Origin of the sequence: Sphingobacterium populi (assembly GCF_001586775.1) — a bacterium.
Taxonomy (GTDB): Bacteria; Bacteroidota; Bacteroidia; order Sphingobacteriales; family Sphingobacteriaceae; genus Sphingobacterium; species Sphingobacterium populi.
This window is the reverse complement of sequence record NZ_LQXS01000002.1, coordinates 519,042-576,712: the sequence shown is the minus strand read 5'-3', so window position 1 is coordinate 576,712 and position 57,671 is coordinate 519,042. Positions and strand designations below refer to the sequence as shown.

52 protein-coding genes, 2 tRNA genes, 1 pseudogene and 1 riboswitch (2 of these 56 cut by a window edge) are annotated in these 57,671 nt (G+C 41.8%); of the genes and pseudogenes, 32 read left to right on the top strand and 23 right to left on the bottom strand.

The annotated features are described in order from the left end of the window. From A0125_RS06830 to rlmB, 3 genes and pseudogenes are all read right to left on the bottom strand, one after another. Positions 1 to 11: the start of a TlpA family protein disulfide reductase gene (locus A0125_RS06830; RefSeq protein WP_082784935.1), read on the bottom strand. Its footprint begins 517 nt before the window's first position; only the first 11 of its 528 coding nucleotides appear in the window; its start codon is at positions 9 to 11; its stop codon lies off the left edge, out of view. Positions 12 to 68: 57 nt separating this feature from the next. Beyond that, positions 69 to 955: pseudogene (locus A0125_RS06825) on the bottom strand (isoaspartyl peptidase/L-asparaginase family protein). Between the two features lie 160 nt (positions 956 to 1,115). Beyond that, positions 1,116 to 1,892 (bottom strand): 23S rRNA (guanosine(2251)-2'-O)-methyltransferase RlmB, encoded by a 777-nt coding sequence (rlmB, locus tag A0125_RS06820; RefSeq protein ID WP_066753894.1) that lies wholly within the window; start codon positions 1,890 to 1,892, stop codon positions 1,116 to 1,118. Positions 1,893 to 2,079: 187 nt separating this feature from the next. On the opposite strand from rlmB, the gene A0125_RS06815 reads away from it, so the two are divergent. The 7 genes from A0125_RS06815 to metQ all read left to right on the top strand — a co-directional run bounded on the left by A0125_RS06815 (position 2,080) and on the right by metQ (position 9,779). After that, the gene (locus A0125_RS06815; RefSeq protein ID WP_231863152.1) at positions 2,080 to 3,441 is read left to right on the top strand and encodes a helicase HerA-like domain-containing protein; all 1,362 of its coding nucleotides are present in this window, start codon (positions 2,080 to 2,082) and stop codon (positions 3,439 to 3,441) included. A gap of 217 nt (positions 3,442 to 3,658) precedes the next feature. Next, positions 3,659 to 5,188 carry an NAD(P)H-hydrate dehydratase gene (locus tag A0125_RS06810; RefSeq protein ID WP_066753888.1) on the top strand — a complete coding sequence of 510 codons (1,530 nt, stop codon included), beginning with the start codon at positions 3,659 to 3,661 and terminating at the stop codon, positions 5,186 to 5,188. Positions 5,189 to 5,332: 144 nt separating this feature from the next. Next, the gene (locus A0125_RS06805) at positions 5,333 to 7,195 is read left to right on the top strand and encodes a gamma-glutamyltransferase family protein (protein ID WP_066753886.1); all 1,863 of its coding nucleotides are present in this window, start codon (positions 5,333 to 5,335) and stop codon (positions 7,193 to 7,195) included. Between the two features lie 80 nt (positions 7,196 to 7,275). Further along, entirely contained in the window at positions 7,276 to 8,313 is a 1,038-nt protein-coding gene (locus A0125_RS06800) for a methionine ABC transporter ATP-binding protein (RefSeq protein ID WP_066753884.1), read from the top strand. Further along, entirely contained in the window at positions 8,294 to 8,764 is a 471-nt protein-coding gene (locus A0125_RS06795) for a methionine ABC transporter permease (protein WP_231863177.1), read from the top strand. The genes A0125_RS06800 and A0125_RS06795 overlap by 20 nt, the downstream gene beginning before the upstream one ends. Further along, positions 8,668 to 8,946 (top strand): ABC transporter permease subunit, encoded by a 279-nt coding sequence (locus A0125_RS16085; protein ID WP_231863151.1) that lies wholly within the window; start codon positions 8,668 to 8,670, stop codon positions 8,944 to 8,946. Before A0125_RS06795 ends, A0125_RS16085 begins: the two co-directional genes overlap by 97 nt. Before the next feature lie 26 nt (positions 8,947 to 8,972). Beyond that, positions 8,973 to 9,779 carry a methionine ABC transporter substrate-binding lipoprotein MetQ gene (gene metQ, locus A0125_RS06790; RefSeq protein ID WP_066753883.1) on the top strand — a complete coding sequence of 269 codons (807 nt, stop codon included), beginning with the start codon at positions 8,973 to 8,975 and terminating at the stop codon, positions 9,777 to 9,779. Between the two features lie 7 nt (positions 9,780 to 9,786). Here the strand turns inward: metQ and A0125_RS06785 are convergent, their stop codons facing one another. The 3 genes from A0125_RS06785 to A0125_RS06775 all read right to left on the bottom strand — a co-directional run bounded on the left by A0125_RS06785 (position 9,787) and on the right by A0125_RS06775 (position 14,844). Continuing rightward, positions 9,787 to 10,560, bottom strand: coding sequence for a TIGR03915 family putative DNA repair protein (locus tag A0125_RS06785; protein WP_066754281.1), 774 nt, complete (start codon positions 10,558 to 10,560; stop codon positions 9,787 to 9,789). Between the two features lie 8 nt (positions 10,561 to 10,568). Continuing rightward, complete coding sequence (locus A0125_RS06780; RefSeq protein WP_066754278.1) at positions 10,569 to 11,825, bottom strand: putative DNA modification/repair radical SAM protein; 1,257 nt, start codon at positions 11,823 to 11,825, stop codon at positions 10,569 to 10,571. Between the two features lie 424 nt (positions 11,826 to 12,249). Continuing rightward, the gene (locus A0125_RS06775; RefSeq protein ID WP_231863150.1) at positions 12,250 to 14,844 is read right to left on the bottom strand and encodes an alpha-L-rhamnosidase; all 2,595 of its coding nucleotides are present in this window, start codon (positions 14,842 to 14,844) and stop codon (positions 12,250 to 12,252) included. Between the two features lie 328 nt (positions 14,845 to 15,172). On the opposite strand from A0125_RS06775, the gene A0125_RS06770 reads away from it, so the two are divergent. The 7 genes from A0125_RS06770 to A0125_RS06740 all read left to right on the top strand — a co-directional run bounded on the left by A0125_RS06770 (position 15,173) and on the right by A0125_RS06740 (position 22,505). Next, positions 15,173 to 16,831 (top strand): FAD-binding dehydrogenase, encoded by a 1,659-nt coding sequence (locus tag A0125_RS06770; protein WP_066753881.1) that lies wholly within the window; start codon positions 15,173 to 15,175, stop codon positions 16,829 to 16,831. 63 nt (positions 16,832 to 16,894) lie between these two features. After that, positions 16,895 to 17,698 (top strand): SDR family oxidoreductase, encoded by an 804-nt coding sequence (locus tag A0125_RS06765; RefSeq protein WP_066753880.1) that lies wholly within the window; start codon positions 16,895 to 16,897, stop codon positions 17,696 to 17,698. A 134-nt stretch (positions 17,699 to 17,832) separates the two neighbouring features. After that, positions 17,833 to 19,884: a hypothetical protein gene (locus A0125_RS06760; RefSeq protein ID WP_156472448.1), complete on the top strand. Its 2,052-nt coding sequence runs from the start codon at positions 17,833 to 17,835 to the stop codon at positions 19,882 to 19,884. Between the two features lie 2 nt (positions 19,885 to 19,886). After that, positions 19,887 to 20,708, top strand: coding sequence for a DUF2490 domain-containing protein (locus A0125_RS06755; RefSeq protein WP_066753877.1), 822 nt, complete (start codon positions 19,887 to 19,889; stop codon positions 20,706 to 20,708). Between the two features lie 51 nt (positions 20,709 to 20,759). Further along, on the top strand, positions 20,760 to 21,632 hold the full coding sequence (locus A0125_RS06750) for a PLD nuclease N-terminal domain-containing protein (RefSeq protein ID WP_066753875.1): 873 nt from the start codon (positions 20,760 to 20,762) through the stop codon (positions 21,630 to 21,632). A 115-nt stretch (positions 21,633 to 21,747) separates the two neighbouring features. Then, positions 21,748 to 22,221, top strand: coding sequence for a hypothetical protein (locus A0125_RS06745; protein ID WP_066753873.1), 474 nt, complete (start codon positions 21,748 to 21,750; stop codon positions 22,219 to 22,221). Between the two features lie 32 nt (positions 22,222 to 22,253). Next, on the top strand, positions 22,254 to 22,505 hold the full coding sequence (locus tag A0125_RS06740; protein WP_066753871.1) for a PLDc N-terminal domain-containing protein: 252 nt from the start codon (positions 22,254 to 22,256) through the stop codon (positions 22,503 to 22,505). 184 nt (positions 22,506 to 22,689) lie between these two features. Here the strand turns inward: A0125_RS06740 and A0125_RS06735 are convergent, their stop codons facing one another. Next, positions 22,690 to 23,883 carry a glycoside hydrolase family 76 protein gene (locus A0125_RS06735; protein ID WP_066753869.1) on the bottom strand — a complete coding sequence of 398 codons (1,194 nt, stop codon included), beginning with the start codon at positions 23,881 to 23,883 and terminating at the stop codon, positions 22,690 to 22,692. Positions 23,884 to 24,140: 257 nt separating this feature from the next. Continuing rightward, on the bottom strand, positions 24,141 to 24,320 hold the full coding sequence (locus tag A0125_RS06730; RefSeq protein ID WP_066753866.1) for a hypothetical protein: 180 nt from the start codon (positions 24,318 to 24,320) through the stop codon (positions 24,141 to 24,143). Between the two features lie 483 nt (positions 24,321 to 24,803). On the opposite strand from A0125_RS06730, the gene A0125_RS06725 reads away from it, so the two are divergent. After that, entirely contained in the window at positions 24,804 to 25,268 is a 465-nt protein-coding gene (locus tag A0125_RS06725; RefSeq protein ID WP_066753865.1) for a DUF1572 family protein, read from the top strand. Positions 25,269 to 25,514: 246 nt separating this feature from the next. On the opposite strand, the gene A0125_RS06720 is transcribed toward A0125_RS06725, so the two are convergent. From A0125_RS06720 to A0125_RS06705, 4 genes are all read right to left on the bottom strand, one after another. Further along, positions 25,515 to 25,658, bottom strand: coding sequence for a hypothetical protein (locus A0125_RS06720; RefSeq protein ID WP_156472447.1), 144 nt, complete (start codon positions 25,656 to 25,658; stop codon positions 25,515 to 25,517). Positions 25,659 to 25,858: 200 nt separating this feature from the next. After that, a complete protein-coding gene (locus A0125_RS06715; RefSeq protein ID WP_082784933.1) occupies positions 25,859 to 26,056 on the bottom strand; it encodes a transposase in 198 nt (65 codons plus the stop codon). Between the two features lie 335 nt (positions 26,057 to 26,391). Continuing rightward, positions 26,392 to 26,478, bottom strand: a tRNA-Ser gene (locus tag A0125_RS06710). Positions 26,479 to 26,570: 92 nt separating this feature from the next. Next, on the bottom strand, positions 26,571 to 28,703 hold the full coding sequence (locus A0125_RS06705; RefSeq protein ID WP_066753862.1) for an HD family phosphohydrolase: 2,133 nt from the start codon (positions 28,701 to 28,703) through the stop codon (positions 26,571 to 26,573). Between the two features lie 113 nt (positions 28,704 to 28,816). After that, a riboswitch (TPP riboswitch) is annotated at positions 28,817 to 28,915 on the top strand. A gap of 64 nt (positions 28,916 to 28,979) precedes the next feature. Here A0125_RS06705 and thiS point away from each other — a divergent pair. Genes thiS through A0125_RS06670 form a run of 7 tightly spaced genes read left to right on the top strand, consistent with a single transcriptional unit; the run spans position 28,980 to position 34,892 of the window. Then, positions 28,980 to 29,186, top strand: coding sequence for a sulfur carrier protein ThiS (gene thiS / locus A0125_RS06700; protein ID WP_066753860.1), 207 nt, complete (start codon positions 28,980 to 28,982; stop codon positions 29,184 to 29,186). Between the two features lie 32 nt (positions 29,187 to 29,218). After that, positions 29,219 to 31,033 carry a phosphomethylpyrimidine synthase ThiC gene (thiC, locus tag A0125_RS06695; protein ID WP_066753858.1) on the top strand — a complete coding sequence of 605 codons (1,815 nt, stop codon included), beginning with the start codon at positions 29,219 to 29,221 and terminating at the stop codon, positions 31,031 to 31,033. Then, positions 31,030 to 31,638, top strand: a complete 609-nt coding sequence (locus A0125_RS06690) for a thiamine phosphate synthase (RefSeq protein WP_066753857.1) — start codon at positions 31,030 to 31,032, stop codon at positions 31,636 to 31,638. Before thiC ends, A0125_RS06690 begins: the two co-directional genes overlap by 4 nt. Next, entirely contained in the window at positions 31,635 to 32,267 is a 633-nt protein-coding gene (locus tag A0125_RS06685; protein ID WP_066753855.1) for a thiamine phosphate synthase, read from the top strand. Before A0125_RS06690 ends, A0125_RS06685 begins: the two co-directional genes overlap by 4 nt. Beyond that, complete coding sequence (locus A0125_RS06680; protein ID WP_066753853.1) at positions 32,264 to 33,034, top strand: thiazole synthase; 771 nt, start codon at positions 32,264 to 32,266, stop codon at positions 33,032 to 33,034. The genes A0125_RS06685 and A0125_RS06680 overlap by 4 nt, the downstream gene beginning before the upstream one ends. A 13-nt stretch (positions 33,035 to 33,047) precedes the next feature. Beyond that, positions 33,048 to 34,175 (top strand): 2-iminoacetate synthase ThiH, encoded by a 1,128-nt coding sequence (gene thiH, locus A0125_RS06675; protein WP_066753851.1) that lies wholly within the window; start codon positions 33,048 to 33,050, stop codon positions 34,173 to 34,175. 3 nt (positions 34,176 to 34,178) lie between these two features. Then, positions 34,179 to 34,892, top strand: coding sequence for a HesA/MoeB/ThiF family protein (locus A0125_RS06670; protein ID WP_066753850.1), 714 nt, complete (start codon positions 34,179 to 34,181; stop codon positions 34,890 to 34,892). 78 nt (positions 34,893 to 34,970) lie between these two features. Here A0125_RS06670 and A0125_RS06665 read toward each other — a convergent pair whose 3' ends face one another. Beyond that, a complete protein-coding gene (locus A0125_RS06665) occupies positions 34,971 to 36,464 on the bottom strand; it encodes an acyl-CoA dehydrogenase family protein (RefSeq protein WP_066753848.1) in 1,494 nt (497 codons plus the stop codon). 178 nt (positions 36,465 to 36,642) lie between these two features. Then, positions 36,643 to 37,299 carry a response regulator gene (locus A0125_RS06660; protein WP_066753846.1) on the bottom strand — a complete coding sequence of 219 codons (657 nt, stop codon included), beginning with the start codon at positions 37,297 to 37,299 and terminating at the stop codon, positions 36,643 to 36,645. A gap of 275 nt (positions 37,300 to 37,574) precedes the next feature. Between A0125_RS06660 and A0125_RS06655 the strand changes: the two genes are divergently transcribed. Further along, the gene (locus A0125_RS06655) at positions 37,575 to 39,278 is read left to right on the top strand and encodes a GAF domain-containing protein (RefSeq protein ID WP_066753844.1); all 1,704 of its coding nucleotides are present in this window, start codon (positions 37,575 to 37,577) and stop codon (positions 39,276 to 39,278) included. Then, positions 39,229 to 39,675, top strand: a complete 447-nt coding sequence (locus A0125_RS06650) for an ATP-binding protein (RefSeq protein WP_197464807.1) — start codon at positions 39,229 to 39,231, stop codon at positions 39,673 to 39,675. Before A0125_RS06655 ends, A0125_RS06650 begins: the two co-directional genes overlap by 50 nt. Positions 39,676 to 39,791: 116 nt before the next feature. On the opposite strand, the gene A0125_RS06645 is transcribed toward A0125_RS06650, so the two are convergent. Both A0125_RS06645 and A0125_RS06640 read right to left on the bottom strand, forming a co-directional pair. Beyond that, positions 39,792 to 39,977: a hypothetical protein gene (locus A0125_RS06645; RefSeq protein WP_156472446.1), complete on the bottom strand. Its 186-nt coding sequence runs from the start codon at positions 39,975 to 39,977 to the stop codon at positions 39,792 to 39,794. 164 nt (positions 39,978 to 40,141) lie between these two features. Next, a complete protein-coding gene (locus tag A0125_RS06640; protein ID WP_066753835.1) occupies positions 40,142 to 40,699 on the bottom strand; it encodes a hypothetical protein in 558 nt (185 codons plus the stop codon). 376 nt (positions 40,700 to 41,075) lie between these two features. On the opposite strand from A0125_RS06640, the gene A0125_RS06635 reads away from it, so the two are divergent. Together A0125_RS06635 and A0125_RS06630 are read left to right on the top strand one after the other, a co-directional pair. Beyond that, the gene (locus A0125_RS06635) at positions 41,076 to 42,197 is read left to right on the top strand and encodes a baeRF3 domain-containing protein (RefSeq protein ID WP_066753832.1); all 1,122 of its coding nucleotides are present in this window, start codon (positions 41,076 to 41,078) and stop codon (positions 42,195 to 42,197) included. 688 nt (positions 42,198 to 42,885) lie between these two features. Next, entirely contained in the window at positions 42,886 to 44,136 is a 1,251-nt protein-coding gene (locus tag A0125_RS06630) for a BamA/TamA family outer membrane protein (RefSeq protein WP_156472445.1), read from the top strand. 172 nt (positions 44,137 to 44,308) lie between these two features. Here A0125_RS06630 and gap read toward each other — a convergent pair whose 3' ends face one another. The 3 genes from gap to pfkA form a co-directional block, all read right to left on the bottom strand. Next, positions 44,309 to 45,304: a type I glyceraldehyde-3-phosphate dehydrogenase gene (gene gap, locus A0125_RS06625; protein WP_066753827.1), complete on the bottom strand. Its 996-nt coding sequence runs from the start codon at positions 45,302 to 45,304 to the stop codon at positions 44,309 to 44,311. A 74-nt stretch (positions 45,305 to 45,378) separates the two neighbouring features. Next, complete coding sequence (locus A0125_RS06620; RefSeq protein ID WP_066753824.1) at positions 45,379 to 46,227, bottom strand: hypothetical protein; 849 nt, start codon at positions 46,225 to 46,227, stop codon at positions 45,379 to 45,381. 43 nt (positions 46,228 to 46,270) lie between these two features. Beyond that, complete coding sequence (gene pfkA / locus A0125_RS06615) at positions 46,271 to 47,254, bottom strand: 6-phosphofructokinase (protein WP_066753822.1); 984 nt, start codon at positions 47,252 to 47,254, stop codon at positions 46,271 to 46,273. Between the two features lie 154 nt (positions 47,255 to 47,408). Here pfkA and A0125_RS06610 point away from each other — a divergent pair, with 154 nt between their 5' ends. From A0125_RS06610 to A0125_RS06585, 6 genes are all read left to right on the top strand, one after another. Continuing rightward, positions 47,409 to 48,071, top strand: coding sequence for an NUDIX hydrolase (locus A0125_RS06610; RefSeq protein ID WP_082784931.1), 663 nt, complete (start codon positions 47,409 to 47,411; stop codon positions 48,069 to 48,071). A 160-nt stretch (positions 48,072 to 48,231) separates the two neighbouring features. Beyond that, complete coding sequence (locus tag A0125_RS06605) at positions 48,232 to 48,837, top strand: TetR/AcrR family transcriptional regulator (RefSeq protein ID WP_066753818.1); 606 nt, start codon at positions 48,232 to 48,234, stop codon at positions 48,835 to 48,837. Positions 48,838 to 48,842: 5 nt separating this feature from the next. After that, on the top strand, positions 48,843 to 50,234 hold the full coding sequence (locus A0125_RS06600; protein WP_066753816.1) for a TolC family protein: 1,392 nt from the start codon (positions 48,843 to 48,845) through the stop codon (positions 50,232 to 50,234). A gap of 20 nt (positions 50,235 to 50,254) precedes the next feature. After that, positions 50,255 to 51,313 (top strand): efflux RND transporter periplasmic adaptor subunit, encoded by a 1,059-nt coding sequence (locus tag A0125_RS06595; protein WP_066753814.1) that lies wholly within the window; start codon positions 50,255 to 50,257, stop codon positions 51,311 to 51,313. Between the two features lie 22 nt (positions 51,314 to 51,335). Continuing rightward, complete coding sequence (locus tag A0125_RS06590) at positions 51,336 to 54,512, top strand: efflux RND transporter permease subunit (RefSeq protein WP_066753812.1); 3,177 nt, start codon at positions 51,336 to 51,338, stop codon at positions 54,510 to 54,512. A gap of 210 nt (positions 54,513 to 54,722) precedes the next feature. Further along, positions 54,723 to 54,796: transfer RNA gene (locus A0125_RS06585), tRNA-His, on the top strand. A 50-nt stretch (positions 54,797 to 54,846) separates the two neighbouring features. Here A0125_RS06585 and A0125_RS06580 read toward each other — a convergent pair. The 4 genes from A0125_RS06580 to A0125_RS06565 form a co-directional block, all read right to left on the bottom strand. Beyond that, the gene (locus tag A0125_RS06580) at positions 54,847 to 55,083 is read right to left on the bottom strand and encodes a hypothetical protein (RefSeq protein ID WP_066753810.1); all 237 of its coding nucleotides are present in this window, start codon (positions 55,081 to 55,083) and stop codon (positions 54,847 to 54,849) included. Positions 55,084 to 55,133: 50 nt separating this feature from the next. Continuing rightward, positions 55,134 to 55,403 (bottom strand): hypothetical protein, encoded by a 270-nt coding sequence (locus A0125_RS06575; RefSeq protein ID WP_066753808.1) that lies wholly within the window; start codon positions 55,401 to 55,403, stop codon positions 55,134 to 55,136. Between the two features lie 160 nt (positions 55,404 to 55,563). Then, entirely contained in the window at positions 55,564 to 56,814 is a 1,251-nt protein-coding gene (locus A0125_RS06570) for a DEAD/DEAH box helicase (RefSeq protein WP_066753806.1), read from the bottom strand. Between the two features lie 118 nt (positions 56,815 to 56,932). Then, positions 56,933 to 57,671, bottom strand: partial view of an amino acid permease gene (locus tag A0125_RS06565; protein WP_066753804.1) — the final stretch only. Its footprint extends 752 nt past the window's final position; only the last 739 of its 1,491 coding nucleotides appear in the window; the start codon falls outside the window, past its right edge; the stop codon is at positions 56,933 to 56,935.

Below are 57,671 nucleotides of genomic sequence, written 5' to 3'. Positions count from 1 at the left end.
AATAATTTCATGTTTACTAGGATTTGATATCACTGCCGTACATCAGAATGATGATCATGCAGTTAGTGTTATTTATAAATCTGAATATCAACTGTACCATCAGCTTTGATTGTACCTCGGTACATACCAGCCGTGTTGAATGGCATCGCAACTTCACCTTGCTGATTGATCGCGATCAAACCGCCATCTCCACCCAAATCTTCGACCTTTTTAATGGTTGCTTCAGCAGCTTCTTTTAATGTCGCTCCGCCATACTGAATCCGAGCAGCCACATCGTAGGCGGCTACCGCACGAATAAAAAACTCACCCCAGCCAGTACAAGAAACAGCAACTGTCTTATTATCTGCATAATTACCAGCACCCGTAATCGGCGCATCGCCCACTCGACCATATCGTTTGTTGGTCATGCCCCCAGTCGATGTTGCTGCGGCCAGATTTCCAGCGCGATCAACTGCTACAGCGCCCACCGTACCATATTTGTAATCTTTATATACTTCGGGAATACTTGATTGCTCATCATGATCCAATTGGGTAGCTAAAGAATCTAATGCTCTAGCTTTCTGCAATCCTTGCCAGCGTTCTTTGGTGTAGAAATAGCTTGGATCTACGATGTCCAAACCTTGTTCTTTTGCAAATTGCTCTGCCCCATCACCTACCATCATCACGTGTGGAGAATGTTGCATCACGCGCGCGCCAGTTGGATCGGACTTTTTACATTAGTAACTCCCGCTACAGCGCCAGCACTCAAGGTCTTACCGTCCATAATAGCAGCATCCAACTCATTTTTGCCGTCGCTGGTAAACACAGCGCCTTTTCCAGCATTGAACAATGGATTTTCTTCCAAAACCTTTACGGCAGCTTCTACAGCATCCAAGCTAGTACCATCTTCCTGCTGCAATACGCGATAACCAGCTAACAACGCCTGCTTCAAGCCATCTTTATATGCAGTTTCCATCGAGTCGGTCAGGTTTTTCTTCAAAATTGTACCTGCACCACCGTGAATAGCCATTACGTACGTATCTTGCTGCGCCACGGCAAACTGCAGCGCGAAGCACATGGATAAAGTGGTGAGCATCAGGAATTTTCGGATCATCTTAAAAGAATTTGTATTTGCCTTATTGAGCGCGTTGTCTAATAGCTTCATAAATCACCACGCCAGCCGATACCGACACATTCAGGGATTTGATTTCTCCGAACATTGGGATGCGCGCTAGTTTGTCCGATATTCGAATCAAATCGTCCGAAACGCCCACATCTTCAGCCCCCATCACGATACAGGTCGGCACGGTATAATCTACATCATGAATTGAATCTTCGGTTTTCTCCGTACTCACCACCATCTGTACGCCTGAATCGATCAAGAAACGTCCTACTTTTCCCAAAGAATCTTGGCGACAAACAGGAATTTTATACAAAGCACCGGCTGAGGTCTTAATCGCATCTGGATTGATTTCTGCCGATCCTTTTTTCGGTACAATGATGGCGTGCACTCCAGCACATTCGGCCGTACGTGCAATGGCACCCATATTACGCACATCCGTCACGCCGTCGAGCATTAATAATAGCGGAGTTTCTCCTTTCTCATAAATGGTGGGCAACAAATCTTCAATCTGTTGGTACGTAATCGGTGAAATCACCGCAATCACCCCTTGATGATTTTTGCGAGTAATGCGGTTCAGCTTTTCAATAGGCACTTGTTGGGAAGGTAAATTGTGCTCTTTGAGTAAGGCCTTCAATTCCATCAACAATCCACCACTTAGCCCTCGCTGAATAAAAAGGGATTCAATCTCTTTCCCACTATCTATGGCTTCCATCACGGCACGAATACCAAATACCATCTGATTAGACTCTCTTTTTTCACCACGAGGTTCTCTACGCTGAAATTGCTGCATAATTTGTTACTATTAAAAGCTCAAAAGTAATCATTAAAATCGACGTAAGACGGGATACCCTAGGAAAAGATCGTTTGCCAACTGAGCGTAAATAATTTATCATTTTCAATAGGCAAAATTCTCTTCCATCTGATACTTTCACTTAATGAGGATTAATTTGTTATTTTTAATTCGCAAAACCTGAGCTATGAAACAGCAATTTATTGAAAAAGTGTCCGCATCGTACAAACCAAAAGGTGCTTTTATACAATTAGGATCTGGTATTTTGGACGGTGAAGTGGTAACTGACGCAAAAGTAAACTTAGCGCTTCGCATGATGAACCGACACGGCCTGATTGCTGGTGCAACGGGAACGGGCAAAACACGTACTTTGCAACTCATAGCCGAACAACTTTCGGATGCGGGCGTGCCGGTATTTATGTTGGACGTAAAAGGTGATTTATCGGGCCTGGCCGAACCTGGAAAAACCAATGACGCATTACTAGAAAGAGGCCAAGCGGTTGGAATCCCTTTCGAACCTTCTTCATTTCCAGTCGAGCTATTTTCATTAAGCGGCAAGTTAGGCGCTCCTATGCGTCTAACCGTAGGCGATTTTGGCCCTGTGTTGCTATCTCGCATTCTTGACCTTAATGATACGCAGTCAGGTGTGTTGAGCGCCATATTTAAATATGCACAAGACACCGATCTGCCCCTCGTAGATCTGGACGACTTAAAGAAGTTGCTTTCCTATTTATCAGAAGGCGCTGGCGCAGCCGAAATCAAAGACGATTATGGACGCATCAGCAGTGCCAGTTCTGGCGCCATACTCAGAAAGATTGTAGCTATCGAACAGCAAGGTGTTGCTCACCTATTTGGCGAAAAAGAATTCGATATCCAAGATCTTTTTGGCAAGGTAGATGGCAAAGGAGTTATTACGCTGTTAAATATCGCGGATGTTCAGGATCAGCCACAGCTATTTTCCACTTTTTTATTGAGTTTGCTCGCCCAATTATTCAAAAAATTGCCCGAGGTAGGCGATCTGGATCAACCCAAATTGGTTTTCTTTTTTGATGAAGCGCATTTATTATTCAATGGTGCATCAAAAGCTTTTCTTGGGCAAATCGAACAGATTGTGCGATTGATCCGCTCCAAAGGAGTCGGCGTTTTCTTTTGTACGCAAGCGGCAAGTGATATAGCAGAAAGTGTGTTAGGGCAGCTTGGAAACAGAGTGCAACATGCGCTGCGCGCATTTACACCTAATGATGCAGAAAACTTGCGTAAAACGGTGCGTACCTATCCTACTTCAGAATTCTACGCCATTGATAAAATACTGACGGCATTGGGAACAGGACAAGCATTAATCACCGTATTGAATGACAAAGGTATCCCGACCGAGGTAGTAGCCACGCACCTTGTGCCTGCGCGCGCCGTTATGGGACCTGCATCGCCTGAAACGTATAATCGTATCATTGCAGGATCTGACGCTACAACAAATATCAGGAACGCGTCGAGCGGCGATCAGCAGCCGAAATTATTATCGAACGCCAGCAACAGCAAGAAGCTATTTTAGCACGTGAACAGATCGAAAAAGCTGCGCAGAAGGCAGCATCGAGCTCCAAAACGACATCTTCACCACGCTCTAGAAGACAAACTCCGCTAGAAGCGGCACAAACTACCGCCAGTAGGACATTAGCACGCGAGGGAACCAAATTATTAGGAAAATTAGCAAACGGATTGTTAGATATGTTCCTCAAAAGAAGGAAGTAAACCGTATCTTGTAGTTAGCTATGAAAATATTGACCGCTTCTGACATCCGCAAAGCCGATCAGGCTACCATAGATCGGCAAGGCCTGCGGTCTTTCGATTTAATGGAACGCGCGGCAAATAGCTTGTATAAACAAATCACAGAGGATTATCCTTCGTTTGAAACTTCGTTTGTGATCTTTTGTGGTACCGGGAATAATGGTGGTGATGGCTTGGCGCTGGGACGGTTACTTTTTCAATCTGGCCGTGACGTACGCATCTTTCTGCATCAGGCAGACAAATACAGCGCCGATAATCAGGAAAACCAGAAACGGCTGCAACAAGCAGGCATCCCGATAAAGTGCTTTACAGATGCTATCCCGACAGACTTTGAAACGCAAGATGTGCTTATCGATTCGCTCTATGGCATTGGACTTTCTCGTCCTTTGTCCAAAGCATGGCGAGCTGTTATTGAGGCCATCAATGCATCGGATCGTGCAATATTGGCGATCGACATTCCTTCGGGAATGTATTCAGATCAGCCTTCTTCAAAAGAGATGCTCGTCATCAAAGCGCATCATACATATACTTTGCAATGTCCCAAAATTGCCTTACTACAACCAGAAAACGCAGCATATGTGGGCGAACTAACGGTAGTAGATATACAATTGGATACGAGCGCATTATCAGCAGTTGATAGTTCTTATTTTTTCACCACATTAGATACGATTCAATCACGCTGTTCGTTGCCGAGTCGCTTTGCGCACAAAGGCACGTTTGGCCATGCCTTGATCGTGGGCGGAAGCTATGGTAAAATCGGCGCTATTCATCTCAGCGCAAAAGCCGCACTTCGAACTGGTTGTGGTATGGTCACAATCTATAGCGCAGCTTGTGCCAACCCGATCCTGCAAACAAATTTTCCAGAAGCGATGTTGCAGACAGATCCCGAACTCAATCATATAACTTCTTTTCCAAAGACTATCGATTCTTACGCTGCCATCGGAGTCGGAATGGGAATGGGGCAAAGTGCAGATACAAAGCAAGCGTTTTTTCAATTTTTACGAGCGCTAGCTGCTTCGAAATCCCCTAAATTGGTATTGGATGCAGATGCATTGAATCTATTAGCGCAGCAGCCCGAAAGCTTAAATGATCTACCATTAGAAAGCATCCTCACGCCACATCCAAAAGAACTACAACGCCTAATCGGATCTTGGACCGACGACTGGGAAAAGCTCGAAAAAACGCGCGCATTTGCGCAGCAACATCAGGTCGTCGTGTTGATTAAGGGCGCTAACACGGCAGTAGTATTACCCGACGGAACGATCCATTTTAATACCACTGGCAATTGGGGAATGGCTACAGCAGGCAGTGGCGACGTACTGGCGGGCATCATCACCTCGCTGCTCGCGCAAGGATTTTCTAGCGAAGATGCTGCGCTTACAGGCGTTTATTTGCATGGCTTGGCTGGCGATCTCGCTGTGCAAACCATGCATCCAAAAAGCCTGATAGCGTCGGATATTATCGACGGTATTTCAAAGGCTTGGCATGTAGTTTTGCCATTTTGTATTACGTAGTGATTCCAGAGAATATGCGGCAAGGGTTTCCCCACTCCCCACAAAATTGATATATTGCGTTTCCAAATAGCAACTGTACCATGCAAATTTCCTTTCGACATATTTTTTCTAAATCTAGCTCTGTCTTATCCGCACTTTTTTTTAATGAGTGGCACTTTTACCTTCGCACAACAAACACAAAAACCGCCGTTGCATGGTAAACATTGGATGGCGATTACGGGCAAACCGCTAGCGGCGACAGCTGGAGCGCAATTATTTCAGCAGGGCGGAAATGCGGTCGATGCAGCTTGTGCGATGTTGGGCGCGACCTGTACCATGTGGGATGTATTGAGCTGGGGCGGAGAAACCCAAGCATTAATCTATCATCCAGAACTCAAAAAAGTGATCGCCATCAATGCGTTGGGCGTGGCACCGACTGGAGCAACGGTTGATTTTTTCAAATCAAAAGGTTACGAGTTTCCGCCAGAATATGGCCCATTAGCCGCAGTTACTCCGGGCACACCGGGCGGTTTATGCTATATGCTCGCCAAGTATGGTACAAAAAGTTTGAAAGAAGTATTGCAACCGTCTATGCAAATGGCGGCCGGCTATCCAATCGAGGCACAAACAGCAAATAGTATCGAGCGTGGTAAAGAACGGATCAAACAATGGCCGTATAGCAAGGAAGTATTCTTAGTGCACCAAGGTGAAGAGCGCGAAGCGCCCGAAGCTGGTGAAATATTTGTGCAAAAAGAGCTGCTTCAAACGTTAGAGAAAATGGTCGAAGCGGAACAAAATGCATTAGCCGCGGGCAAAAGTCGCGAAGAGGCGATTATGGCAGCACACCATCGTTTTTATACGGGAGATATCGCAGCAGAATTCGTTCGTGGCAGTCAGGAGCATGGTGGACTCATCACGATGGAAGATTTGGCTAACTGGCGCCCGATTGAGGAAGAACCTTTGCAGATCAACTATAAAGGCATTGATGTGTATAAGCTACAGTCTTGGACGCAAGGACCAGCCATGCTGCAAGCCTTGAATATCCTCAAGCAATTTGATTTAAAAGGCATGGGATACAATTCGGCGCCATATATTCATACCGTGTATCAAGCCATGAATCTGGCTTTTGCGGATCGTGATTTCTATTATGGGGATCCCGCATTCCAACCCAAAACACCAATCGACGGTTTGTTAAGTGATGGCTATGCGGTGAAAAGAGCCGCCCAAATAGATCCTACAAAAAATGATCCTTCTGTCGAGCCGGGCGATCCATATCCTTTTGAAAGTCGTCAAAATCCTTATCTTGATTTATTGGCGAAAAGACGACAACTGACAGATACTACAGCACGTGAACAAGGTGATTTCGTACCAAAACATGACGCTACCGCTCATCTGCAAAATACTGACAGCTTATATCATGATCGCTTACTTCGTGGTACCACAAGTATCGAAGCAGCGGACGCGGAAGGCTGGGTAATATCGATTACGCCGAGCGGCGGATGGTTGCCCGCATTTATCGCCGGCCATACTGGCGTCGGCATGAGCCAACGCTTGCAAAGCTTTGTATTGGATCCGCTGATCAGTCCATTCAATGTAGTTGAGCCGGGCAAACGTCCGCGCGTAACCTTGACACCTGCTATGGCACTCAAGGATGGCAAACCTTACTTATCCTTTGCCGTGCAAGGTGGTGATACGCAAGATCAAAACCTGTTGCAATTCTTTTTGAATGTAACGGAGTTCGGCATGACGCCACAGCAAGCGGCTGAAGCAGCGAACATCAATAGCAATCAATTGTGGTTGTCTCTGGGTGGTACAAAATTAGCCGATCGTAAGCCCAGAGCAGGCAGTCTATTGTTAGATAAACGCACGCCAGCCGATGTCGTGAAGCAATTGGAAGCAATGGGATATGCTATTCAATTTGGCGAACGAAATAGTGGACCGATCAATGCCATTTATTTCGATGATAAGCACGGTACGCTTTGGGGCGGCAGTAGCAACCACGGCGAAGATTATGGAATTGCCTGGTAGCAAAAAACTATTGATCCAGTAGACTAAAAATAAATTGTTTTTACGTACTTTTGGGACACTTTTTAGCGCGTGTACCCAGAATGATTAACGTTAAACATATTTCCAAAACATATACAACCAGTAAAGGAAGACAAGTTCAAGCATTGGATGATGTGTCCTTCACGGTGAAGAAAGGGGAAATTTTCGGTATTATTGGAAGTTCCGGAGCAGGGAAAAGTACGATTTTGCGCTGTCTCAACCTTTTGGAAAGACCTGACAAGGGCGAAATTTGGTTAGCTAATACGCAGCTCACCAATCTGAGCGAACGACAACTGCAGCGAGAAAGACAGCAGATCGGAATGATTTTTCAGCATTTCAACTTACTGTCATCGCGTACTATTTTTGACAATATTGCATTGCCACTGGAGCTTACTAAAACCCCCAAGCACGATCTTCATACACGTGTGACTGAATTATTGGAATTAGTAGGATTATCGGACAAAGCAAATGACTATCCAAGCAATCTTTCGGGCGGACAAAAACAGCGTGTGGCTATTGCACGCGCTTTGGCCAACAACCCTACTCTATTGCTATGTGACGAAGCAACGAGTGCATTAGACCCGGGAACTACTAAATCCATTCTCAACCTTTTGCAGACAATCAATACCAAACTGCAAATTACGATCGTATTGATCACCCATGAGATTCATGTGGTAAAAGCGATCTGTGATCGCGTCGCGGTTGTGCAAGATGGCAAGATTGTAGAACTAGGTGATCGTTCTCAGATCTTTGGATCGCCAGAGCACCCCCATACCGCCGCATTCGTTGCATCTGCTGTACAAGCTGATTTGCCAATCGCTTATCAGTTGCAAGTACAGCCCGAAAAAATCGCAAATACCGACGATGTGCTGATACGCATACAAGCACGTGATAATACCGATTATTCTTTTGCTGAATTGCAGCAGAAATTTTCTATACGTGTTGCCATCATCGAAGCACGCATCGAAACCATCGGAGAATTGAAAATCAGTTCGTCCATAGTTCGCCTTTCTGGAGATCAATTAGATGAAGCTGTCGCATTTTCCTCAAATCATTACTTTAACACCGAAATATTAGGCTATGTCTCCCGAAGTTATTAATCTGCTTATTGCTGGAACTGGGGAAACCCTCGTCATGACCTTTGTATCGTGCTTTTTTGGATTTTGCCTTGGGCTGCCGACTGGAATTTATCTTTTTGCTTCGCGCAAAGGAGGCATGTTGGAAAATCGTACGGCACACAATATCACATCTTTTGTCGTAAACGTATCTCGATCCATTCCTTTCATTATCCTGATTGTATGGATGATTCCGTTTACTAGAAGTATCGTCGGCACGTCGATTGGGCTCAAAGCAGCCTTAGTACCACTAAGTATTGGTGCAGCGCCATTTATTGCACGACTTATTGAGAATAGCTTAATGGATCTGCCGGTCGGTTTAGTAGAAACTGCGAAGCTATGGGCGCCACACAATTTCAAATTATCAAAAAAGTGCTATTACCAGAAGCATTGCCTTCTATTATCAATCATGCGACCGTTACGCTTATCACTTTAGTCGGTTACTCAGCAATGGGCGGCGCCGTTGGAGCTGGCGGATTAGGACAGATTGGTTATCAATACGGCTATATTGGATATGATGCACAGATTATGAATGCCGTGCTCATTTTACTTATTTTGATGGTCATCCTGATCCAATACAGTGGAGATTTTATATCCAAAAAATTCGATCATCGTTAATCTTATTATTACTCAATACACACATTATGCGTTACATCATCGCTCCTCTAATTTCTTTTGTTTTATCCACACTTTTCCTCGCTTGCGGCAGCAATGCTACTGACGAACATACCATTCGTGTAGGTATCGTTGCTGGCCCAGAAAAAGAAATTGCCGAGGCAGCCAAAAAAGTAGCAAAAGAAAAATTCAATTTGGAAGTAGAATTAGTCACTTTCAATGATTACGTAATGCCCAATGAAGCACTAAGCACTGGCGATATTGATGCCAATGCTTTCCAACATGTACCCTATCTTACCGAGCAATCCAAGCAACGCGGATATAAATTGGCGGTGATTGGAAATACATTTGTATATCCAATTGTGGCGTATTCCAAAAAGATCAAATCAGTGGCAGAGTTAGCCAACAATGCGACCATTGCGATCCCAAATGATCCTACCAATGGTGGCCGTTCCCTATTGATGTTGCAAGAGCAAGGGTTGATCAACTTGAAGGACAATACGGGCATTATGCCGAAAGTGATCGACATCACAGCTAATCCCAAAAATTTGCGAATCTTAGAACTTGAAGCACCACAACTTCCTAAGGTATTGGACGATAAAGAAGTAGCTATTGCTATCATAAACAACAATTTCGCAGCACAGGCAGGGTTGGATGCGGATAAATTGGGGCTTTTCCGCGAAAGCAAAGATTCCCCTTATATGAATGTGATCGTGACACGGGAAGACAATAAAGATTTGGAAAAAGTCAAACAATTTTTGCAAGCGTACCAATCCGACGAAGTAGAGCAGAAAGCCTTAGAATTATTCAAAGGACAAGCTGTAAAAGGCTGGTAATAAATTACTAAAGATCAAACTTCTCATTAAGGTACTTCCAGTAACGCTTTGGTACATGCTGAAGATGCAGTTTGGTATTTTTACGTTCGGTGATATTGGTACTACGAAAATACCGACGCCATAATTCATCGTATAAAGCTTCACGCTCTTCACCACGAGCGATTAGCTCCGCTTCGGAAGGAAGATCGCTTAGATGAATTTCCACCACCTCGGTCTGATTATAATAAACGCCATAATCGCGCTTGATATCATAAATCACCCACGATTGATCCGCGTAGCGATCTCTAAAATGCGGAATGATGAGTGGCAAAACGTTAAAGTCAGGATCAATTTTGGCAAAAAACAGCTCATCACTTAATTTCCGAAACCGCACAAAAGCCTTGAATCGGTGTCGCTCACGCGATACCGATTTATTTATTTGTTTGATGCGCAACACATCTTCATGTCCATAATTTCGAGATAAATTCACTCCTTCAGGCGTAAGATAATGACGCACCAATCGCAAGATAAGATCTTCTACACCATCCAATTCGGAAAGGTAAGCCGCATATAATTCCTGAAAATCCTTCTTCCCTACCCGATGAATAATTCCTTTTTTTACGCGTGCAGCTTTCGCCTCATCAGTATGTACTTCATGCCGTGCGCCAAAGAGATCGGCTTGATCGGCGTACGCATCGCTCCGTATCGTCGCTGACACAAACTTATATTCGTAGACCTCGAATAGAGCGGTTAACAATCCGACCCAGCTACCATCGTAGGACAACGTGATTCGTTGCTGCATGGCCAACATTAGAATAAAGTCAATTGTTGATTAAATACCTTTTTGTACTTGGTGTGCGAGGCTGCCAAGATGTAATGTTTAATCATTTCGGCTGGCCGATCCGACATTAGCGGCACAAAACCTTGACAGGATATAAAGTAGCGCACTTTATTGGCTGATATTCCAATTTTTTGCAAATGTTCCATCCGTAGTGCACCGAATCTTCGCGCAGCAACAATCTTTTTGGCCGAAGTAACACCGATTCCAGGTACACGTACAATCGCCTCGTAAGGTGCACGGTTAATATCGACCGGAAACTGATGCATATTTCGCAAGGCCCAACCCAATTTTGGATCGATATCGAGGTCTAAATTCGGATGGCGTTCGTTCACTATTTCATCGCGCTTAAAACCATAAAAACGCAACAGCCAATCGGATTGATAGAGTCGATTTTCGCGTATCACAGGCACATCTGATCCAAGACCGGGAAGACGATTGTCGTTAGAAATCGGTATGTATCCAGAGTAATACACTCGTTTTAAATTATACTGCGAATAATAATGGTCTGCCGTCTTCATAATATGCATATCGGATTCGCCCGAGGCACCGATAATCATCTGTGTACTTTGGCCAGCAGGCGCAAATTTGGGGGTAGAGCGAAAAATCTTCTTCTCTTCTTTAGTGCGAATGATCTGATTTTTTAAATAATCCATCGGCACATCCATGTCTTTCCGATTCTTCTCTGGAGCTAATAGTTTCAAACCCGTCTCAGTCGGTATTTCCAGATTTACACTTAAGCGATCGGCGTACAAACCTGCTTCGTTGAGCAAATCGTCAGATGCACCGGGAATTGTTTTTAGATGGATATAGCCATTGAAATTATGCTCTTGTCGTAGTTTTTTGGCAATTAGCACTAATCTTTCCATGGTATAATCTGCATTCTTGAAAATGCCCGAGCTTAAAAAAAGACCTTCAATATAATTCCTTCGGTAAAAATTTATAGTTAAATCAACAACTTCTTGTACCGTGAATGCCGCGCGTTTAATATCATTGCTCCTTCTTGAAACACAGTAGGCGCAATCGAAAATACAATGATTTGTGAGCAATATTTTGAGTAGCGATACACAGCGACCATCTTCCGTATAGGTATGACAGATGCCAGCTCCTGTATTTCCTAAACCACCTTTCTTGTTTTTTCGATCGCTTCCGCTCGAACTACAACTAACATCGTATTTCGCCGCATCGGCCAAAATTTCCAACTTTTCCTTAATCCGATCGTCTGCCATACTATTTTTTTTGGATTCGATGATTGATTTTCTTACGACCAATCTGATTACCAAATATAAATAAAACTAATTTTATTAGCAATAAAACTATAAAAAATAGTATTTGCCGTAATATTGGTCACCGAGAAGATGTGAGGTGAAAGAGTATTCAAGGAAAGTAACTTGGATTTGGTGTTAATATCTCCGATTAATGGCATAAAAAAAAGGTTTTCAAACGGGGAGAATGAAAACCTTTACTAACCAATTATAAACCTAAATTATGATGACACAAAGATAGTGTAAAAAATACACTATCAAAATTATTTCGAACTATTTTTTAATTTCAGACAAAACGATGACACGAAGCGGGATACTATTCAAGATAAAACTAGATTAGCCATACGCAATAAGATGACAAATAGCTAAAAAAGTATTTACTGAACACCTATTCCTTCAGCTTGACCTTTATACTATGTGTGCCCGCAATTAATTTTTGCGGCGAATTTTTGGCTGCATTTTCCGGCAGGTAAAGTGTTGCGCTGGCGTTAGCAGGAATAGTTACGGTATACGTTACCGTCTTATCAGCATTCCGCTTCCATTTGGAAACTATAGTACCATATGGCGAACGATGACTCACTTCCGAATGTGCCAATCCTTGTGGAAACATTGGGCGCAGCAAGGTATGTTTAAAACCTGGTCGCTCTGGATCAGGATGTATGCCTCCGATAGATTTGAAAAACCAACCTCCGATCTCGCCAAACATCATGTGATTATCCGAAATGTCTCTTTCAGCCTGCAAATCCCAATTTTCTAATAAGGTAGTTGCTCCATTCACTACCCACCAACCCCACGACGGATAAGTATCTTGCACCGCAACTTTATACGCTGTCGCTCCATAACCGTTGTCTTTCAAAGCATCCAATAATGCCTTTGCGCCTAAAACACCGACATCAAGATGGAAATTAGTTTCTTCTACTTTTTTATTCAAATTGGCGGCTACTTTTGCAATCATATCTTCTGGCACGACTTTCCAAAACAAAGGCACACTCAATTCCGTCTGTGTACCATCGGCATATATGCCTTGCTCTCGATCTAGGAACTTGGTATTGATCGCATTTTTAATTTTTTGGCTCAATGCTTCATATTTTTGTTGATCTTGAGTTTTCCCAAAAAGTTTAGCTGCTTTTGCCAGAATAAAGGCATCGGTATAGAAATAGACTGAAGAAGTCAATTCTAGATTCGATGTGGACTGCACCGGCACCCAATCTCCCCGACCAAAAGTCGTCAGCCCGGTAGGACTAATCCGCTCGACATAATCCACATACCGTTTGATGTTTTCATACGAATCTGCCAACAATTTCGAATCACCATAGAACATATAAACTTGCCATGGAATGATCGCAATTGTACTTGTCCAATCCAGACCATTTGCTGTGCCATAACCCCAACCGCCTGTCGGAATAATGTCGGGCAAAACGCCATTTGGTTGCTGCTCATCGCGATGATCAGCAATCCATTTTTCGTACACGGTGATTCCCTCAAAATTGTATAAAGCGGTCTCAATAGCCAAATGCCCATCGCCCGTCCAACCATTCTTTTCGCGTTGCGGACAATCCGTTGGGTATCCCATCAAATTGGACAGATACGCATTATTAGTGACGCGCCACAAATCGTTAATTAGTTTAGAGGATGTTTTCACTTCGCCTAGCGGCGCTACATCACTATGCATAAAAAATGCCGTTACATTGCTAGCATCTAAATGAATTGGTTCACTGCTACTTATCTCCACATAGCGAAATCCTTTATAGTTGAATTTCGCGGTGAACTGATCTTCTTTTCTTCCGCTCAGCGTCAAAATATCAGTTTGGAAAGGATCTTCTTCCTTATCACCGTGGTAATACACATCAATATTTGACAAGTCGATCCGACCGTCGTTATGCAGTCGTTCACCATGTTTGATCTTTAGGATTGTGCCTTCCGCGCCCTTTGCTCGGACATGCGTAACGCCTGCCATATTTTGCCCCATATCAAATACATAAGTGCAATCATTGATCTTTTGGACGGATTGCGGTTCGTACCGACGACCAAACCGGATAGGCACCATTTGTTGCGAAACAATATTGGCGGAGGGAAAACTACGGTAACGAACACCTTGCCATTTCTGATCATCAAATCCCGGACTATCCCAACCTGCCTGTTCTAATCGCGCATCATAATGTTCAGCTGTATAAATACTATTGAAGGTAATCGGTCCTGAGGACGTTTTCCAATCGCGCTCGGATTTGATAGTTTCTGCCGTACCATCGGTGTACACGACATGAAGATCTAAACAAAAAGTCGGTCTTGCTCGCCAGGGCGCATTATGAAAATCCCATACGCCCAACGATTGATGATTGTACCAACCGTTGCCTAATACCACGCCGAGCGCGTTTTGACCTTCCTGCAACTGTGCCGTCACATCATGCGTGACGTAAAGCGTTCGCCGATCAAATCGCGTATACATCGGATCCAAACGATGATCTCCCACCTTTTGTCCGTTGAGCGACAGCTCGTACAATCCGGCCACAGCAATGTATGCGCGAGCACGAGCAACTTCTTTTTTCAGTGTAAACTCCTTTCGAAAATAAGGTGCGGGTTTGTGATCAATGCCATGATGATCGCTAATCCAAGCTCCTTGCCATTGATCCGTGCCCATTTTTCCGGTTTCAAAAATGCTGACCTCCGAACGGTGGTCTTTTCCATCCTTATCCCATGCGATTACTTTCCAGAAATACCGCGTTTGCGGCTGCAACGCCTTACCCTCAAATGTCAGTAATATCTTATCGTCTATTTGTTTTCCTGTATCCCAGATTTGTCCGCGGTCGTTCGCCACCGCCATCGAATCCGTATCCACGAGAATACGATAAGCGGTCTGAACTGCGCCCTGTCGATTATCATTGAGCTTCCAGCTCAATCGCGGATGATCACTATCTATACCGAGCGGATTTACCAGGTGTTCGCAACGAAGGTCGGAAGGCGATCCATCAACAGTATTTGCCATAACGCACTGACACATAATAAATAGGGATAGCAATACAGATAAGCTCTTTATCAATAGAGAAGCAATAGGAGAATGGGTCGAGATCATTAAAATTTTGAAATGCGTACAACGGTCGGTTATACAGGTCATAAAGTATGTTTACAAGGCTGATATAGCCATAAATATAGTACTTCTAATGAAATTATTCGGAACGCAGTTTAGAACATGACGTTAATTATGATGCGAAAAGCAGTAGTCATTGATTGACAATACGACAAAAAACATCATCCAACGAAAATTATTTCCCACAAATACCATAACTTACTCTACTAATCAAGCAAACTAGCACATGAAATCTTCTTATCAACCAGATGTTATCATTATTGGCGCCGGCTTGGCAGGACTAACTGCTGCCATGGAAATCACGAAGGTTGGAAAAAAAGTGCTTCTACTGGATCAAGAAACCGAAGCAAATATCGGAGGACAAGCTTTTTGGTCTTTCGGCGGATTATTTCTGATTAACTCACCCCAGCAGCGGCGAATGGGAATAAAAGATTCTTATGAACTCGCACTTCAGGATTGGAAAGGCACTGCAAACTTTGATCGTGAAGATGATTACTGGCCGCGGAAATGGGCGGAAGCTTATTTGCAATTTGCCGCAAATGAAAAATATACTTACGTCTCTAAGCTTGGCATCAGATTTCTATTTATGGTAGGATGGGCTGAGCGCGGAGATGGATCTGCTGACGGACACGGAAATTCTGTACCTCGTTTTCACGTTAGCTGGGGAACTGGCACCGGCGTAGTAAAACCTTTTGTAGATAAAGCATATGAAGCCCAAAGTAAGGGACTGTTACAGATGAGATTTCGCCACAGCGTCACGGCATTGGTGATGGAGAACCATATCGTAAAAGGCGTAAAGGGCAATATTTTGGAGCGTGATGACAAGGCAAGAGGAGTCGCTACAAACAGAAACATTATTGCGCCCTTCGAATATTATGCTGACCACGTGATTATTGCCTCTGGAGGCATAGGAGCCAACGCGGAATTGGTTGGTACAAATTGGCCAGATCGATTAGGAGCCGCTCCGAAAGACATGCTTTGCGGAGTTCCAAGCTATGTTGATGGGAAAATGATCGGTATCTCAGCGCAGTATGGAGCACACATTATTAATCGCGACAGAATGTGGCATTATACAGAAGGAATACAAAACTGGAATCCCATATGGCCAAACCACGGCATCAGAATATTACCCGGGCCATCCTCCATGTGGTTTGATGCTCGAGGAACGCGACTCCCAGCGCCATATCTACCGGGCTTCGACACCTTGGGGACTTTGAAATATTTACAGAATACGGGCTTCACCTACTCTTGGTTTATCCTTACTCAAAAAATAATCAAAAAAGAATTTGCGCTTTCTGGATCAGAACAAAACCCTGATATTACAGATAAAGATTACTGGCGAGTTGTGAAAAGACTCTTTGGTACAAAAGCTCCTGATCCTGTGGAAGCTTTCAAAAAATACGGTAAGGACTTTCTGGTATCAGATAATCTGGAAACGTTGGTCGATAAAATGAATGAACTATCTGGCGAAAACCTATTAGATTATAAAAAAATTAAGGAGCAGATCGACGCCAGAGATCGTGAACTAGACAATAACTATTCGAAAGACACCCAAGTCAATTATATCCGAAATACCCGAAAATACATGGGAGATCGATTAGGTCGTGTCGCGGCTTTACATAAAATCTTAGATCCTAAAAACGGCCCCTTGATTGCCGTTCGTCTTCATATTCTTACTCGTAAAACATTGGGCGGTATTAAAACCAATCTTAATGCACAGGTATTACAGGAAGATGATGGAGTAATCCAGGGTTTGTACGCTGTAGGCGAAGCAGCGGGCTTCGGCGGTGGCGGCATGCATGGATACCGAGCTTTGGAAGGCACCTTTCTCGGCGGTTGCATTTTCTCGGGAATGAAGGCCGGGCAGTACATTGCAAGGCTTTAAAAAAGCTCATTAACTCATCAAATACAAAAACACGAGTCGTAGCATATCTAAAACAAGACAGCAATGAAAAAGTACTTCGATAATAAAGTGATCTGGATAACAGGCGCTTCGTCTGGCATAGGTGAAGCGCTAGTATATGAATTAGCATCTAAAACCACAGCAAACATCATCCTGTCGTCTAGAAAAGAAAAAGAACTAAACGAGGTCGCACAAAATGCCAAACTTGATGCAGATCGGTACGTGATATTACCGTTGGATCTGGAAGATACTGCAACACTCCCAGATGCTGTAGCGCAAGCTACGCGCGCATTTGGAAAAGTGGATATCATGATTAATAACGCAGGAATATCCCAACGCTCTTTAGCCATTGAAACAAGCTTGGATGTGGATATGCGCCTGATGAATATTAACTTTTTTGGAACCGTAGCACTTACTAAGGCCATATTACCGCATATGATAACTGCGGAAAGTGGTCATATCGTCGTTGTATCCAGTTTAATGGGCGCTTTTGCTGCGCCGATGCGCAGCAGTTATGCAGCTGCCAAGCATGCATTGCACGGATTCTTTGATGCATTACGAGCCGAAATGTATTCCAAGAATATTCTAATCACAATTATCTGTCCGGGTTACGTGCAAACTAATATTTCTATCAACGCATTGACCGGTGATGGCACACCACAAGGTACAATGGATGACGCTACGAGTAAAGGTGTCGCTGTAGAAAAATGTGCAAAAAAAATGCTTGTAGCCATAGCAAATAGAAAAAACCAAGCTTTTATTGGAGGCCAGGAAGTAATGGGAGCTTATCTAAAGCGATTTTTTCCTCTTATGCTCGCCAAAATCATTCGTCATAGAAAAGTGGTGTAGCACCTACTTAGCGCTACGTGTGAACGAATAAGTTGCTGATTACATAAAAATTTGTATTTTTATCGAATTGGATAATTTTAAAGACACGCTACCTGTCTTTCGCACTGTACTTAATTTCTAAACACGAACAACTAATGATTTATAGGCATATCTATAGATTTTTTCTTTCGCAATACCTCATTCATCAATTCGTCACCTTATCCTTCTGTTTTACATGTATTTTGCTTCTAAGTACTTCTGTGCTGCATGCACAGGAGCCTACACAGCGATATGAAGGCCGATACAGACTACTCGACTCGGTAACTGGAACAGCGATCTATGACTATACAATGGTGGCCGACGACACAGTAAAGAATGGCAACTTTCGCTTTCAGCAATTTATAGAACATTATCAGGATAGCGATACCATTCATGGTTTTGTATTAGACGGGCCCTTTTCTGGAAATATAAAAAACGGTCCTTGGCGATTCGTATCGCGGGATTTTACTGTATCTGGCAATCCGCAAGCATTAGACGCAAGAGTGGTCTACGACGTGAATGGACAAGAATCGTTGATCAAAACCACATTCAAATCTGGCATCGTCAACGGACAATACGAGTTGATTGATCGTAACTTAGTGGATTCGTACGCGGCAGACACGACTTATTATGCTCAATTTTCTTACGAAATGGGGCAGCCACAAGGCGCTTTGCGCGGCTCCGCCCCAAATTTGCGCATCGAAGGGCAGTTCGATCAGGAAGGATTTCCGCATGGCGACTGGCGTTTTACCCATATTCAAGATAGTATAGCGGATATAATAGAAATTCGTCGTTACGACCATGGCTTTTTCAGTAAGCACTATTATGAGTTAGAGCGTCAACGTTATGAAATAAGCCACATCGGCTTCGATACGCTAGTGCGTAGCGGACAAGGATTGCTTACCCGGTTGCCTGTTACTTCAACCTACTTCCGTGCTTTGGAATACACGGAGTTATTAATGGATACCACTGCGCTAAGTGGCGTATTTACAGATGGCAATTTGCAAATACTACTCAGTCGTAGCAATCAGTTTATGGAACGCGTATTGGCAAATCCGGCATCTTATCGAGGCAAAAACGTGTGGCAACGTGTTGCTGGCAGTACATTGATCCCCCCAATACGCATCAAAATCCGCAAATTTCCATTCTCTGATGAAGAAAAACGTCTCAATTTAGCTAACGAAAAATTACTGCGCGAAACGCGCCTGATTATCAATCAGTTTTTGGATAATCCTGCCGTGCAAACCGGCCGCTTCTCTCAAGAAGAATTGGCACGTAGCTTTGCTGCGTTCGGTATTTATGAATCTCGATTGGCCGCTCTGGCGCCACCACTCGCTTTCTTGGTCGATGAAGCTGCAGAATATGTAGATCACCACGCGATTCTAAATCGCAAAAAATTAGCATTAAGCTATCCAGACAGTATTTCTTATGAGCATAGGGACACGACCAAAATAGCTTTGTACAACTTTCCACCAGCGCTGGAGAATTATGAAGTAGCTGCTATCAACCGTCACTTGACCGCCATCTTTAACGATGTCCAACGTGTGGTACAGCAATCAGGAAAATTTGTGCAGCAAGTCCTGGCGCAAGGTGAACTTACCAGCAAGGAGCAACAACTTATTGATTTGCGCGATTCGGTGATGCACGCGTTTTCTGAGCAGGAAACAGCTCAACCGTTCACGCCTTTACATCGTCGGTTCAGCGAAGCCGTCCATCTTCAGCTCGATTCCACATTCCGCTCCTATAGCTTGTTATCCGTCCAAGATCGTTTAATAGCTATAGACAGTTTATTGTCCTGTTATCAAGCCTACGGCGGTCTGCATGCTACATTAGGCCAATTGCAGCAGCGCCTAGATCAAATAGACGAAGAGTACACACGGAGCATCTGGAATGCTTACACCTACACGTATATGGAAGAGCGCGTGAAAGAGCGTTTGTATAATACGTATCATGACGAACTCATACCCTATTTGCTAACCACTTTGCAGCAGAATCTGGATTGTAATACCTTGAGTACATCGCTGTCGCGCATCTATTCCTTACTGGATCGTATGATGGATTTGCGTATGGAAGATACACGCGAACTTGAACGCCAACTCCGGCGCGCACCTAAAGATCCGGAGCAGTATTTTGAAATCATTAGTAATAAACGAGTAACTGAAGGATAAACATGACATTTAATACACGTGCCATCACTTTATTACTAACATCATGGTTTCTATTTTCGTTTCCTGCGAACGCCCAAGATGAACGGCCTGACGAGGCCATAAAACAACCTCTCTCCACCGCCGCATGGAACGGTTTCTATGGCAAATTTAGAATTAGTGACAAAATTTTCTGGGATGCGCAATTTCATTACCGCCGAGTTGGAAACGAGTCAGCAGACTATCTGGGGCAAATGGGACAGATCTATAATCGACATGCCATTAATTACTTGGTTAATGAACGTTTCAGCGTATCATTAGGTCCGGTATTGCGGCTCAACTTCTCTCCAGATCCCGGAAATCCTGAATTTGACAACTTGGTACTTGAACCTCGTATTTGGCACGAATACCTATTTGCGATGCCCCTTAGCCGCAGCATGATCTATCATCGAATCCGTATTGAGCATCGGTGGAGCCGCTCGAATGCTGTAGGTGCCGACTGGATCTTTCGCAACCGTTGGCGCTACAAATTCTACATGAATATCCCTCTCAATAACAATAAGTTGGCACCGGGCACCGTATTCTTTACTCCAGATATTGAGATCATTATGCAAAACGGAAAAAAAGTAGTGGATAGCCCGTTAGAAGACCTTCGAATTAATCCATCGATTGGTTACATCCTAAATCCGCGCGTAAAATTGACCGTCGGCATGATGTACACTACCGGCCAAACCTTAGACGCTGGTTACTTGTATACTAATCGTTGGATTTTTAGAACAAATGCCTATTTCTCTTTAGATTTTCGCAAAAAGGAATCCCGCGTGCCTCGCACACGCCTTTTCGATTAATCCCATAGGATAGAAAATCATGGCTAAAAGGATCTTAAATAAGAAATGACAATGACACAAAAAGTAATCTGGATATCGGTCGTAATCGTACTGTCGCTCTTCGGAGCCATCCTATATTTGAGCTTTCAAAATAAGACATTACGAGCTACAGTTGCTGATCTGGAAACATTTTCGAAAACCGAAACGAAGGATAGTACAGATAGAAATCCTTTACAAACAATTGATAAGTTATTGTTCTCGGGTCGGTATCTAGATGCGCTGCAACAATATCAAGAATTGCAAGCAGATAGTGCGTACCAAAATCATAAAGAAGAACTGCTAGCTCGATTGGCCGTGACACGCAGTCTGATTGCGAATGCAAGCACTCCTCCTACGCAGCCAGCAACACCGTCTAAGCAAGACAGTACAGCTGTGGCGGCTACTCCATCAGACCACAATGTGACCAATAACCAAATAGCATTAGCAACAAAAAACACTGACAGTCTAGAGAATAAGATTACCGACCTCAACAGAAAATTGAGCGCTCGAGAACGCGCACTTGAAGAAAAAGAGCAACTAAAAGCTATCACGATCCAAGGTCCTACTGGACAAACGATTCAATATGTGGGCGACACCAAAAATGGCATGGCGCACGGCACAGGCACGGGCGTGTGGGATGCTTCTGGTGGCACATACAATGGCGATTGGAAAGAAAATAAGCGAGATGGATATGGCGTGTACAACTGGAAAGATGGCGTACGTTATGAAGGAGAATTTCGCCAGGACAAAAGGGAGGGTAAAGGATCATATTATTGGCCTAGCGGAGAACGCTATGTTGGCCAGTGGAAAAATAATCAGCGGCATGGGCAAGGGGTGCTATATGACAAAGACGGAAACGTTAGTTATGATGGTAATTGGGAGAACGACAAGACAAAACGAAAGTAGACCACGAATTATAGAATTACTTATTGAACCGCCACAACTCCGCCTTTCTGCTGTTTGGCCGGATTTATGCTAATCAATTATATAATTTTGAAAATTGGTTCATAATATTTTAAATATGAAAAACTTTTTAGGAGTAATCGGTCTTGCTTTTGTATTCGCTTCTTGTCAAGGAAATGCCGACAAAAGTATTACCCCAAATGATGAGCAAGACAGCACGATGGCTGTTAGCCATGGTTTAGATAATGGGCACTACTGTTTTGTTCGCACAGAGGGCACGGAAAATCAAGATACAACAAAAGTGCACTTACTGATTGACCAGAATGAGATCAGTGGGGAGATGGATTGGATTCCGCTGGAAAAAGATGCGCGAAAGGGCACATTAAAAGGAAGCATAGAAGGCGAAGATGTCGCGGTGCAATGGACTTATATGCAAGAAGGTATGCAGGATACACTCAACCTTAACTTTAGATTAACTAAAGGAATGGAGTTGTATCAAAAACCCTTGAAAGTAAACACAGAAAGCCAACGTGAACAGACGGATGAAGCAGCAGCATATTCAATAAAATATGCCGCGGTAGATTGCAAATAATTTATCTTTCATAATTAACTAGTTAACAAAATATGCATAACCTACTATTCGTTAATATCGGTTCTTTCGAGATTGTAGTGATCATCGCTGCTCTAATAGCGCTACTATACCTACTAGTAGCCGTGTTCCAGATCTTAAATCGGGAGACAGGTGTTACTAAGGTTCTTTGGATCTTGATTGTACTGTTTTTCCCCTATCTTGGAGCCACTATCTACTTCTTATCCCGCTATCTCGATAGTAAGAAGCGTAAAGAAAATGCGCGTCGCGATCGCGAAGTGCAGTAATGAGAAATACTTTCAATAGCTGGTGTAAAGCATCTGAAAACGTCAAACATTTTCGGCTGATTTATATCTTCTCAAAGGGTTTGTAGAAACCATTATAACACTCAAATTATGCTCAAGTGCCATATCAACCAACGAACAATCGGTTAACAGCAATCGCACTTGAGCATTATTGAACTTTTGTCGACTATCTATCGAAATCGGATAAACGCGCGTACATTTCAGCAATAGCAAACTGATCAAGCAGCCATTTTTTGTCCGTTTTACGCGATGTTTCTTTCCAATCTTTGCTAAAAAGGCCATCCTTATCACGCATCTCGTCCCAAGCATGATCCATATTGGCTTTGAAGGCATTGATATACTGCACATCGTTATCCTGATGATATAGCTCCACATAGCCGCGTAGCATCACGGCGATAAACCAATTATCACTTCGATTTAATACTGGGTACGAGTCAGAATCTTCTTTCGTGAAGAATCGAGCCATTCCGCCCTTCGCTGATGCTTGAGCATCATTAAGATATTCTTTCTTTCTAGTGATTTTGTACAGCAACGCCCCCGCTTGAATCATCTGCCCTGTATTGTACGGATATTTGGCCGTTTGCACCTTCCCTTCCAGATTGATATTATCCCAATACACATTATCTTCGGGATCTTGCAAATTGTCCTTCGTCCATTGATATAATGTTATCGCTTGATCCAGATAATCTTGGGATTTGGTCGCATCGTACAGCTTGAGTAAGTACACCACAGCTGGTGCATTAGAGCAGGTATTTTTGGATTCCTTTTTCTGTTCGCACCAATAGATCCCACCACCCAATTTATCATCCATACCGCTTGCTACAAAGCGCCAAATCTCCTGTGCCTTTTCCAGATAATGTTTTTCTTTCGTATGTAGATACAGGTCAGTAAAATCAATACCCAGCCAGACATTATCATCATAAAATCGATCTGACGGCGCGGCACTGTTAATGTATGATGCATATCCGGCTGGCTGCCGTGTATCATAGTAATTTTCTAAACCAGGAAGTACGACACTATCGATATGACTTTTGACATTTGCTTCATCATCAGCCTGCTCAAGCAATGCGACGTAAGCGGATAAACTTCCAGAAAAAGGCCATAGATAAGAATAAGGATTAGTTTTAGCTTTGCCCTCATTACCCGCAAGATAGCTTGCGGTATAATTATCGTCAAACGGATAATTCTCTCGTAGCAATTGCTTACCGTCAGGCACGGCATAGCGTATTTCAATGTTGGCTAGTGTTTCACGCGCTTTATCAGAATAGTCATTCTTGGCAGGCACTTGTGCTAATAAGGTAGAAGTCAAACAGCACGCTATCCCCGCGGCTAATAGGTTTTTGATATTTATGCTCTTCATTATTTAAGTTTATAGCATGGTAGTATATTCTAACTGATAATTCTAAAACCTGCCGTCGCTTTTCGCAATGCTATATCGTTTTACTAAATGAATACTATGACATCAACATCAAAAAGTCGAGCAATATGGTTTATTTTATGACCGTGTTAAAGGACGGAATAGTTCATGCGACACAGCCTGGACTCAAAGCTATTCCATGTACAACAGGTTACTGGAATTACAAAATGTAAATTAATTAAAAATTAGTAGCTAAAACCTTATGTAACTATTGCAGCTGCAATTAATCCTACAAATGTGGCTGCTATTGTGGTAATCTTCTTAGCTTTTGACTGATTATCGGAGATTAAAATACTTAAAACTCCAAACAGTGGAGCTTCGGCAAAAACAAAATCCAAAAAACCACGATTTTGGCCCCTATCTTTTAAGATCTTACTCATAATCTTTATATTTAAATTTGCGTTGAAATTTTCTTATCCTTAAGCCAACATATTAAAGATAATCATCTTTTGTGAATTATAGCACCTTCACCAATATCTTTTAACTAATATATACATGGAATAGAAACTCAATATGATCACATTTCGGATCAATACCGTAGTCCAGCAGCGTAATCTTACCATTAACTAGATATGACTAATGGTAGCCTTACCTTTTTTGGAAGCGAGCAAGGAAGATTTTTTTGCTCAAACCCGTTGGGCTTGGTCATTGACGACTGTGGGCATTGTCGGGTAATTTGCCTACGAAAAGGCCAAAGGAAATTTGCCTACTGCTCATATCTAAGAGTTATGCAAGCAAAGTTTGGACAGATAAGAAAAGCAGACGGAAATTTAGTTGGGTAAAGGATCGGTTGCAAAGTTGAAAGTCTTGGAAATAGACAGATTGAGAAATTATGTAACTTTATAGCTTAAACGACTATAACAATGGAACTTAGTTACGAATTAGCAAGAAGATTCAGAGAAGTGGTTCTGAATGGAACTTTTATAGCAAACACCAATTATAAAGACCAATTAGATGGTCTTGATTGGAGATTGGCAACAAAAGAAATGGGTGATCTTAATTCAATCGCAACCCTCGCACAACATATTCACTACTACATACAAGGAGTTAAAACTGCTTTTAAGGAGGCTGTTTTAACTATAAGTGATAAATATAGCTTTGATTTTCCGGCTATTACTTCAAGTGACCAATGGGAAGCCTTTTTAAATGTCTTTTGGCGAGATTCCGAAGATTTTGCTCAAATTATTGAACAAATTCCTGCAGAACGTCTTCAAGAGATTTTTATCGTTGAGAAATATGGCACCTATCTCCTAAACATAGAGTCGATGATCGAACACTGCTATTACCACTTGGGGCAAATAGTACTATTGAAGAAGCATTTTGTTTAAATCCCTAAATTGACTTGATTTTGTGGTAGATCCCTATATTACGTGAAGAGGCTTTTTATAACTCTTGTATTCGTAGTAATTCTTTCAGAAGCGGTTTTGTAAGTGCTCCCAAAAATGAAGCCTTACCATTTTGGTAGCCTTACCCTTTTCAAACAATGAATAAATATGAAAACGTTCTTTACGTTTTCAAAGATTCCTTCATATATAACCACGGACTTAGTCCATTTAATGATTTGTGAGTGATTACTATTGTAGTCGATCTGCCATTCTAATTTTTCCATAATAGGTTTCAAAGCCTCTATTTGGATAGGTGCCTGCCAGATCCATGAGTTTAGCAACCACTTCCTCATCATCTTTCGCGTGGCTATAATAGTACATGCTACGGCTCATGCAGCCAATTTTACAAGTTCTATGAACACTGATCCCTTCCTCAACCATTGTACAGCTCACTAGCTCTTTACGTTCACAAAGCTTTAAAGCTTTTTATTCATTAGTGATTGTCTCAATGTATTCACGAACTCCTTACAGTCGGTTTTCAATAATGTCTTTTAGAATTCGGTGATCAAGGCTTAAATCGGCAAACATCCGCTTCAGTCGTGAATTTTCTTCCTGCAGCGCCTGAACTCTTTCAGATGTTGCACATCCATACCGCCATACTTGTGCTTCCATTGGTAAAAAGTTGGTGCTGATATGCCGTGCTCCCGACAGATATCTTTAGTGGATTTACCGGATTCATATTCTTTAAGAATATTGATAATCTGATGCTCTGAAAATTTGCTCTTTTTCATAATGTTTAACAAACTAAATTTAATATTTCTATTTAGTTTGAAAAACAGGTAAGGCTACCAAAACAGTATCTAGCAAAGTGGAACTTGAGGAAGTTATCAAATTGCGTATTGTACCAACCGCAAATTCTACCAAACACTGATTCTATCCAAGTATTAGCATTTGTCAGAAAACTCGACAACATAGGATAAGACTTAATATCAACACTTTACACTAAACATAATCTGTCAAAACTCTGCCAAAATCACTATATTCACAATAAAAAATAAGGAAATAAAAAAAAGAAAAGTGTCTTTAAACAAGAAAGAGCAGCTTTTTGAAGCTGCTCTTAAATTCGCGGAGAGGGCGGGATTCGAACCCGCGGTACCGTTTCCAGTACGACAGTTTAGCAAACTGTTCCTTTCGGCCACTCAGGCACCTCTCCGTTATTGACAGTGCAAACATAACGGAAAATTTTCATTCTGCAAAGCAATTTTTTACTTCCAGATGCAATGATTTGACAGTCAAAAAGTTCTTTTAATCATCTGCGGATTTCTTCTTCAATACATCGTAATCAATCCGTACATGATGTATACTTTTCAGCATAGATTTGAATATCGCCGCTACCTGAGAAATTTCTTTCATCGTGATATTAGCATTCATAAATTGCTTTTGCATCAACTTATGATCCACGATTTTGTCCACAAGATTATTGATAGATTGCTCCGTATATTCTTTCATCGCACGAGAGGCTGCTTCCACCGAATCGGCAATCATCAGCACTGCCGATTCCTTCGAGAAAGGAATCGGGCCAGGATAGCGAAACAGCTCTTCATCCACCAATTTATCTGGATTATTTTTCATGGATAAATTATAAAAATAATCGACCTTAGTGGTGCCGTGGTGTGTGCGAATAAAATCGACAACGACCTCCGGCAATTGATTTTTACGTGCGATCTCCACCCCTTTCAATACGTGCGAAATAATAATCTGTGCGCTTTGTTCTGGTGTTAGCTCCTCGTGCGGATTATTTCCAGTCTTCTGATTTTCTATAAAATACAAAGGGTTGGACATTTTTCCGATATCATGGTAGAGCGCTCCGGCTCGGATAAGCAATGGATTACCTCCTATTCGATACACAGCAGCTTCTGCCAGATTGGCGACTTGTAGCGAGTGTTGGAATGTCCCTGGTGCTCGGATCGATAATTCGCGAAGTAGTTTGGAGTTACTATTTGTCAATTCCATCAGAGTTAGATCGGAAACAACACCAAAAAGTTTTTCAAAGGCGTAGATTAACGGATACGCCAGTAAGGTGAGTCCTACACTAATGACGAAAGGCAAAACATCATTCCAATAAATACTGTCAAACGTACCGTTGCGCGTGAGTACTAATCCTGTATATGAGATGATATAAGATGCTAAGATTAGCAAGCTAGATAGCAAGAATTGCTCTCGCTTTACCATTGTCCGTATACTATAGATCGCTACAATACCTGTAACCAATTGTAAGAAAACGAAATCAAAACTGTTTGGAACGAATAAGGCAGCCATCAACACCATCAGTAAATGAATGTTAAGGGCTACGCGTGTATCAAATAAAATTCGGAAGATGATAGGTACAATACAATATGGAATGTAGTACAAACTCGGAATTTTAATTTTAATTGCCCAGCTCAGCACCCCCAACATCGTGATAATGACCGCAAAGATAATCATCAACAATCGGTTGTTATTGTAAATATCGAGGCGAAAGAAATACAAAAACATCATCACCAAAACCATGATGAGTAGCACCATTAGAAAATTACCAAATAGGACTAAACCTTGCTTACCGCCCATCTGTGCTTCATTTTCATAAACACGTCGAAGGGATTCTAGCTTTTGGAGAATTTCATTATTTATGACTTTTCCTTGTTCTACAATCAACTCATCCCGTTGTACTATACCTCTCGTAGTTGAAATGTTGGCTAAAGCTGTTTGTTCGGCTTTCTCAGTTTGCCCCTCATTGAATACGAGATTGACTGCAACATAATTCTTTAACAGATCGGACAGCCATTTTTTTTGTTGTACAAAACGGTTACGATCTACTGTGCGTTCAATATATGCGTAAGCACTTTCGATCGTGTAGATATTCGCTGTATTGCGTTGTTGGGCCACATTATCTTCTACGAGGATAAAGTTGTATTCAGCCTCAGAACCTGTCGCTGAGGTATTTCCCTTTAATTGGTATCTGCTATTGAGTGAGATCACGCCTCGATTATACACGTAATCTAATATAGCTGTACCTACACCGCGATAACGTTCGATATCTTGTGAAGGCAAAGTATCTAGTTGTGCGGCTTGCCACTTCTCGCCTAAGTCAATATTAAATTGATCGAGCTGCTCTTTGCTCACGACTTCATTAACATTGTAGATCGGATGTACCGTCTTGAGAATTTGTTGCCGATCTCTATCTAGTTCATCTTGCGTTTTAAGAATAGCAAAATCATGAGGTGAAACTAAATTTTCGTGATTCCAGGGCTTACCTTTTTGATAATCATATCGAAACCGAGGTTGCTTAGGCATAAATAAGCAGACCATCAGGATCGTTACAACGACCATAACATATTTCAATATAGGCGAATTGTACTGGAGCTTTTCTTTGTTATAATTGATCTTTAGTTTTGCCACGTGCTGATTCGTTCTAGTGCATAGTAACCCGCGGTTTTGTCACTTTTCCGCTAGGCATTCTTACAAAAGTAGGAAAAGTATCGTGGTCTTTCATTTTAATATCGTAGATTAGCCAAGTACTTTAGGGGTGTCTGCATAGTTCGCAGGCTGAGATTTTACCCTTTGAACCTGATCTGGATCATACCAGCGTAGGGAAAAGTGAATCGTCATCTTCGGTGCTTTCGCACTATAGCTGTCATTCCCTAAAGTGTAGGCATATACATAAATCTACAAGGAATGACACTCAACATCAATCAGCAGCAACGTTTTTTTGAAGATCCGCCTCAGCATGTCGCCGCATTGGTCGCGCTCGAGATGCAAGGCCATACAAAAGGCATTGCGGTAGCCATCAATCAGCACGTAATCCCCAAAGAACGATGGGCGGATACGCCATTGCACGAGCAGGATCAAATCCTCATTATTACTGCCACACAAGGCGGATAACTCGCACCTATTCTATTCCAAAAATTAATACTATGATAACGCACACGATTTCTAACTCCCCTTTTCCCAATTCTCAGAAAGTATATATTAAAGGTTCGCTATTCCCGATCGAGGTAGCCATGCGCGAGATTACGCTCAGCCCCACGAAGATGAGCAACGGTCGTATCGAGCACAATCCGCCTGTCACCATTTACGACACCTCTGGAGCGTATACCGATGAAAATGCCAACATTGATATTCGTAAAGGGCTTCTGCGCCTGCGCGAATCGTGGATTATGAATCGCAATGATGTGGATATGCTAGATGAAATTAGTTCGGATTACGGCAAATCAAGATTAGCCGATACGAAGCTGAATGAACTTCGGTTTGAATATAGCCACCGACCGCTCGCCGCAAAACCAGGCCACAATGTATCGCAATTGTATTATGCGAAGCAGGGCATCATCACACCAGAGATGGAGTACGTAGCGATTCGCGAAAACCAACGCATCGAACAGTTGCAGGGCGCGACCAACCGTATGGATCACCAGCATGCCGGCAATAGCTTCGGTGCCAATACACCGCAACAAAGAATTACACCAGAATTTGTGCGCAACGAGATCGCTTGCGGACGCGCTATCATCCCCAACAATATCAATCATCCGGAAAGTGAGCCGATGATCATTGGTCGAAATTTCCTAGTGAAAATCAATGCCAATATTGGTAATAGCGCCGTCACGTCGAGTATTGAAGAAGAGGTAGAAAAAGCCGTATGGGCATGCCGATGGGGTGCTGATACGATTATGGACCTATCGACTGGAAAGAATATTCATGAAACGCGGGAATGGATTATTCGTAATTCGCCCGTACCGATTGGCACGGTACCGATTTATCAAGCGCTGGAGAAGGTTAATGGCGTGGCAGAAGATTTGACCTGGGAAATTTTTAGGGATACCTTGATTGAGCAAGCCGAGCAAGGCGTTTCTTACTTCACCATTCACGCCGGAGTTCTTCTACGATACATCCATCTCACAGCGCAACGTGTGACCGGAATTGTATCTAGAGGCGGTTCCATCATGGCGAAATGGTGTTTGTTTCATCATAAAGAAAACTTCTTATACACGCATTTTGAAGACATCTGCGAAATCATGAAGCGCTACGACGTCGCTTTTTCACTGGGTGACGGATTGCGCCCCGGCGCGATTGCCGATGCAAATGATGCTGCACAGTTTGCTGAACTAGAAACCTTAGGCGAACTAACCAAAATAGCATGGAAGCACGATGTACAGGTGATGATCGAAGGTCCGGGGCACGTGCCGATGCACATGATCAAAGAAAACATGGAAAAGCAACTAGCCGAATGCGACGAAGCACCTTTCTACACGCTCGGCCCACTTACGACCGACATTGCACCCGGATATGATCATATTACGTCGGCCATCGGCGCAGCCATGATCGGCTGGTATGGTTGCGCGATGCTGTGCTACGTTACTCCGAAAGAACATTTGGGCTTGCCTAATAAAAAGGACGTAAAAGATGGCGTAATCACGTACAAGCTCGCAGCACATGCAGCAGATTTGGCCAAAGGCCATCCCGGAGCACAATATCGTGATAATGCCTTGAGTAAAGCTCGCTTTGAGTTTCGATGGGAAGATCAATTCAATCTGTCGCTTGATCCGGATACCGCGCGTGAATTTCATGACGAAACCTTACCGGCTGATGGTGCGAAGGTGGCGCACTTCTGCTCGATGTGCGGACCAAAATTTTGCTCCATGAAGATCACGCAGGAAATTAGAGATAGTGCCGAACAAGGCATGTTCGAGAAGTCGCAGGAATTTATCGATCAAGGCAAACAGTTGTATTTATGATGATCGTACTCACACCCGAATATGCTGCCGATCAGGAAATAGAAACCGTCATCCGTTTACTGGATGCTGGCTTGGATTTGTTGCATATCCGCAAGTATGATTACAGTATCGAGCAAACTGCGACATATATACGTCGTATACCAAGTTATTATCACGGCAAATTGGTTTTGCATGAGCATCACGAGCTTGCGTCAACATTTGATCTCAAACACTTGCATATGAGCGAAACTATGCGACAGGAATGGTCTGCTAAGCCTTTGCCGCAAGGGATCCAATTTTCGACCTCGACACACGATATCTCGTCGTTCAATCAATTGGATAATCGCTGGCACTATGCTTTTCTAAGTCCATTCTACCCCAGCATATCCAAACCGGGTTACGGCTCTTCGTCGAATATGCTGCAGCAGACAAGCAAGAGAACCAACCAGTCCGTACGACTTATCGCTTTGGGCGGCATGAATACTACAAATATCGCAGCCACGTTATCGGCCGATGTGGATGGCATCGCTTTGCTAGGTGCTATCTGGGAAAGTGACAATCCTATACAAACATTTGAAGATTGCTGCACTGCGGCATCGACAACACCATTACTCTTTAAGAAATGATCTCATCTTCACTCTATCCTAAAATACAGTACATCTCGCAAGGAGAAACCTTGACAGCACAAATGCAACACATTCGACAGGCATTAGATGCTGGTGCAGAATGGATACAGATACGTTGGAAACAACCGAAGGATCTTGCTTTCCATAAATTTTGTCGTGCGGTAAAGGAGCATTGCATTTCCTACCAAGCCATTTGTCTGCTCAACGATCATGTCGATACCGCACGTGCCACCGATGTCGATGGAGTACATCTAGGACTTACGGATATGCCTGTAGCAGATGCGCGTGTATTGCTCGGCTCCGATAAGATAATCGGCGGAACGGCCAATACGCTGGCTGATGTGGTGCAGCGAATGGAAGAAAATTGCGATTACATCGGTATAGGTCCGTGGCGCTACACCACTACCAAACAAAACCTTAGTCCGATCTTGGGATTGGAAGGTTTCACCAAAATTGTACAAGATCTACAGCAGCTTAATTGTGTGGTACCGCCACTCTACGCGATCGGAGGGATTCGTTTAGAGGACATCTCGATCTTGCAGCAAATAGGCGTATATGGCATTGCCGTCTCTACACTCATTACAGAACAGCCTCAACAGATTACCTCCATTAAATCCTTATTGACATGAAAGATTTAAAGATTGCAAACAGACATTTTAATTCCCGTTTATTTTTAGGAACAGGCAAATTTGGCAACTTACAGCAGATGCACGAGGCCATGATAGCTGCTTCGACCGAATTAGTCACGATGGCCTTGAAACGGGTAGATCATCAAGCAGAATCTGATCAATTACTTGACGCACTGGATATTCCTAATCTTCACCTGCTACCCAACACATCGGGTGCACGAAATGCAAAAGAAGCGGTATTAGCGGCTATGCTTGCGCGTGAAGCGTTGGAAACGAATTGGGTGAAATTAGAAATTCATCCCGATCCACGCTACCTCCTGCCCGACCCGATCGAAACATTGGCCGCTACCGAAGAATTAGCAAAGGCCGGTTTCGTCGTGATGCCTTACATTCACGCAGATCCGGTGTTGTGCAAGCGATTAGAAGAAGCAGGTACTGCAGTGGTGATGCCTTTGGGCGCGCCGATTGGCACCAATAAAGGCTTGCGAACCATTGATTTTTTGGAAATCATCATCGAGCAGAGTCGCGTTCCGGTCGTGGTAGATGCCGGAATTGGCAGTCCCGCCGATGCTGCGAAAGCCATGGAAATCGGCGCCGATGCTGTGTTAGTGAATACAGCCATTGCAGCTGCAAGAGAACCTGCTCGCATGGCCGAAGCATTCAAAGAAGCCGTAATCGCTGGCCGAAAAGCATACGAATCGGGCTTGGGCTCGCAAAGCACACACAGCGTCGCCTCCAGTCCACTCACCTCATTTCTTACCGATTAACCCTTGCTTGCTCATGTCTACATTCAAAGAAACCTTCGCGTGCTACCAATGGGATACGATCCAACGAAAAATATATGACAGCACGCCAGAAGATGTAAAACGTGTCTTACAAAAGGATCGTCATGATCTGGAAGATTTTCTGGTGCTGCTATCGCCTGCAGCGGAAGCCGAACTAGAACAAATGGCACAATTAACAAGATCTATCACGCAACGGCGATTTGGAAAGACAATACAATTGTACGCTCCGCTGTACCTTAGCAACGAATGCCAAAACATCTGTACCTACTGTGGTTTTAGCATGGATAATAAGATCAAACGCAAAACACTCTCTGATGCTGAACTGCTATTGGAAGCCATGGCACTAAAAGCGATGGGATTACAGCATGTATTGCTGGTGAGTGGCGAAGCAAATAAAATAGTAGGCGTCGAATATTTCGAGAATGCCATCCGCCTACTAAAACCACATTTCTCACAAATATCCATCGAGGTGCAACCGTTGGAACAGGAAGAATATGAAGTAATTCAGCAAGCTGGCGTACATACCGTCCTGGTCTATCAAGAAACATACCATCAGGAGGTGTACAAAGCATATCATCGGAAAGGAAAAAAATCCAATTTTGATTATCGATTGGAGACGCCCGACCGGATTGGCAAAGCGGGTATACATAAGATAGGTTTGGGCGTGCTACTCGGATTAGAAGATTGGCGTACGGATAGTTTTTTCAATGCATTGCACATTCACTATTTGCAAAAACAGTACTGGCGTACCAAGTACAGTGTATCATTCCCACGTCTTCGTCCTGCGGAAGGCATCATCGAACCCAACTTCGTGATGGAAGACCGGCATTTATTGCAGTTGATTTGTGCTTACCGTATCTGGAATCCAGATTTGGAAATATCTATATCCACACGAGAAAGCGAGCATTTTCGAAATCATATTATTCCGCTCGGCGTTACGACGATGAGCGCTGCTTCTAAAACCAATCCGGGCGGTTATGCGGTAGATCCGCAATCGCTAGAGCAATTTGAAATCAGTGATGAGCGAAGTATGGAAGCGATCATTGATCTGATCAGAAATTCGGGATACGATCCGATTATGAAAGATTGGGATGGTGCCTATAGTGGACAACATAACGGATAAATTATGAGCGAAAACGCAGCAGCATTCTCGCGGTACAGCCGCCAAATATTTATAGAAGAGATCGGCGTAGCAGGGCAACGCAAAATTATGGAAAGCAAAATTTTGGTGATAGGCGCGGGCGGATTGGGTAGTCCGGCGATTCAATACCTCGCTGCAGCGGGTGTTGGCATTGTAGGAATCGTCGATTTTGACCGTTTAGAAGAACATAATCTCAACCGACAAATATTGCACCGCACGGCCGATGTAGGAAACCTAAAAGTGGACAGCGCTGCACGCTTCGTGCAAGCACTCAATCCGTTGGTCAAGGTGCAGAAACACGAAGTAGAATTAGCGGCTTCCAACGCCACGGATCTGTTATCTGGCTATGATGTCATCGTCGATGGATCGGACAATTTTAGAACACGCTATCTGGTAAACGACGTTTGCGTCGCGGTACAAAAACCCTTAGTATATGGAAGCATATTCGGATTTGAAGGCCAGCTAGCGGTATTTAATTACGCTGGCAGCAAAAATTTGCGAGATTTATTCCCAGAGCCGCCTTCGGCGAATGATATTCCAGATTGCGACAGCAACGGTGTGCTGGGAGCATTGCCCGGAATCATCGGCAGTATGATGGCCATGCAGGCGCTCAAGATCGTGCTTGACCTTCCGGTAGATAGCAATCAACTAACAATGGTAGATACGATGCGTTGGAATTTTACTAAGATCAACTTTTAAATGCCATTTCACCCTATAAGAAAAAGCCTGTGGAGCAGTTTGCTTCACAGGCTTTTTCTTATAGGGCATTGCGCTGGCTTAAATAAAAGAAGCCCAGTCTGATTTTTCCTGATATTCTACGATTGGCGCAGCATCATTGAAGTCGACGAAGTCCGACAAAAACGCCTTTACATCCATTTCTACATGCTTAGCAGCCTGCTCGAACAAATCTGTACGGAATCCTTTTGATACCATATGATCCACATACTGCAAACATACCAAACGCGCAATGGCTTTTCCTAGCACTACCAACTGACGTTGCACTAAATTTGTTGCAGAAAGCGAAATATCAAAATGCTTTTTGAATCTATCCATCACACGGCTTGTATGCTCGAATTGCGACAAGAAAGTGCCGATATGTGTTTCTTTTGCCTTCTTCATTTGCTTGACCACAATCTCTGAAATCTGCGTATATAGCATTTCATTTGATCCTTCGAAGATCTGGAAAGGACGGCTATCCACAATTCCACGACCAGCAATATGATTCAACTTATACCCACTTGACCCTGATAATTGAACCGCAATCTGAGCAGATTCTTGCATCAAGTCCGAAACGAGCGCCTTCATCGAGTTAGCTTGCAAACCTTCGGTTGCAAGATCAAACTCAATACCGCTAACATTGGAGCTCCAAGCACACATACCCGAGCACAACGTATAAGCAGATTGAATACGAGATAATTGATATTGCACAGAATCAATCTGGAAAAGCGACTGAGCGCCCATTTTGCGTTGCAAGCAATGCGCTAAGGAGTCATCCAGCAAACGCTGAATAAAGCCCATCCCCATTCCTGGGAATTGCATACGGCTACGGTGTAAGATATCCAGCATCATTTTGATCCCGGTGCTATGCTGCTGCAGTTTATGCGTATGAGGAATCGTAAGATCAATTTTATTAAGTCCGTATGGGATCATATAGAGTCCCAAATTCTTAAAATATTCTTCTACAGGAATGTGTTGCTCGGCCTTACTATTGTCGGTTACAAAAAACTCTACATCACGGGCCAAATCGCCATCTTGATTCTTCTTACGAGCGGCTACAATCCAAAAATCAGCCATTCCTGTAAGGCCTTGCCAATGTTTCTGTCCCTCGAGTTTAAACTCATTATCCAGCTCTTTGTAATTCGTGCGCATATTTAGCGCATCACTTCCAAAGTCAGGCTCGGTTATCATCAATCCGCCCATGGCACGCTCCTTCAAAAAGCGATCAAAAATACCCTGTTGAATATCTGCGTGACCATATTTGGCCAAAGGCTCCAAAAATAAGGCAATGTTGATACCAAAGGTCAACGACAAAGACAAAGACTCATAAGACGCGGCAGAAAGAATGCCAAGACATTCGCGCACATTGGCACCCCGACCTCCAAATTGGTCAGGAATAGCTACCGAAAGTGGATTTTGTTCCATGATGCCACGCCATACATGATCCGGCAAACCTCTTTCGAGACTAAGCTCGTTTATATCGTTTTCGCTATTAAAAATCTCATGGAGACGTTTTTCGAATCTCTCTATAAATACCGCGTATTGTTCTTTCATCCTTTTCTTTACGTACTTTATGTATCAGTGTTAGTCTCGTTTTTTATTACGGTTCAAACTTTTTTTTGTTTACAATGCACAAATATAATCGTTTATGCACGAGAAAGAGAATGACAGTACTCAATCGAAAGAATAAATTCAGATTTATTTTAACATTTGGCCAACAAAATACTTTGTTCTATCTTATTAAGTTGTTTTTGACAGCTATTTTGATTAGTGCTGCCGAGTTCTTGACGCCCAACTTGTCGATCAGATTTTGACGGTGCCCCTCCACGGTTCGCTTACTGATAAAAAGCTTATCTGCAATCTCCAAGTTCGTGTACCCTTCACCGATTAGTTGTAATATTTCGCTTTCGCGATCACTAATATCCACTCGAATCCGAGCTTGCTCATTGCTTTCTTCTATCTGTGTAGCAGAACGAATTTTGTCCAAGAGTGTCATCGTTAGTTCGGCACAAATAAATGTACCTCCATTAGATACTTGCTGTATAGCAAACAGCAATTCGTCGTAAGCGGAGTTTTTAACCATATATCCGTCTACGCCAAGGTCAAACGCTTCTATAAGATAAGGAATATCTGCCAGCATCGACAAAATAATAATTTTTACTGAAGGATGTGCTTGCTTAAGCTGCCGGATCAGCTCCATACCACCTATGCCTTCCATCGTTAGATCCGTAATAACCAGATTTGCATCGCCACCTTCATTGACCAAACGTAGTACCTCTTCACCATTATTCGCCTCACCAACTACCTCTAATCCTTCATGAGAATCTAAAAGCAGTTTTATACCATTTCTGACTACCAGATGATCTTCAGCAAGAATTATTTTTATCATAGGATGTTTTTCTAATATCAATTATGTATGCTGGTAATAAGTGCTGAATATGCAAGTACATCCATGACTTTTACCACTCTTAAAACAGCGATGCGAAATTTTTGTTTGTGGCGTAAAGGTTACAAAATATTTTTTATTAAAAATACATTATAAAGAGAATATTAGGAAAATAAAAAATGTATTTAAATTTATGCTCAAAAATTCTGATGATATTTATTGAGCATTGCGTTAGTATAAAAATTTCTTTATATTAGGATACTCTATAGGAAGGTTCCATGTCAGAATTAGCGCAAGACCGTCAAACACTTATCCAATCTTATGGACTATTGATCTGCACTGATGCATTTGATCAAATTGTTGGAATAAGCGCTGCAATAAGAAAAATGACAGGTGCACCCGCTATGCATTTCTTAGGTCGTGATATCCGTGATTTTCTTTCTATCTATTTACCCACGCAATCGTCGTACATCGTATCCATTATTAGAGATATTAAACATCAGGATATTGCAAATAAAATTCTCGAGGTTAGTTGTCGTGACCAAGAGTACATACTTCACCTATCTCAAGTAAATAGTTACATTCACTGGGAATGGGAAAGGAAAACTACGGATGATTCTGGCGCTTTCCATATGCACGATATTGCACATGTACTAGAGTCAAGCAACAAATCTCTTTGGCATAAATTAGCCGAAAACATATATCAAATATTGGAATTTGATCGTGTGCATATCTATCAGATTTATGAAAATAACACAAGCGAGGTTATTGCAGAATATGTAAAGGACAAATCTAAATCCTTGCTAGGGTCAAGATTTTCTGCTGATTTTTACCATCCAGATGATTTGAAAAATCATCTGGCCTCACCGTATAGGTATGTACCCGATCTATTTGCTCCGCATTGTATTTTTCATGAATTAGCAGACGAGCATGTTGATGTGATCCACTCCCATTTGTATCCGCTACCTCTGTTGCACAGAGATTTTGCACGCAGTCTAGGAGCCAAAAGCTTAATTGCTTTTCCTCTTGTAGCAAATGGCCGACTTTGGGGCATATTAATTGCGTACAGCTCGTACTTGAGAAACGTGCACTTGCAAAAACGTCAACTTTGCCAGCTCATTTGTACTTACGCTGCCAAAAGACAGGAATCTAACATTAAAAATAATTTGTTAGCATTTCAAGAAAATATTCATGACACGCTACAAGGTATACGCAATGACCTTCTGGCTAATACCAATATACTGCTAACGCTCAGCAAGCATCTACCTAATATGCAGCGACTTGTACAGGCTGACGGCTGCGTGATTTGTAACTCTGAGGAAATGCATGTTCATGGAATCGTACCATCGAAAGCACAAATTATTCAGGTTGCCGATCTCATTCGTACACTAAAAAATAAGAGTCTCTTCTTAGATAGCAATTTCAGATTACGATACGCCGATCAGATAGAGGGTGATCTGAACTTTGCGGGAGTAATGGCATTAAAGCTTGGTAAAGAATCCGAAATCAAAATAATGTGGTTTCGACAAGAGGATGTTGATTTGGTATATCAAGTGGTACCTCTGTGCCAAGATTTATCTCCTGAAGCACACGGTAGCGATGAAACCTTATACACCCATGAAACATGGCGCAAGCAAGTAACTGATACCGCCAAATCATGGAATACAAACGATCTATATTTTGCAGAACATTTGCGAGCACTATTGCAAGATACATTACTAGCCAAGTCTGAGGAAAAAGACAGAATTAATCAGAAGTTGATCCTCCTAAACAATGAACTAGAAATGCTAACTTTCACTTTATCACATGATCTCAAAAACCCACTATCGGTTGTCAAAACTATGCTCGCAAATGCTTTCTCGAAAGGCCATAACCCCCAGCGACAAGCGCTGGATAGATATGTTGTTGGATGGTGTAGAAGATATAGAAAGTATGCTAGACAGCGTACTTTCTGTCGGAAAAAGCAAGGTTTATCATTTTGAGCAGACAGAAATACCGATGGCACAAATGATAGAAAAGATCGTAACACATAGCAAACTTGTACATGATTGTGGGAAGACCAAGGTAGTATATGACGAGTTGATTCCGATATGGGGCGAGCGAAACTTATTACACCAAATATTCCAAAACATTATCGGAAACGCTGTTAAATACAGTAAAAATCGTAAAAGTCCGTATATACATATTCGAAGTTTCAAAAAAGAATTTGAAACGATTTATGAAATACAGGACAATGGAATTGGAATACCAGCTAACGAACTGGAGAATATTTTTCACGTACACAAAAGATCATCCAACGTAGGTAAAATTGCCGGCACCGGCGTAGGGCTAGCCTTGTACGTCGTATATTGGATCGGCTACAAGCCGGCATCTTGCTAGAGAGCACGACTGAAAGTGGCACAAAAGTAACTTTGACGTTTAAAACAAAGCCACCTGTAACATGAATTACAAATGGCTTGAGTATGCAATGAATACCTATATTTTAATTCTAAGCCCTATTGGCGCGGATAGAAGAAAAGTGCATAAATAATCAGTAGCAGTACTACTGCAATAGCTATTACCCATTTAATCGTTTTACCAGCAGGTTTGTCATCTGGCTCATTCTTCACGACATCAGGTACTTTTTTTTCATTCTTATATGGTCTTTCGTCGCCCATATTAGTGTCTTTCATGTTTTCCATAGTTATTCCTTTTTTTTCAATCAATCAGTAGAACGGCAAGCGCGACATGAAATAACCGCTTAGTTATCTACAGCAATACTTGCAAGGGTATAACCGTAGTTTTCGACGAAGGTTTTGCGCAACTACTATTTAGTTAACTGTATACCGCATGGCACACCTGGAAATTATAAAGATAAAGCTGCATTTTTAACCTCCATTTTTTCCCTGGATTTTTCTGCTACACGTGATTCCTTCAATTGCGTCAAAGCACCTTGTTGCTTATACAACTCAGGCAACGATTTGAAAGCATAATACATGATATCTTCCCAGTCTTTGCGTTGCAAAATAAGCTCATGTAAAGCAATCGATCGCAAAAGGTTATCGGCACTCAACTCAATAAATGCAATCTCGAACTGCATACTATCTTTCGTAAGCTGTGTATCCAGATGTTTCCAGATCAAATCAAAATCTTCCTGCTCCAAAGCTACCGACCGCCCATCACAGAGGTATACAAAATCTTCTTGGGTACCCGTGTAATAATTTCGCAGTTTCTCACATGCCATTTGTATTTCGGGACTAGGATTGTTTGATGAAGCTATATCACAAAGCGCCATTCCCTCTGTGCGGAGCAAAAACAGCTCATTGACCACGAACATCTCATCTTCAGTTTCTTTAACCGAAGCGGATTGACAGGAGGTAACCAGCAAACCCAAAGCAATAATGATTAGTGAATACTTCGTCATAAGTAACGATGTAACCACAATTCTTATACCGCTAGCGAAATCGCACCAAAAACCGCGTACTATAATCACAAAAGCACGTAGTTACCACGATTCGAGCGCTTGCGAATGGATTATTTACCATTAGTACACGTTCAGCGGATCGTATTTTTCAATAACAAGTAAGTTATAAATATCACATTTTAGTAAACAACCTACGCTCAAGAACGTTGTAAATGCATAGTAAAGACATCGCTCCGGTATGATGATCACTCCGGTTTAATGTTTTGCTACGGCCTAGAAAAATGCAAAGTTGTATACAATAAACATATTATAAAGGAGCTAATCCACATAAGCGGTTTATAAAACATTATCATTATTACACATTAATAAGTTTACTATGCAGACAATCAATTTAGAATTACTGAAAGAACTGACAAATGTCCAAGATGAGCCATGCGTATCGCTCTATATGACTACACATAAAGTACATCCTGCTAGTGCATCTGATTCTATATCATTTAAAAATCTTTATAAAAAGACACTTCTTTATATTCAGGAGCATAAGCTGATAGAGCACGAAGCATTATTGAAATCGGTAGAGAAGTTGATAGAGGATAAAAAATTCTGGGATAACGGGAGTCATGGTTTAGCGATCTTTATCTCTAAAGAGGATACAAAAATTATTCGCCTTCCTCAGGAGGTACAAGAAATATCATGTGTGGCCAATGCTTTCTGTATCAAACCACTGTTCAAAATGCTTCACGAGAATCAGGAGTACTATTTACTAGCGCTAGGGTTAGATAGCGTAAAATTATTAAAAGGTGATCGCAACCATATTGAGGAATTGCCGATCGAAGACAAACTGCCGCAAAGCATGAAAGAAGCTTTGGGCGACCAACTCACAGACAATCACTTTCATGCCTCGGTAGTTGAAGGCGCCGGCTTGCACGGATACATGGAAAAGAGCCAGGAAGAAGATATTGATATGGATCGTTTTTTTCGCAAAATTGATAAAGGTATCCTAGAGCATTTTGACATTCCTGCCAAAACTCCTCTGTTTTTGGCAGCTTTGCCCGAACACCACACCAATTTTGCACGTATTAGCAAAAATGGCAATCTATCTTCCGTACATATTCCAATCAATCCACACTCACTAAGTCGAAGCGAGCTTCTAAAAAAGGTACAAGAAGTACTAGACGACACATTAGCGAAACGTAAAGCGAATATTCTGGAGAGACAACAACTAGCAGCACAAGAGAATAAGAGTAGCACGGAGATTTCGGACATCGTACGAGACGCAATTGACGGAAAAGTGGAAATACTGTGCATAGAAAATGGCCGGGGAATAAAGGGTTCAATCAATACTGATAAGCGAGATATCGATGAACATGCTAATTTAAGTACAGATGTCATCAATGAATTGGCACGTATGGTATTTAACTTTGGCGGCGAAGTGATTGTATTAGACGAAGCCGAAATGCCAACAAAAGACGGTGTGTTTACACTAAATAGATATTAACATCAGCTCGACTGATCAAAGATTGCAAGATCCATGTTGTGTAAATGCAGACACAGCGTGGATCTTTTGTTTTTATAAGACAATCCATTATTAAATTAGGACAATCTTACGTTATCAGACCTTTATTATTGCGAAGGTAGGTGTAATAGTAGTACATTTGCACTATCATAATTTAGGTTTATAATTGGTTAGTAAAGGTTTTCATTCTCCCCGTTTGAAAACCTTTTTTTATTTTACAGCCATCTATATTTTTACCCGCATCAAAATCAAATATGTCAATTTCATCTTACATAACCAGACTTTTTACAAAAAACAACAAAAAACTTTTTAATAAAACCCTATTTATAACCTAAATAGGGTTTTATTATTAAAAATCGAATAATTTTATATTAAAAAATCATTAAAAGACACTAAAACAGTGAAAAAACAACACATATATTTCATAAAAAATGTAAAAAACAATAAATTTTCGAATTAATATCACAAAAAAGATGAAACAACATTGATATTATGAAAATAAATACTACATTTGTATATCATCATAACAAAAATTTAGGTTTATAATTGGTTAGCAAAGGTTTTCATCCTCCCCGTTTGAAAACCTTTCTTTTTTTACCATCAACCATATTCAGGATTAACTAGCTTAAGATATTTTGGCCGATTGTTTGTATCAGTAGTTAGATCCTATATGTACAGCAGCATTAGAAACCTTTTGAAGGCCCCACGTTTCCTTTTAGTAGTGCTTTGCAGCCTGTGCTGCAACGGCTTTGCTCAACATCCTGTACACGAGATTGAGTTGACGCGCCATGTAGCGGATACCGCTAAACAACGCGACCTTATTGACATTGCCAAAAACATCTTACACATCAGACCAGGTAATACTGTTGATAGTACTGGAAAAAAGGTATACTTTTCATTTCTACCTTTTTCTACCGCTGTACCTGGTGGCGGGCAAGCGCTGATAACGACTACGACCGCAGGTTTTTATCTGGGAGACCGGGAAACCACCAATATGTCGCGCATGACATTTACGCCTTACACCAATTTTGCACGACGCTTTGGATTGCCCATTAGGTCGTATGTATGGTTGGAAAACAATACTTGGGTGATTGACGGCGACATCCGATTACTAAAATATCCTATTGAAACGTGGGGTGTCGGTCGAGAATATGGAAATGACGAACATTTAATGATGGATTACACTTATTTGCGTATCTATCAGCATGCTTTAAAAAGGATCTGCGATGGTCTTTTTCTTGGAGGAGGATATAACTTAGATTATTGGATGAACATTCGAAGCCAAGAGCATCAGCTACTGAGTGACTACACGAGCTACCCTCATGGCACAGATGATCGCGAATATATTCTATCATCAGGACTCAGTCTTAATATGATCTACGATACGCGTGCCAACTCAATCAATCCATGGGCGGGCAACTACGCCAACATTCGCCTGCGCACCAATCCCAAATTTATGGGTAGCCAACAGAATTGGAATTCGCTGTTCGTTGAGACGAGACGATATCATCGCTTTACACGAGACCCTAATGAGCAAAACATGCTCGCAATTCGACAATTTTTATGGACAGTATTCAACTCACCTGCTCCGTATCTCGACCTTCCAACATTAGCTGGAGATACTTACAATAGCTCGGGTCGCGGCTTCCCTCTAAATAGATTCAGAGGGAAATCATTGTATTATGCCGAAGCAGAATATAGACGAAATCTAACGAGCAACGGACTTTTTGGGTTTGTAGCCTTTGTAAACGCGAATACGGTAAGCGGACCTGAAAGTTCATTTTTCCGCACTTGGAATTTCGGGTCAGGGGTTGGGGCCCGCATAAAATTCAATAAGAATGCAGGAACTAACATTGCAATTGACTATGGTGTAAGTCGCCATCATCATGGCGTACACCTTTCGCTGGGTGAAGTTTTTTAATTTGCACTGCTATTGGTGACTTAACTATTTTGCAACCTGATGCTGTACTCACTAACTGCGGAAAAAGTATCTAAATTATAACTTAAATAGTACTCCAAACTCCATAATAAAAGGGTAGCAACTTGCGTTGCTACCCTTTTATTATGGATGCGTTATTAAATCGCCAAGGCGACTATAATTTACCAATCTCTTGCGCTAGATCGATGATTTTGTTAGAATAACCCCACTCATTGTCGTACCAAGATACCACTTTTACGAAGTTGTCATTCAACGAAATACCAGCTTTAGCATCGAAGATAGATGTACGGGCATCTCCCAAAAAGTCGGTGGAAACTACCTCGTCTTCTGTGTATCCCAAGATACCTTTTAATTCACCTTCAGAAGCTTCTTTCATGGCATTTTTAACATCTTCGTAAGAAGCACCTTTCTCTAAGCGTACTGTTAAATCTACTACTGAAACATCAGCTGTAGGTACACGGAAAGACATACCAGTTAATTTTCCTTTTAGTTCTGGCAATACTAACCCTACTGCTTTAGCAGCACCTGTAGAAGAAGGAATGATATTTTGGTAAGCACCACGTCCACCTCTCCAATCTTTTGCAGATGGGCTATCAACTGTTTTTTGAGTTGCTGTTACAGCGTGTACTGTGGTCATTAAACCTTCAGCAATACCAAACTTATCATTCAACACTTTCGCCACTGGAGCCAAACAGTTGGTAGTACAAGACGCGTTTGACACGATAGTATGTTCAGCAGTCAAAGACTTGTGATTTACACCCATTACGAAGGTAGGAGTATCATCTTTAGCTGGTGCAGACATAACTACTTTCTTAGCACCTGCATCGATATGCTTTTGTGCAGTTTCTTGAGTTAAGAACAAGCCGGTAGATTCAATGATGATCTCCGCACCTACTTCGTTCCATTTCAAATTCGCAGGATCACGTTCTGCCGTTACGCGGATTGTTTTACCATTCACGACAAGATTTCCGTCTTTCACCTCAACTGTACCATCAAACTGACCGTGTGTAGAGTCATATTTTAACATGTAAGCCATGTAATCTGGCTCCACTAAGTCGTTGATACCGACTACTTCAATATCTTCACGTTTTACAGCAGCTCTGAAAGCCAATCGGCCAATGCGACCAAATCCGTTAATTCCAATTTTCATAACTATATAATTTATTATTTACTATTCTATTTAAAATTTTTGTTCACTTTCTATTGCAGTTTTAATGCAAAAACTCAACTTTTCGTCGTATAATATTTGATCAGATTCTGCACTGGCTCGTGTACTATCGTTCCAACTGGCAAGTGATACTCAGCTGCCAACTCGGTAAGCCACGTTGCATACTTACTAGCAACAGATCCAGTAAAATTAACCACAGAATCTGGATATGCTTCTGACAAAGGCACTAGATATGTCTTAATATAAGTTTCCAATCCTCTCTTTATGATAGCAGACATATAAGGATCGTCTTTGTTTTCTAATATAAAATCAGAGAAAGAATTAAGAAAAATGTTGGGGTTGGGCTGGTTATATATTTTGTCCATAATGGTTTTTCGATCTAGGGGATGGCTTTGTAAAAACTTTTCTCTAAAACCCTGAGGCATTAGTTCACTCAAGAAGTCCCGTAAAAGCTGCCTTGCCAACCAATTTGCCGACCCTTCATCCGCCATAATATAACCTAAACCGTAGTTGTTATTGATGATTTTTTTCCCATTATAGTAAGCAGCGTTTGATCCACTCCCGATAATGCCAATAATCCCCTTTTCGTTACCAAAAGTAGCAATAGCAGAAGCTAGAATATCGTGGTGCACTTTCACTTTGGCATTCTTGAAAAAGTCTTGAAATACACGATCTACCTTCTCTTGACGATCATTAGATGATGCTCCCGCACCAAAAAAATAGATTCGACGAATTTTTTCAGCGTTATTGATTAAATGCGTATTGCGATTAAATATCTGGTAAATGGTGCGCTCGTCTTGCACATAAGGATTGATCCCAGTGGTCTTAAAACCATACAACACTCTTCCTTTCTCAGCTATCCGCCAATCCGCAAACTTAGAACCACTGTATACTACTACAATCATGTATGACGCCTTGATATGTCGGTTTATCCGATAATTTAATAGGTTATATGGACATTACCTTGGATATTTCTAATAATTCTTTGTCTAATTTGTACACATCGCTATGCAAAGCTACGTGGAGCGGTGTAGTAACGATCTGATTGCCTTTGAACCCAATTGTCGATTTGGAGTTCCCCTTCAGCAATTCTTTCACTGCATGATAGCCCATTCGTGTAGCCAAAATACGGTCAAAACTACTGGGTGACCCACCCCGCTGCAAGTGTCCTAAGATACTAACTTTTGTGTCAAAGAAATCAAATTTTTCTTTGACACACTTCGCTACATGATATGCACCGCCATTTTTCTCGCCTTCTGCTACAATCACGATCATGGAGGATTTGTTCTTATCCATGCCATCTTCTAGCATTTCTATCAATTCATCAATTGCGGTATCCTTTTCGGGCATCAAGATCGCCTCAGCACCAGCTGCTACACCGGCATTCAACGCAATACATCCCGAATCGCGCCCCATCACTTCGACAAAAAACAAGCGACTATGGGATGCTGCTGTATCCCTGATTTTATCTATTGCTTCAATTACGGTATTATTTGCCGTATCATACCCAATAGTATAATCAGTACCAAATAGATCGTTGTCGATCGTTCCCGGAATACACATTACAGGGATATCGTACTCGTCCGAAAAAACCTCTGCACCTGTAAAGGTGCCATCGCCACCAATGGTTACCAGTGCATCTATATGCGCATTTTTGAGATTTTGATAAGCAGTAGCGCGCCCTTCTTTTGTGCGAAACTCCGGACAACGCGCCGATTTTAAGACGGTACCGCCTTGTGTCAAAATTGAACTTACCGAGCGACTGTCCATCGTGAATAAGTCATTTTCGATCAAACCTTCGTATCCACGGTATATGCCAGTTACTTCAATTTTATGATATATAGCTGTACGAACTACGGCACGGATGGCTGCATTCATGCCTGGTGCATCTCCGCCAGAAGTTAGTACGCCTATTCTTTTTATACTTGTCATGTGTAGGACTAATCTATGTTATATATACGAATATAATGTGTATTTATTACACTATTAAATTTTTTTTTAGTTTTGTGTTGTTTTCGGGATATTTATCCGGATAATTGTTACTTTTGATATTAACCGCCATATTAGGTACTTAAAAGGGAGGTCTGTGCATTCTCAATTCACCATTGATTGCGTTATACTAAGTTTTGACAACGGAACGTTGCAGGTATTACTTACCGAGCGTAACGAATATCCTTACAAAGATTGGTGGTCCATTCCTGGCTATTTTGTAGATAAATATGAAGAGATGGAAGATGCGGTATACCGTATATGCCATGAGATGACCGGACTCAAAAACATCTATATGGATCAGCTGGCGGCCTTTGCGGGGGTAAAACGACATCCAGAAGGTCGAATTTTGACAGTTGCTTACTTGGCTTTCGTTCAATATGATAGTATTAAAAGCAAGATAAAGCCTGTATCAACGTATATGAAGCAAGCCAAATGGTTTGCGATAAATGACCTTCCCGATCTTGCTTTTGACCATTTAGAAATTATAAACAAAAGCTTGGGTCGTCTTAAAAACACCATATCCTACTCCGCATCTTTGTACGAATTACTCCCTGAGAAGTTCACACTTACCCAATTACAGCTCTTACACGAAGCGATATTGGGTAAAACCTTGGACAAAAGAAACTTTCGGAAAAAAATTAATACGCTAGGTTACCTCAAACCCCTAGATGAGTACCAGAAAGGAGTTTCTTACCGTGCCGCAAAATTGTACAAGCTCGATAAACGAAAATTCCATAAAGTTATTGGTCAGGGATAATAACTGACAGATCGAAAGTCGAATTTTCAATTATTACTCCGTTATACCATTATCAATTGTCTCACAATTGTCTTTTTTAATTTTTATTTCTCACAATATTTTTACTTTTTATATTTTTGAACAATTTATAACAAAAGTCAAATAGTATAAATGTTCTAAAATGTCAGAAAACAGGAAAGATGAGATAGTTGAGGCGGCTTTGAAAAGATTCTCCCATTTTGGTATTCAGAAAACTACAATGAATGAAATTGCTGATGATCTGCGGATTACCAAAGCAAATCTATATTATTACTATCCGGACAAATCGACTTTATTAGGCGATTGTATAAAATTCGTAGTTAACGAAATGTCAAAGAAGGAATACGATATAATACAGGCAAATGAGGGAGGGTTGCTAGGCACACTATTCTCCCTATTCGAGCTTCATAACAACTATGCAAAAGATTATTACATGCTGTCTTTGTATGAGAAGGCTGAAATTATTCGGGAATTGAGCATGCAGTGTATGGTGCAAGAGTTTGATCAGCGTAATATTCAAAACCTTCGCATACTCTTCCAACGTGCTATTGAAACGAAAGAATTGATCTTGACGGATCTGGACATGGCGACAAAAGCATTCCATGAGATAATTAAAGGGCTTTCTATGTTTCACCGGATTTCAGACATTATCACAGGCATACCAAATGTTGATAATACAGAGAAAATATTAGCAAGCCAAAAGCGTGCTGCCAAATTTATTTTAGAAGGAAAATTAATTAGTAAATAACCAGAATGAAAAACATTAAATTGATCGCACTCGTGGTATCTGGTGTACTCGCTGCGCCATCTTTATTCGCACAAGAGCAACTGACCCTACAGCAGGCTATTCGCTATGCACTGGAGCATAAAATCGACGCGCAAAAAGCAAAATTAGATATTACTAATGCTGAAAACAAAATAGCCGAAACCAGATCGGGAGCTCTTCCTCAGATAAATGCAGAAGGTGGAGTGACTTATAATCCAATCATTCAACAAAATGCTATTGATGTAAGCGCTATTGGCGGTGCACTTCCTGGCGTAGAACCTGGCACTCCACCGGTCGAAGGCGGCAATGAAGGCGGTTCACTTGCCTTAGTTGCTTTTGGTACGCCTTGGACATCTGCCAATACAGTATCTTTAAATCAGCAGATTTTCAACCAAGCACTATTCACCGGCTTGAAAGCTGCAAAATCAAGTCGCGAATTTTACCAAATCAATTATATGCTCACCGAAGAGCAGCTGATAGAAAAAATTGCGAATGCTTACTATGAAGTTTTCCAGACACAGCAAACACTAAAAACGGTACAGACAAATTTAGACAATACACGCAAAAGCATGTCGATCATTAAAGGTTTGTACGAAGCTGGCTTACAAAAGAAAATCGATCTCGACCGAATCCAAGTAGCAGTTACCAATTTGGAATCGCAAAAGCAACAAACACTAAACGGATTACAACTCCAAAAAAATGCTTTAAAATTTGCTATGGGAATGAATATTTCTAACGCAATTGAGCTGCCTGAGGAAACTTTTCACGTAGATGTGTCGAAGATTTATGAAGATGCAGACACTGAAACCAGAACTGAATTAAGATTACTTGACAAACAAGCCGAACTCTTAGAGTTTAATAAAAAAGCTGCGATTGCAGAATACTATCCAACCGTATCGGTTAGTGCAAACTACGGAGTAATGGGATTTTCACGTGATTTCTTCCTGACCAAGCCATCTACTTCACGATGGGCTGATTTCTCGGCAATAGGCTTAAACATTCGAATTCCTATCTTCAATGGCTTCGCTACACGCAGTAAGGTAAGACAGGCCGAAGTGGAATTGCAAGCATTACGTTACGACCGAATGGACACCAAATTGGCCTTAGATCTGGATAACGAAAACGCTAAATCGCAGATGAAAAACAGCCTCCTAGTCATTCGTTCTAACGAAGACAACGTAAAATTGGCCAATGAAGTTTTACGCGACACCGAAAACAACTACAAAAATGGCTTAGCTAGCTTGACAGAGCTATTAGACGCAGAAAAAGCCTATGCCGACGCACAAAATAATTATACTACATCCTTATTGGATTATAAAATAGCAGAGGTACAACTCATTAAATCTAAAGGAGAATTAAAATCACTTATTAACGAATAACTTTAAGCAAGACCCTACAAATGAAACGAACAATTATCACTATAGTAGTCATAGCCGCAGCCCTAGCAGGTATCGTCTATTTATTACAGAAAAACAAAGCGCATAACGAAGCGGAAACACAGGCAGCTGCAGCTACAAATCCCAAGGTATCTGTACGTACTGACACTGCCAGCAACCGAATGATGAATTTGGCTTATATCTCAAATGGCACATTTGAACCAAAACAAATGGTCACGGTATCTGCGGAAGCACAAGGACGCGTCGTAAGAGTATTGGTAGATGAAGGAAATGCAGTTCGCGCCGGACAAACTCTTGCTGTAGTAGAATCTGACCGCATCAATGTCAATGTATCAAATGCTGAAGTAAATATGAGCCAAGCAAAAAGTGACCTAGATCGCTACGAAAGCGCATTTAAATCAGGCGGTGTCACGGAGCAACAGCTGGAACAAGCAAGATCTCAATACGAAACTGCAAAAAACAACTATCGTACAGCAGAGATAAACGCAAAGGATATCACGATCAAAACATCGGTAGGTGGTATCGTTAACAGCCGCAAAATCGAACCAGGTACATATGTAAGTCCAGGTACGGCTGCTTTTGAAATTGTGAACGTTAGCACACTAAAACTTCGCGTAAACGTGGATGAAAAAAATGTCGCTCCGTTACAGCTAGGTCAAGAAGTCGAGATCGCTGCTAGCGTATATCCAGAAGACGCATATACCGGCAAGATCACTTTTATTTCTCCAGTAGCAGATCGTAGCTTGAATTTTCCAGTAGAAATCGAGATACAAAACACCTCCGATAAGCCTTTACGTGCAGGTATGTATGGCACAGCTACTTTCGGCGTAAACAAGAAGGCAGATGTCTTAATCGTTCCTCGTACTGCCTTCGTTGGTTCTGTGAGCGACAATAAGGTATTCGTAGCGCGCGAAGGTAAAGCTATCGAAACTAAAGTCGTATCCGGACGCAGCTTCGGCGACTATATTGAAGTGCTCTCTGGTCTCAAAGCTGGCGATGTGGTCGTGACTACTGGTCAGATCAACTTGCTAAACGGTACCGAGATCGAAATTATTAAGTAAGTAATCTCACAAAATATCAGGCATGAAAATAAGTGAAGTTTCCATTAAGCGACCTAGTATCATTATAGTACTATTTATACTATTGACGCTAGGTGGTCTATTTTCATACTCTCAACTCGGGTATGAATTAATTCCAAAATTTGAAACAAACGTAATCTCGGTACAAACAGTATATCCGGGAGCCTCTCCTACTGAGGTAGAAAATACTGTAACTCGTGTCTTAGAAGACGCGGTATCCTCCCTAGAAAGCATCAAAAAAATTGAAGCTACATCTATGGAGAATCTCTCCATCGTGATGATTACCCTGAATACAGGTGCAGATGTTAACTTCTTATTGACTGATGCACAGCGTAAAATCAACGCCGTACTCAACGATCTTCCAGACGATGTCGACCCGCCTTCGTTGAACAAGTTCTCTCTCGATGATGTCGCCATCATGAGTTTGGCAGTAACGTCTAATCTCTCGGAGAAAGATCTATATGATTTGTTAGATCAAAAAATTCAACCGGTCTTCGCACGTATTAATGGTGTAGCTAAAGTAGATATGGTGGGTGGCGAGCAACGCCAGATTCAGGTGAGTATCGATCCGGATAAATTGCGCGGCTATCGTATTCCATTGACTCAGGTGCAACAGATGATCGCCTCTTCGAATCTTGATTTTCCTACCGGAAGCGTAAGTACCGACGAAAAACGTACGACCATCCGTCTGGCAGGTAAGGTAAACACGATCGATGAATTAAGAAATTTACCTATTTCAACCTCAGCTGGCTCGATCATTTATCTACGCGATATTGCCGATGTACAAGATGGTATTGCCGAAATTGAAAAAATTGCCCGATTGGATCGTAAAAACACTATTTTACTACAAGTATTCAAGCAATCTGATGCGAATGCCGTAGAAGTGTCCGAACTCGTTCAAGCGACTATAAACCAAATCGAGACGGATTATGCCACAAACAATATCAATATCTTCTTGGCTTCCGATTCTTCCGAATTTACGTTGAGTTCGGCCGACAATGTGGTGCACGATTTAGTTATTGCTATTGTACTTGTGGGTTTAATTATGCTATTCTTCTTGCATAGTTTGCGAAATGCAGCGATTACCATGGTAGCTATTCCATTATCATTAATCGCGACATTCATTGGATTGTTAATTATGGGTTATACCCTAAATCTGATGTCGTTATTAGCGCTATCCTTAGTGGTTGGTATTCTTGTAGATGATGCGATCGTAGTATTGGAGAATATTCACCGACATATGGAGATGGGCAAAAACAAAGTACGGGCAGCGTACGATGGCGCGAGCGAGATCGGCTTTACCGTATCAGCGATTACCTTAGTAATTGTAGTTGTATTCTTGCCGATAGCCTTGTCATCAGGTCTTGTAGCCGACATCTTAAAACAATTCTGTGTAACGGTGATCATCGCAACATCACTATCTTTCTTAGTTTCATTTACTGTCGTGCCTTGGTTATATTCGCGATTCGGAAAGCTAGAGCATGTGAGCAATACTTCGTTCTTTGGTCGTATCATCAACGGTTTTGAAAATGGGTTGACTAGCTTCACTCATTGGATATCAGATTTATTGAAATGGTCTATCAAAACTCGCCTCAACAAAGTATTAACGTTACTATTAGCCATCATTTTATTCGCAGCATCTATCGCCCTACTGCCACTAGGATTTATCGGTTCAGATTTCTTCCCAAGTAGTGATCGTGGTGAATTTTTGGTACAGCTAGAGCTGGAGAAAGACGCTTCCTTGCAAACTTCTAATCAGTTTACGCAACGTGCAGAAGCATTTATCGCAAGCAAACCAGAGATCGAGCGAATGATTACGACCGTAGGTCAGTCCAGTGATGGTGTGATGTCCACTGGTGGATCCAGGTACAAATCAGAGATTCAAGTCTTCCTAAAAGATGAGTACAAGACGCAGATCAATTCTCGTGTTTACTCTGCACAATTGAAACGAGAGCTCGAAAAAGAGCTAGTCGGACCAAAAATCAAGATGGTAGCGATGGGCCTTATTGGTGCCGAGCAAGCGCCATTGAAGTTAACAATCATTGGCTCTACCATGGAAGATGCACTAGCCTTCGCCGAAAAAGCTGCGGATCAATTGCGTCAAGTACCAGGCGCTGTAGGTGTTAAGCTGACTTCGGAAACAGGTAATCCAGAAATCAACGTGGAAGTTGATCGTGAGAAAATGACCTCACTCGGATTAAACATCTCAACAGTCGGTATGAGCATGCAAACTGCCTTTGCCGGGAATACGGACAATAAGTTCCGTGCTGGCGACAATGAGTACGAGATCAACATTCAGTTTGATGATAAAGGCCGCTATAACATTGGCAACGTGCAAGATCTGGAATTCATAAATAATAACGGCGAAGCAGTCAAGCTAGTGCAATTTGCCAAAGTAGGATACAGCTCTGGCCCTACTTTATTGGAGCGCCGCGACAAATCACCTGCCGTCTCAGTAGAAGGACAAATAATCGGTAGATCGGGTGGTGCTGTAGCTGCCGATTGGCAAGCGCAGTTCGAACAAATTGAACGTGCGCCTGGTGTACAATACTTATGGGGTGGCAACATGGAAAACCAATCCGAAGGTTTCGGCACGTTAGGAATCGCATTAGTAGCTTCTATCTTGCTGGTATATTTGGTCATGGTAGCATTATATGACTCTTTCGCAACACCATTCATCGTATTGTTCTCCATACCATTATCTTTCATTGGTGCACTATTAGCACTTGCATTGACCAATGAGTCGCTCAACATTTTTACCATCTTAGGTATCATTATGTTGATTGGTTTGGTAGCAAAAAATGCCATCCTATTAGTAGATTTTGCGAATCACAAGAAAGAGGCTGGCGCCAATACATTCGATGCCTTGGTTGCAGCGAACCACGCTCGTTTGCGCCCGATCCTAATGACGACCATCGCAATGGTATTTGGTATGGTGCCAATCGCAATGGCTACTGGAGATGGAGCAGATACCAACCGCGGTTTGGCAATCGTCATTATCGGCGGATTGATCTCTTCTCTATTCTTAACTTTGGTTATTGTGCCTGTCGTTTACTCAATCTTCGATGGATTCCAACGTCGTTTTGGCAGCAAGGAGAAAACAAATTATATCGATCTAATGGTCGAAGATTTTGAATTGCGCGAAGATTACGTCGATGAAATGGATGTAAAACACACATAATACTACAATTCTAAAATAAAATTTTCAAATGCCTTGATGTAATTTAAATACCCATCAAGGCATTTTTTTGGTTTAAAATTCGCGCTTATAGCGCAGCATAAAAAAATAAGAAGCTCGCAATCATTACGTTATTAAAGATCATAGACTTTTTAGAAAAGAATGTTTGCTACAATTATATAATTATGCTATTTTTGTATCACGAAAAAAACGGTAGGTATAGCTCAGTTGGTTAGAGCACTAGATTGTGGTTCTAGGGGTCGTGGGTTCGAGCCCCATTACTTACCCAAAAGAGCGAAGATTATTCTTCGCTCTTTTGTTTTATTATAGGCATTTCTTAAACGGTACGACCAAAATGCTTCTGCACAAGTAGTGCAAGCTCTTCAGCAGATATTTTCGTATCCTGACTACTTTCAATACTCCACACACGACTACTCATATCAAATTTCAATAGATACGGCTCAGTCAACCCTGCTTCTTGCACCTTAAAAAAGTGGTTTTCTGTATTGTAAGTCACATCAAATTCTATAGGCACTCCGCCAATATTATGGGTGAAATTTCTCGTATAACTCATATATTCATTTTTTTAGTGGGTATATCCCTGAAAAATTCTATAAAATAAGATCAATCTTCCAACTTAGCCTCTCGTAAATGAGTTCGCAGTTTTTCTGGCACGAGATGACTTTTATCTGGATGATAGTAAATCTTATCACCTACACGTAGATGCTCTCCTGATTGTGGGTTGAAACCTACGGCCGGCAAATCGTCACTTTCTTCGTAAAAATAAGCATCGAAGATTTCACTTGCGGAATAACTGGCCATATCGGGCTTTTGTTGTACAAAATCAGCACGATATTGTTCTATTTTCTCTAAAAGCTTTTCCTTAGTAAACATAGTTTTAGGTGTATGTGTCTTAATAATGTCGTGAGCAAGCTCTCTAAAACAAACATCCCGACCGCCATATTGTTTTTGGGATCGGGATGATGAAAAGGTGATACATACGGAATATCTCGGTATATAGATAACCTAAGTATGCACTGGTATCTAACAGGATTTAGTTTTCTGAAGATTTAGCTTTAGTCGAGGAAGTGCCTACTGTACGCTTTCCTTTATAATTTTTCTTTCGTGAATTTTTAGGTTTCTGAGGTCTTCCCGTCTTAGGGTTGTACACCGGCCCTACTCCCAATCCTTCAGGAAGTGGCTTCTTTTCGATCTCATATTCTATAAGATGCTCAATACGTGCAAAACGAGATTGATCTTTTTCGTTTATAAACGTTATTGCTGTTCCTGTAGTAGAGGCACGTGCCGTTCGTCCAACTCTATGCACATAATCTTCGGGATCGGGAGGCACATCGTAATTGACAACTAAACTTATACCTACAATATCGATACCTCTACTAATCACGTCTGTACCAATCAATACGCGCAAACGCTTTGAGCGAAATTTATTAATGATCGATTCTCGCTGCGCCTGTTCCAAATCCGAATGAAATCCCTCTGCTTCGATACCACTTTTGGAAAGGTCGCGAGCCAGAGTTTTTACAATTTCCTTCTTCGATGCAAAAACGATAATACTAGTATAATCTTGATTCGACAAAATATGCCGAATTAATTTACCTTTTTGATCATCATAGGTCATATAAGCATGTTGATCAATTCCAGCAGACGGTTTAGAGATCGCTATATTAATTTCTTGCGGTTCCTCGAGTATTTTCTTTGCTAAAGTGCGGATCTTAGCGGGCATCGTTGCTGAAAACAATAAGCTCTGACGCTTAATTGGCAGATAGCTTATAATTCGGAGAATGTCATCATGAAAACCCATATCTAACATGGTGTCTGCCTCATCTAGGACAAGATGCTCCAACCGAGTAAAGTCAAACTTTCCCGAACTCATATGACTAATTAAACGGCCTGGCGTAGCTACAATAATATTGACTCCTTCACGTATAGCGCGCTTTTGCTGTTCATAACCCATACCATCTCCACCTCCGTACACGGAGATAGAAGTAGCACCAGTAAAATAACCAAGCCCCATGATCTGCTGATCAATCTGTAAGGCTAGCTCACGAGTAGGCACTAGAATGATAGTATTAACAAATTCTTTTGGATCTTTACAAATCTTGTTAAGGATTGGAAGCAAATAGGCCGCAGTTTTACCCGTTCCTGTTTGCGCGCAAGCGATAAGATCCTTATTATCCAATATTACGGGTATAGTTTGCTCTTGTATAGGAGTTGCCTGCTCAAACCCCATACTTTCTAATCCCTCTTCCAACGTGGGAACGAAACCAAATTCGGTAAATTTCAATATATAATGTTTGGTATAAATAAAAACTTTTGTAATGTACTACTTTTTTATGGTATATAACGACAAACGCTGCCCGTTCAAGGGCAGCGTTTGTTTTATCGAAAAGCTGATGTACTATTTAATCTTGTTCGTATCTTCCGCTTTCAATCTCTCCACGAAGCACGCTTCGCTTCTTACCATATACGAAATAAATTACAACTCCTAATAACATCCAAAGACCAAGACGCTCCCAACTTTCGATCGGTAGCGAGGCCATCATTGCTACGCAAACCAGCACACCCAAAACAGGGATTAGCGGCACCAAAGGCGTTTTAAAAGGACGTTCGGCGGTTGGGTTTTTGTAACGTAAGACGATTACGCCGATACACACTAAGCTAAATGCAAACAGTGTACCGATACTTACCATATGTCCTAAATCTGAGACAGGCACAAATCCCGCAAAAATACTTACAAATACCATAAAAATAAGGTTTGTTTTCCAAGGAGTTTGTCTTTTAGAAAGGTCAGAAAACATCTTTGGAAGTAAACCATCTTTACTCATGGTATAAAAAACACGGCTCTGGCCTAATAACATCACCAAGATAACTGAGGTATAACCTGCAATAATAGTGACAGTCATCGCGGTATTTAGAAACGTATAACCTGTAGCTGCAAATGCTGTTGCTACTGGACTGGCATCACCTTGAAAATCTTTATAATTCGCTAAACCAGTAAGCACGTACGAAAAAGCCACATAAAAAATAGTACAAATAATCAGTGACCCAATGATACCAATCGGCATACCTTTCTTAGGATTAATCGCTTCTTGCGCCGCCGTACTCACCGCATCAAATCCGATAAAAGCAAAGAACACAACT

Coding starts and splice junctions, on each gene's coding strand:
- rlmB (WP_066753894.1), bottom strand. CDS start 1,892: ATGCAGCAATTTCAGCGTAGAGAACCTCGTGGTGAAAAAAGAGAGTCT.
- A0125_RS06815 (WP_231863152.1), top strand. CDS start 2,080: ATGAAACAGCAATTTATTGAAAAAGTGTCCGCATCGTACAAACCAAAA.
- A0125_RS06810 (WP_066753888.1), top strand. CDS start 3,659: ATGAAAATATTGACCGCTTCTGACATCCGCAAAGCCGATCAGGCTACC.
- A0125_RS06805 (WP_066753886.1), top strand. CDS start 5,333: ATGAGTGGCACTTTTACCTTCGCACAACAAACACAAAAACCGCCGTTG.
- A0125_RS06800 (WP_066753884.1), top strand. CDS start 7,276: ATGATTAACGTTAAACATATTTCCAAAACATATACAACCAGTAAAGGA.
- A0125_RS06795 (WP_231863177.1), top strand. CDS start 8,294: ATGTCTCCCGAAGTTATTAATCTGCTTATTGCTGGAACTGGGGAAACC.
- A0125_RS16085 (WP_231863151.1), top strand. CDS start 8,668: ATGGGCGCCACACAATTTCAAATTATCAAAAAAGTGCTATTACCAGAA.
- metQ (WP_066753883.1), top strand. CDS start 8,973: ATGCGTTACATCATCGCTCCTCTAATTTCTTTTGTTTTATCCACACTT.
- A0125_RS06785 (WP_066754281.1), bottom strand. CDS start 10,560: ATGCAGCAACGAATCACGTTGTCCTACGATGGTAGCTGGGTCGGATTG.
- A0125_RS06780 (WP_066754278.1), bottom strand. CDS start 11,825: ATGGCAGACGATCGGATTAAGGAAAAGTTGGAAATTTTGGCCGATGCG.
- A0125_RS06775 (WP_231863150.1), bottom strand. CDS start 14,844: ATGGCAAATACTGTTGATGGATCGCCTTCCGACCTTCGTTGCGAACAC.
- A0125_RS06770 (WP_066753881.1), top strand. CDS start 15,173: ATGAAATCTTCTTATCAACCAGATGTTATCATTATTGGCGCCGGCTTG.
- A0125_RS06765 (WP_066753880.1), top strand. CDS start 16,895: ATGAAAAAGTACTTCGATAATAAAGTGATCTGGATAACAGGCGCTTCG.
- A0125_RS06760 (WP_156472448.1), top strand. CDS start 17,833: ATGATTTATAGGCATATCTATAGATTTTTTCTTTCGCAATACCTCATT.
- A0125_RS06755 (WP_066753877.1), top strand. CDS start 19,887: ATGACATTTAATACACGTGCCATCACTTTATTACTAACATCATGGTTT.
- A0125_RS06750 (WP_066753875.1), top strand. CDS start 20,760: ATGACACAAAAAGTAATCTGGATATCGGTCGTAATCGTACTGTCGCTC.
- A0125_RS06745 (WP_066753873.1), top strand. CDS start 21,748: ATGAAAAACTTTTTAGGAGTAATCGGTCTTGCTTTTGTATTCGCTTCT.
- A0125_RS06740 (WP_066753871.1), top strand. CDS start 22,254: ATGCATAACCTACTATTCGTTAATATCGGTTCTTTCGAGATTGTAGTG.
- A0125_RS06735 (WP_066753869.1), bottom strand. CDS start 23,883: ATGAAGAGCATAAATATCAAAAACCTATTAGCCGCGGGGATAGCGTGC.
- A0125_RS06730 (WP_066753866.1), bottom strand. CDS start 24,320: ATGAGTAAGATCTTAAAAGATAGGGGCCAAAATCGTGGTTTTTTGGAT.
- A0125_RS06725 (WP_066753865.1), top strand. CDS start 24,804: ATGGAACTTAGTTACGAATTAGCAAGAAGATTCAGAGAAGTGGTTCTG.
- A0125_RS06720 (WP_156472447.1), bottom strand. CDS start 25,658: ATGAGCCGTAGCATGTACTATTATAGCCACGCGAAAGATGATGAGGAA.
- A0125_RS06715 (WP_082784933.1), bottom strand. CDS start 26,056: ATGAAAAAGAGCAAATTTTCAGAGCATCAGATTATCAATATTCTTAAA.
- thiS (WP_066753860.1), top strand. CDS start 28,980: ATGACACTCAACATCAATCAGCAGCAACGTTTTTTTGAAGATCCGCCT.
- thiC (WP_066753858.1), top strand. CDS start 29,219: ATGATAACGCACACGATTTCTAACTCCCCTTTTCCCAATTCTCAGAAA.
- A0125_RS06690 (WP_066753857.1), top strand. CDS start 31,030: ATGATGATCGTACTCACACCCGAATATGCTGCCGATCAGGAAATAGAA.
- A0125_RS06685 (WP_066753855.1), top strand. CDS start 31,635: ATGATCTCATCTTCACTCTATCCTAAAATACAGTACATCTCGCAAGGA.
- A0125_RS06680 (WP_066753853.1), top strand. CDS start 32,264: ATGAAAGATTTAAAGATTGCAAACAGACATTTTAATTCCCGTTTATTT.
- thiH (WP_066753851.1), top strand. CDS start 33,048: ATGTCTACATTCAAAGAAACCTTCGCGTGCTACCAATGGGATACGATC.
- A0125_RS06670 (WP_066753850.1), top strand. CDS start 34,179: ATGAGCGAAAACGCAGCAGCATTCTCGCGGTACAGCCGCCAAATATTT.
- A0125_RS06665 (WP_066753848.1), bottom strand. CDS start 36,464: ATGAAAGAACAATACGCGGTATTTATAGAGAGATTCGAAAAACGTCTC.
- A0125_RS06660 (WP_066753846.1), bottom strand. CDS start 37,299: ATGATAAAAATAATTCTTGCTGAAGATCATCTGGTAGTCAGAAATGGT.
- A0125_RS06655 (WP_066753844.1), top strand. CDS start 37,575: ATGTCAGAATTAGCGCAAGACCGTCAAACACTTATCCAATCTTATGGA.
- A0125_RS06650 (WP_197464807.1), top strand. CDS start 39,229: ATGCTAGACAGCGTACTTTCTGTCGGAAAAAGCAAGGTTTATCATTTT.
- A0125_RS06645 (WP_156472446.1), bottom strand. CDS start 39,977: ATGGAAAACATGAAAGACACTAATATGGGCGACGAAAGACCATATAAG.
- A0125_RS06640 (WP_066753835.1), bottom strand. CDS start 40,699: ATGACGAAGTATTCACTAATCATTATTGCTTTGGGTTTGCTGGTTACC.
- A0125_RS06635 (WP_066753832.1), top strand. CDS start 41,076: ATGCAGACAATCAATTTAGAATTACTGAAAGAACTGACAAATGTCCAA.
- A0125_RS06630 (WP_156472445.1), top strand. CDS start 42,886: ATGTACAGCAGCATTAGAAACCTTTTGAAGGCCCCACGTTTCCTTTTA.
- gap (WP_066753827.1), bottom strand. CDS start 45,304: ATGAAAATTGGAATTAACGGATTTGGTCGCATTGGCCGATTGGCTTTC.
- A0125_RS06620 (WP_066753824.1), bottom strand. CDS start 46,227: ATGATTGTAGTAGTATACAGTGGTTCTAAGTTTGCGGATTGGCGGATA.
- pfkA (WP_066753822.1), bottom strand. CDS start 47,254: ATGACAAGTATAAAAAGAATAGGCGTACTAACTTCTGGCGGAGATGCA.
- A0125_RS06605 (WP_066753818.1), top strand. CDS start 48,232: ATGTCAGAAAACAGGAAAGATGAGATAGTTGAGGCGGCTTTGAAAAGA.
- A0125_RS06600 (WP_066753816.1), top strand. CDS start 48,843: ATGAAAAACATTAAATTGATCGCACTCGTGGTATCTGGTGTACTCGCT.
- A0125_RS06595 (WP_066753814.1), top strand. CDS start 50,255: ATGAAACGAACAATTATCACTATAGTAGTCATAGCCGCAGCCCTAGCA.
- A0125_RS06590 (WP_066753812.1), top strand. CDS start 51,336: ATGAAAATAAGTGAAGTTTCCATTAAGCGACCTAGTATCATTATAGTA.
- A0125_RS06580 (WP_066753810.1), bottom strand. CDS start 55,083: ATGAGTTATACGAGAAATTTCACCCATAATATTGGCGGAGTGCCTATA.
- A0125_RS06575 (WP_066753808.1), bottom strand. CDS start 55,403: ATGTTTACTAAGGAAAAGCTTTTAGAGAAAATAGAACAATATCGTGCT.